Genomic DNA, 50824 nt, shown 5'->3' on the forward strand with positions numbered 1-50824 from the left:
GGGCCTTGCTCGCCTTGCTCACCGCGCTCGCCAGCCTCGCCACGATCCCCGCGCCCGCCAGTTTCGCCGCGCTCGCCGCGCTCGCCAGCGGGCCCCACAGCGCCATCCTTGCCATCCCGCAGATCAGCCAGCCGATCGGTGACCTGCCGCTGCAGCGCCTGATATTGATCGCTTGCGAAGGTGAGGATCGCTGACCGCAGCTCGACCACTTCGGCCTGCAGCTTGAGGATCGCAGTCTGCGCCTGCGCCTCGATCAGCTCGCGCTGCCGCTGCCATTGCTTGCGCTCGGTCGCGAGCGTCTCGGCGAGCGCCTCACGCCAGGCGTCAAGCAGTAATTCTTCGGCGACCGATCCGGTCGGCGCTGGCAATGAGGTTTCGGACTTCGCGTTTGATTGCATCGCGGTCGCCCTTTTGCGGTGGCGGTGGCTTCTCGTCGTCGGCTGCTTCATCGGCAGGGCCTGCAGCTGGCGGCGCGGCGGGCGCTGCTGGCGCTGACGGGATTCCTTCGGCGGCGCTCAAAGGCACCACCTGCTGCTGGACGCGCGGCTCATCGCCGAACTTGACGCTATCGAGGCCTTCGCGGCGGCGGGCTTCGTTGGGCGCGAAGATGCCGCCCTGAACGCCGCGCGCCAGCGCTTCGATGCGATCCTTCAGAGCCGAGCGCAGCAGCGCCTCGGTATCGAACTCGACATATTCGTCAGGCTGCCCCTTCAGGCCGAACAGCAGGCCGATGGCTTCCTCGATATGATTCAGCGCGAAGCCGAGGCCGGTCGAATACCAGCTCGACATCAGAAGCTCGGTCGAGGAGAGATTGTTGCCGCCGAGACCGAGGACCTGCAGCGGGATGCGAAAGGCCAGCGCGATATGCTCATTCGAGAGCTTCAGTATCTCGGCGGTCGCTGCATCCTTGCCGCCGACCGACCATGGCTGCACCTTCAGGCCTGCGGTGAGAATCGGCGTGCCGCCCTGGTGCAGGCCCTTGGCCTGTTCGTTCCAGCGATCCCGCAGCGCCTGGACCTGATCCTTGTCGAGCTGCAGATCGGTCGAGAGCACTGCCGAGGGCCGCGCCTCATTGAGATAAAATTTCAGCTGCTGCGTGCGGATGGCGCTGGTGACGCCGATATCGCCATAGACCGAGGCAATGGGCGATTCGCCGACCAGCGGAACGGGGAAGCGATGCCGCACCGAGTGCAGCCGGATATGCAGCACATCGCGCTGCGGCACGATCAGCTGCTCGCCGCCGAGCCGCTTCTCCATCACGTCATTGCCGCCGAGTTGATAGAAGATGTCTCCAGTGACCGCGAGCCTCGGATAGCTCAGCCTCGGGTCCATGAGATGCAGCTCATCGATCTCATAGCGATCATTGCGCAGCGCCAGCGCATAGCAATTGCCGTCCATGTACAGCGAGCGCGTGCCGTTCAGCAGAAAGTCGCTGATCGACTGGTAGTCGTTGGGATGGCGCAGGATGCGGGAGAGCGCGGAGTTGGTGACCCGATCTCTCCCGCCTTTTTGGTTCAGCCGCCAGTGGTCGCCGGGGCACATCGCGACCGTCTGCGAATAGGCCGAGACGCAAGCCTCGACCATCGCCGACTGCGATCCTGCTCCGAAGACGCTATAGCCGTTCTGCCACCAGTTGATGCTGTCGCCGACATCGGCAGGCAAATAGCCGCCGCTGATCGGCAGCAGCCACGGCCCCGGATGCGGCTCGCCTTCAGCTTTCGCGACAAGCGGAAAACTGCGGCCAGCCTTGATCCGATAGCGCGGCTTGGGCCCAGCCTCGGCCATGCTTCAGGTCTTGGCGTCAGCTGATCGCGTCGAATAGCCCGCGCGATTCCGATCCGCCTCGGCCTGTTTGGTCTTGTCGGCATCGGTCGCTTTGCGCGCACCGCCCTCTGGCGGCGGCTCGGGCGGCGGCGGTGCGGGCGGCTGCTCCGGTGATCCATCCGGCTCCAGCGTGATCTGCGCGCCAGTGGCGGCGAGATCATTTTCCTCCTGCGTCGGCGTCGGCTTGACACCTTCCATCGCCTGCAGCTGCGAGGCCTGCAGCTTCTCGCGGGCCTTGTCATCGGCAAGCCGCTTGCGCGCGTCATCGTCCCGTCGCGATGTTTGCTCAGCGGCGCGGCGGTCGGCTTCGTTCTGTTCTGCCATTTGCTTTTCTCCTCTGGGGTTTGCCCGCCCGACTACCAAGTGACGCCGTTGATGACCTGCACCATGCCGAGGCGGCGGATGGTCCAGTTGATCGGGAGGATCAGCCGCAGCGCGATGCTGTCGGTCTGCCACATGCTCTTCACCGGAGCCGCGACCACGGGAGGCGTACCCGCTGAGCCGATGTCAGCGGGCGCAGTGTCTTCCATGTGCAGCGTGGCTTGATCGCTCAGCTCGAAGCGCGGCGCGTCGCCTCCGACCGAAACGAAGTCGGCTGCATCGAGCGCGATTACGGTGCCGAGCGGGACGGTGCCCGAGTCGATGATCTGCCAACCGCCGAGATTGCCGCGAGAGACTTCATCGCGGAACGGGAAGGTGCCAGCACCGGGAGCTGCGACCAGCCCGATGCTGTTCATCTGCTGCGGGTTCATCAGGTAGACCGGCGTGCGGACGTTGCCCTTGGTCGAGGTGAGCAGCGCGCCGCTGATCTGCTTGATGTCGCCGACGAGGGCGTTGAAGCCGCCGCCAGCGGTAGGCGTCAGCGGGGTGACCCCGTTGAGGATGCCAGCCGGACGAACCAACGTGGCCGCGCCGCTATCGAGCAGCACGGTATCGAGCGAAATCGCGGTGTCCTCCTGGATCGCGTTGCGCAGCAGGCCCTCGATGGCAGGCACCGAATGCTCGCTGATCTCGCGGGTCCAAGTGGTGATCACCGCCATCTTCTTCGGAGTGAGCGCCTGCGAGGTGAACGCACCCTGCCGAACCGGGATCGGCATGCCTTCACCGACGAACGAGCCCGCGATGGTCGGCGTCAGCGCGCGGGTCGGGATAACGATCTTGCCGTTCACGCCGAACGACAGGCCGAGGCCTGCCGCCGCCAAGCGCGGATAGACCGACTTCGGCATCAGGGTTTCCATGAAGCCGACGTTCATCTGCTGCACCAGTTCGGCGGCCCAGCCCACCAGTGTGGTGGTTGCCGGTGTGGTCGCAGCCTTCTGGGCCCATTCGAACACCGCCTTGAGCGCTTCGTCGTCGCCGTAGACTTCGCGCATGACGATATCGACGGGCTTGCGCTGCTGATGCGCGAGCAGCTGGACGACGCCGAGGCGGACCAGCAGCTCCTGCGGCTCGATCTTCTTCTTCGGCACGATGAACGGGCGAACCGGCTCGGGCCGCAGCACTTGGGCGCTGGTGCGCTGCACGATGACGGCGCGCGAGCCGCTATCGTCAGAGGTCGCGCCGAGATTTTTCTCGGTGTCGCGCAGCGCCGCGAGCGTGCGCTCCTCCCGCGCGATGTTGTCGTTCAGGCCAGCGGCGACCTCGAGCGCTTCGTCGCTGACATTGCTTTCGTCTGTCTTTTCCCAATGAGCGGACAGCTGGTCGCGGAATGCGACGAGCCGCTGCTCGGCAGCGGTGATCCTCTGAGCGAACGACATAGTCGTGCCCTTCCTGATAAGCGATGATTTGTTGGCTTGCCCGCCAGCGATCCCGCGCCGCTCGATCCCGTCGCGAGTGCCTTTCCCGGCAAAGACGAGATCGATTGTGTCGCGCGAAATATTCAGAGACTTGGCGACCGCGAGCGCATTTGGATTCGCGGGCACCGATACCAGGCTGACCTCGAACAGCTCGGCCTTGGTGTAGAAAAGTCCGTAGTCGGTTTCCGGTCGCGGCTTCGATTCCTTCGGCCTGAAGCCGACGCTGACCGCGCGCAGAATCCCGGCATCGACCAGCCGCCTGATCTCATCGATGCGATCCGATGTGCCTTCCGGGGCCAGCTCCAGCTTGCCGAGCAGGCGCGTGTCCTCGACGCGGATATTTTTCCATGTGCCGACCGGAAAGCTCGACTGATGCCCGAACAGCGCGATCGGATTTTTCTTGAAGTTGGCGAGGTCCCAGCCTTCAGCGATGATGATGTCGTCCATGCGATCCGGCGTCTCATCGGAAAGCACGAACTCCTGACCGCTCTTCTCGGCATGGGTCTTGAAGCGAAGGCCTTTCGCGCTGCGATCCTCCCACGCGATCTGGCACTCCTCGGCGTCATAGCCTTCGTCCTGACAGCGATCCATGAAATCCGAATGCGACTCGCCATCATCGGGCTCGATCTTCTGCTGCACGGACTGTCTGGTGCGCATGGCGATTCCTCCCGCAAGCTGCAGGTTGATCGGGCGTTGATCGGTTGGGACTTCAGGGCTCCAGGCGGCGCTCGATCTCTTCGAGCCGCTCCAGAATCATGTCGATGCGGCGCGACAGCTCGCGCACGCCGGTCTCGGTGAAATGCACTTCGTTCCAGTGGCCGAAGCCGTCGCAGGCATAGAGGCCGATGGCAGGCGTGCGGATGTTGCGGTCCCTGCAGCAGAGCAGCTGCAGCTCGGGCGAATGCTCCAGCGTTATTCCCGGCTCGAAGAGGACGCGCTTGATGACTGGCGGGCCTTCACCGAAAGAGCGGATGCTGCCCGTGCCGCTGATATGGACGAGGTTCGAGTCCACGCTTTCATCGATGGGCGCAAGCTCGACGGTCGGCGCGCACGCCAGCTTGACAGCTGGTGCTTCACCATGCGCGCAACGCCATTGCAGAATCGGCAACTCACTTCTCGCGCTGCCTCGATGCGGATGCTGCCACGCCGCCGCCATCGGGCACTTCGACGGCAATTGCAAATTTGCATTCGACCTTCTGCGCGACCGGATAGCCGCGCGTGCCTGATCTGAATTTGATGAAGTTGATCGATTTGGTCCAGGCCTCGGGGACCACGATGCCGGTGCTCGGCTTCGCGACTACGGTGATCTCTTCGCCGTTGGACGAAAACAGATCGTTGTAAAAATTGCCGTCGCTGGAGACCTGAAAGGTCAGATTTGCAGGCGTGAACTCCTGCGGGACGGTGATGCGCATGATCTCGCCCGCCGAGCAATCAGCGCCATCGGAAAGCGATTCGCCTGCGGCAATGGTAGGTCCGTCCACGATGTTCAGCGGCATGATGGTCTCCTGTGCCGGTTTGCTGGATGGTTCGGATCGGTCGGCCAGCCCTCATCATCGACCAGCGTGGTATAGCCGCGTGCTTCGTCGCTCTGCTTTTTCGAGTTATGGCAGCTTGCGCAAAGGCTCTGCAGCGGGCCGAGGCAGAACAAATTCCAGTCGCCGCAATGCGGCTCGATATGATCGACGTGCGTAGCGCGCGTCACCGCGCCGTCGCTCGCGCAGAATTTGCAGAGCGGATGCGCCAGCAGCTGCTGCTTCCTGCGCCGCTGCCAGAAGGCCGTACCGTAGAAATGCGCCCATACCTCACGCATGGTAGGCGACCACAATGAGGATGATCAGCATCACCGCCACTCCGATTGCCACCAGCCACGGGATGTCGCGGCGCTCGCGCGGCGTCATCGGATCAGCACGATGATCATGATCGCCAGCAGCAGCGACGCCAGCAGCAGCCCGATCACCCACGGCCAATCCTTGCCGCCGTTGAACAGGCTCATCCGATCAGCGCCTCGATATCGATCGCCTTCACCTTGCGATCCCGCGCCCGCAAGCCGAGCAGCATGGTCAGCGCCTGCGCGCCGTCGATGCGAAAGCGCGCCTTGTCCTTGTCCAGCTTGCGATTGCCTGCCGGGTCCATCGTCGCGATGGCGTTCGCCATGTTCCAGTTCATGCAAGGATTGCCGGGATGGATCAGCTTGCGATCAATCACCGCCAGCTCCAGCGCGTCGATCGCAGGCCCCATATCCTTGAAGCCTTGGCCCCATGGCACCAGCCGAAGGCCATCGCCGCCTTTCTCGCTGTCCTCATGCGCCTGCAGGCCGACGCGATCGAACTCGCGCAGCAGATCGTTGATGCGCCAGCGGTCATAGGCCAGCCCCTTGATTTTGTAGCGCTGCGTCATCTCGGCGATGAAGAGCGCGATGGTCTCGGGGTTGATGGTCTTGCCGGGGCTCAGCTTCAGGAAGCCGGCCTCGGCCCACTCGCGGTAGCGATGTGACCCTGACCCGAAGTCGCGGCTGGAATGCTCGGTCAGCGTATCGCGCGGCTTCCAGAAATGTGGCTCGATGCGGCAGGGATCGCTGACGGAGCCGATGATCAGCGCGGTCAGATCGACGGTCGATGAAAGATCGAGCGCCAGATAGACTTCTTCGCCCGGCTCCAGCCGCACTTCGCCTGCGCTGGCCATCCATTCGGCGCGGCTGATCAGCGAAGCGATCGGCGAGATGCGCTGATTCAGGAACAGATTGCGGACCTTCGGCTCCTCGGCTGGCATCCTGATCGCCTTGCGGATCGCAGTCGCGAGGTCCTCATAGTCGCGGAACTTGCCGAGCGCCGGATTGGCCTTGTGCCATTCGCTCTCGTCGGCCAGCTCGCAATCCTCCTTGGCGGCGTAGAGATGGCAGACAATCGCGGGATCGATCTCGCTCAAGCCATCGTCGATCAGCTTCGACATGATGTGCTCGGGATCATTGCTCTGCGTCGAAATCACGATGAATAGCGGCTCATCGCGTGCCCCGAACGAGGTATCGAGCACATCGTACAGATCGCGGTTCTTCGCCTGCGCCAGCTCGTCATAGATCACCACGCTGGGCAGGTAGCCGTGCTTGGTGCCAGCCTCGGCGCTGACCGCGCGGTAGACCGAGCCGGTGCGCCGCGCCACCATCGTCTTGGTCGATGGCACCAGCTCGATCATCTGCATCAGCTCATGATCCAGCTCGACCATCTGGCGCGCGAATTTGTAGACAATCGCCGCCTGGTCGCGATCATTGGCCGCCGAATAAATCTCGCCGTGGACGATCGCCTCGGGGCCGACCAGATGCGCCAGCACGATGGCGGCGATCAGCGCGGTCTTGCCGTTTTTGCGCGCCATCGAAAGGATCGCGCGGCGCACCGCCCGCCGCAGCCCCAGATGCGGCTCATAGATCGCGCGGATGAACAGCTTCTGAAACGGCTCCAGCTTGAACGGCTGGCCCATGCCATGGCCGCTGGGCACGGTAAGTTTCTCGATGAATTTTATAACCGCTGCGGCGCGGCGCTTGCCGTCAGGCGTCCGCTTAACCTGCGATGAGTCCGGCAAACTTGCTCTGCGAATCGTCGCCGTGGATGCCGGAAGTGATCCGGCTGCGCGCGGCAGGGGTCAGGCCGAACTCGGCGGCGTAGCGCACCACATCGCCTGCATGCTTCCGCACAATCGAGACCAGCGGGTTGGCAGCAGCGTCCCCGTATTTGGTCTTGATGATCTGGCCGTGCATGATCGGATCGTTCGCCGCCATCTTCGCCAGCGATTCCGCCGCCATCCGCCATTGGCCGAAGGCATGGCAATAGGCCGCCAACGCGGGCACATCTACCTTGGTCAGCAGACCCAGCCGATGCAGCTCGGTCGCGGTGATCCACCATTCATCGGCGGCATAGCCGGTGATGAAGCTGGGCGGCTCGGGCACGTCATCATGCTGCTGTGGCTGCGGCTCGTCGTTGATCCTGCGCTGACCTGGATTGCCTCTCAAAAGTTTCAAGTGCGTCGGCACAGGCTTCCTTCCGCTGGTCATGCTGTCCTCTTTTCCAATCGCTGGAGCGTGGGGATCGGTGCTGCTCCGTCGCTGTGCTGGTTGGTGCCAGCCATCGCCTGCTTCCCACGCACGCCGCGATACATGCTTGCGCCGCGCGCCTCGATCGCGCTGTAGGGCAGCTCCTCGGCATTCAGCCGGCCGCGCGCTGCCGGGTTCAGAAAATAGACGTAGCGCAGCGTGTGGCCTTCAAGCGGCGTGCCGATGCCGCTCCATTTGCCGCCGGTCGCCGCGAAATGCTGCAGCCGATTGCCGCCTGTTACTTGCGACATCTTGTGGCCGACGCTGCCATCGGCGAAGCGCATCACGTCCTTGTTGGTCTTGATCAGCGTCAGAATGAAGCCCGCCGCGCGATAGATCGTGCCGTCGCCGCATTGGCAGGCATCGGCGAAGCTGACGATCCATTCGATATGCGGGTAGTTCTTCCTGATCATCCGCATCGCGATGGCCAATGCGCGGCTTTCCGAATTGCGCGGCAGCACATCCGTGAAGGCCATCCGGTTCAATTCCAGAAAGCCGTTCCATTTGGTGTCGCGGACGAGGTTCAGCATGTGCGATTTGTCCAGCGACGGTCCGAATTGCATCGCGCCCTCGATCCTGCCGTGCAGGAAGACGCCGAGCGAAAGCTGCGAATTGCGCACCACCTTGCCGCTGTAATGCACGGCCCTGATCAGCGCATCGGCATCGCGCTTCGCTACGGGCCGCACCTCGATCTCTTTGGCGCTGGTCATCGGGCCTACAGCACGGCAAGCGACATGCCAGCGCCGAGCACGATGATCCCGACGCCTGCGGGGATCAGCTTTCGGGAGCGATCCTCGATCCATTGCGTCTGCTCGCTGCTGAGTACCTGATCGCATTTGACGACCAGCCTGTCGCCTTCGCGCAGCTCCAGCTTCGCGATCTCAAATCGGGTGCTGTCGGTCATCGCGTGTCCAGGTAGGCGCGGCAGATTTCCGCCAGCGCGTTGCCGTTCTGGTTTTTGTTTTCGTCCGCTTCTGTCGCGGGCCGCGCGGCGGCCTCGAGCGCAGCGGTTACGGTCGCGCCCTGCGATTCCAGCAGGATGAAGGTCATCTGCTGAAAGGGCGAATGATCGCCATCGGAAAGCACGGGCATGCCGCCGAGGCCCTGTACGCCGACGCCCATGTCGCGCAGCTCGTCCTCGGAAAAGCCGGTCAGGCCTTCGATCCCCAGCGCCGCAAGGTCGTTTAATTCGATCCGCAGCAGCGCATCATCCCATGTGCCGTTCAAGGTCAGCTTGTTGTCGGCGATCCGGTAGGCGCGCTTCATCGCGTCTGTCCAGCCGCGAGCCTCCATCGTCGGCAAATCTCCGATGCCCAACAGCTCGGCAGCCAGCACTCTCCCGTGGCCAGCGATGATCTCCCCGGCTTCATCGATCAGCACGGGCGCGGTCCATCCGAACTCGGTGATCGAGGCCGCGATCTGCTCGACCTGATCGTCGGAATGCAGGCGGGCGTTGCGGGCGCTGGGGATCAGCTCGGCGATCGGGCGGCGCTCGACGCGATCCGCAGGCCAGTTCCTGGGCGTTTCGGATAGTCCGAATTGCCCGTTTTTGCCGGGAACAGCCTTTTCGGTCGCCTGCTGCATTCCGGCTGCTCCGGTTAAGTCCATGAATTTGCTGCTCTTTTGGCGTTTGGAAGGATCTTCCATGCCCCATCCAGTTACCATCGGAAAAGGCCGTTTCGGCCGGATAGTTAGCCGGGATACCCCTCCGCTAACTGTTTGGGCCGGAACGGGCTTGTCGAGCACAACTTATTGTAATTGCTGGTTTTTCAGCCGTTTAGAACTTTTCTCTTTGAGCATTTTCTGGAAACGCAGCCGCTAAAATTGAAGCGCCGCCAGCGCTGCGAGATGGTCCGCGAGACGTTCGCAAGTAGCCCCCCAGCCCCTTAGAAGTTTATTCCCCCATGAGATCAATGAGTTAGTGGCCATTCGAGGCGCGAACCATGCGTCTGCTTGGTCAATTTCGGATTATCCGAAGCCGGTTCCGTTCCTCATCCGTACCAGATCGGCCCCGTTTCCAGCCCTGTTCAGGCCGTGAGGACCATGGTTCTGCACGCAGATAGTGTCGCATTATCAACGGGTTGCGGCCTAGTACCCTTTGCAGATCGAGGGCGGCGGCGGCGGGAAAGGCGGCAGCGGATCGACTAGGGATCGCGCGGGAGCGTCCGGTCCCGCGCCCGCGTCAACGAATGGGGCTCCCGAAGGCGTGCAGCCCGAGGATGCCGATCAGGATGAACAGGATCAGCCAGCCGCCGAAGCCCACGGCTGGTTGGCGGGCCGCCATGGGTTCATGCCCCAGACGCCGAAGATCAGCGTGATGAACTAGATCAACCAGAACCAGATGTTTGCGCCCATGGCGTCCTCCTTACTTCGCTTCCTCCAGCCTTCGCCTCACCACATCGCAGCTCTCGGCCACGGTGATGAACTTGCCATCGGTCAGGTTGATCACGCAGCGCACGCTGTCGGCGAATAGCTTGTTTTCCTGATCATCCTTGGCGGCGATCATGTTGGTGATGTGCGCCGGATTGATCGCGACCTCGTGCCCATCGACGGTGTGAAAGATCACCAGCTGCAGCGTGACCAGCAGCAGCGCGATCATCTCAGCGCTCGATGTCGGGGCCGCGCTTGACCTTGCGCAGATGCTGCAGGATGCGCGCCTTGCGCTTGGTCGATACCTTGCTGCCGTTGACCGAGACATCGATCTCGACGCCTTCAGGGGCAGTGATCGCAACATCGACCACGGCGCTCGGCTCAGGCTCTGGTCCAGGCGCAGGCGGGACGGTGCCCGCAGGCCTGATCCACTTCAGGAAGTTTTCGTCGTCGCCGTTGAAATTATCGAGATCGACATAGCTGTCATCGATGCCGGGCACTCTGCCGCTCTCGCTGTATTGCCACAGCGTCCAGACCGAATAGGTGCCATCGGACCAGCTGATGCTGCTTTTGTCGCTGGTGTACTGCGCGAGCCAGAGATCGGTGTTGTCGCGCAGAAATTCATCGCAGGAATCGCCGAGCTGCTCCTTCAGCAGATGACCCGAATAGACGGTGATCTGCAGGTTCTTGCCGTAGTCGAGCAGCGCCTGCACCGCATCCTTTAGCGTGGTCAGGCTGCAGCCGTCTTCCTCGTAGTCGATCACCACGCGCTCGCCATCGACCGGATCGACCACGCTCAAATAGAACTCGGCCTGCGCTGCGCCGTCGCCTGGCTTGAGCCAGAAGTAGGTCGAGACCGCGATCCCTGCGGCGATGGCGTTGCTGCAGTTCTTGGCGCGGGCATTGTCGATGAAGCTGGTGCCCTCGGTTGCCTTGTGGATCAGCCCGAGCACGCCGCTGGCCGCGACTTCGCGCATGTCGGGCGTGCCCTGATGGTGCGAGATATCGATACAGACGGGGATGTTGCTCATGGCGTGCGCCCATAAAAAAACCGGCCTCGTTCACTGAAGCCGGTTAACCGTTGCGTTTAGGGGTTGCGCGGGCTCGGTCACACTTCTGGCCGCACCTGCGCGCGTGAAGAGATCATCCCGAAACCAGAAAATCAATTCCCGGCAAGGGCGGGAATAGCTGACTTGGGTCATTCTGGATTTCGTTGGACAACAACTGCCGAAATAATTTTTGCCGCAGCCGGGCGCGGGCCTCGGCATAGCTCATCGAGCGCCCGAATTGCTTGGCCTGCAGCCGCCACGATCGATAGGCCCGATTGAACTCGTGCAGCTCGCCTGTCGCCTGCGCCTGCGCGATCTGCTGCTCGATGTACGCCACCGCTGATCGGGCGCGCATCAGCACGGTGTCATGATCGGTCAGGGCGATGCTCATGTGCGCGGCGACGTTCTCGACCTTGCGCTGGGTGGTCTTCGCATTGGCTACCAGGAGGCCGTGCTGACCTTGCCCAAGGCGCGCATTGACCTCGCGGCAGATCAGCCGCGCATCGGATTTAGCCTGCACCCAGCCAGCTGCGGTGATCTGCAATGCGGGCCATCTGTGGCGCAATGCGCGCAAGGTATGCAGCAGATCGCGCGAGATGCCGACATAGGCGGGGCCTGCAGCCAGCGCGGCGACATAGACCGCGACGATGCCGCTGGTGGCGATGTATTCACGCTCTGCGCCTCGTGGCAGCTGCAGCGCCATCATTGCCTCCGACAGAGTCCGCTTTCGGAAGCATAGCGGAAATGGCCGGTATTACTATTCGCTCCGAACCGGTCGCGAATGACCCGGAAGGACATCCATTGATCTAAGTCAAAGAGAGCTGTGCAGTCCACCGTAGAAGCTGGGGGTCGTAGCTTGCGGCTGTGGTCGAAGTGCCCGGCAATTACAGGCTGGCTACCACGCGCTTTCCCGAGCGGAGCGGCGTCGGTTGGCATGTTGCACGTCGAAGGGCCAATCCGGAAATCTTCGATGGCAAAATAGAACCTGGCAGCACCCATTGGGCTTGTGACAGCGCGGTTCCAATCCAGGGGGAGCGGTATCCATGGAAGAGCAGTCCAAATTGGCCGAGCTGATTCTCGATCAGGTTGCTGACGCTGTCATCTGTATCAACCACTCTGGGGCGATCACTCGCTGGAACCCCGCCTGCACGGTGTTGTTTGGCTTTTCTGCCGAGGAGGCGCTCGGCCAAAGTGTCGATCTGATCATACCTGAGCATCTTCGAGCTGCACATTGGAGCGGCTTCGACGCTGCGATGGCAAAAGGCGTTACGAAGCTTCACGGCCGCCCGACCCTCACCCGTGCCTTACACAAAAGCGGACGCAGGCTGTATGTCGAGATGACATTTGCGATTGTCAAAGGCGACGCAGGACGCGAGGTATTTGGCTCGGTCGCGATGGCGCGCGACGTAACCGAGCGCGTTGAACGAGAGCGCGCTGCTAGGCGGTCATCCTAAACATTGGGCGAGTCGAGCGTGGCCGCAAAATCGCAGATGCCGTTGCACGCGTAGGTACGCCGAATGTCGGCTTCCGGGCATGTGCTTGGGGACACTATCACGAGTGGCAATAGTGCGGAGGAGGGCCGGAATGTTGATGTGGATCAAGGCAGCACGCATTATCCGGAACAAAGAGGTCGAAAGAGTTCGATCACTTCGGAATTGGCACAAACTGGCGATGGAGACTGGGGAGAGCATGTTACCTCATCCCGGTATTTCAGACATCCACTTGCCATTGTACCAGATGGTGTTCGAGCGTCATAATTGGCTATACTTCGGCATCGACTCGCTTGGGAGAATCTAATGATCGCCCAATTGACGAGAAGCGAACGGCAGTCGGCCCTCATTATCCTGCTTGTGTTGTCGGTGGGCGGATTGGCGATGGGGGTCGCTGGGAATGGCGATCCGCTAGGCATTCATGGCGCCATCGTGATGCTTGCCGGCATTGGCGGAGCGTTCGGCGTCATTTCCGGCTACTACGAGCCTGAGCCCGGGGACGATCGTCTTGACCGTTACTTCGACGATCCCAGCCGGATGGGCATTATCCTTGCGATGGCCTGGCTCGTGCCCGCCCTTTTCGTCGGGGACTGGATCGCCTGGCAGCTCGCCTATCCGGACCTGACCTTTGACGCCGCATGGTCGAGCTTCGGGCGCCTCCGTCCGGTGCACACCTCCGGCGTGATCTTCGGCTTCGGCGGCAACGCGCTTATCGCAACGTCGTTTTATGTCCTGCAGCGAACCTCGCGCGCGCGGCTGCCCGACCAATTGAGTCCGTGGTTCGTGCTGCTGGGTTACAATCTGTTCTGCGTCATTGCCGCGACCGGCTATCTGATGGGCGTCACGCAGTCGAAGGAATATGCCGAGCCGGAATGGTACGCGGATATCTGGCTGGTGATCGTGTGGGTCACCTATTTCATCATTTACCTTCGCACGCTGGTTCGTCGCAAGGAGCCGCATATCTATGTGTCGAACTGGTACTACATGGCCTTCATCCTGGTCGTGGCGATCCTCCACATCGTAAACAATCTGGCGATTCCGGTGTCGCTCGGCCAGGCCAAGAGCTACTCGGCTTTCTCCGGCGTGCAGGATGCGATGACGCAGTGGTGGTACGGGCACAACGCCGTCGCGTTCTTCCTGACCGCCGGCTTCCTCGGCATGATGTATTACTACTTACCCGTTCGCGCCGGCCGCCCGATCTTTTCCTATCGGCTATCGATCATCAGCTTCTGGGGCATCACCTTCATGTACATGTGGGCAGGCTCGCACCACCTGCACTACACGGCGTTGCCGCAATGGGTGCAGACGCTCGGCATGACTTTCTCGGTGATGTTGCTGGTGCCGTCGTGGGCGTCCGCTGGCAACGCCCTGCTCACATTGAACGGCGCCTGGCACAAGGTTCGCGACGACGCGACCCTGCGCTTCATGATGGTCGCGGCGGTATTTTACGGCATCGTGACGTTTGAGGGTTCATTCATGGCGATACGCTCCGTGAATTCCCTGTCGCATTATACCGACTGGACAGTGGGTCACGTGCATGTCGGCGCGCTCGGGTGGGTTGCAATGATCACGTTCGGCGCAATCTATGCATCCGTGCCGTGGCTCTGGAAACGCGAGCGGATGTATTCCGGCAGGCTGGTGGAAGTGCACTTCTGGCTCGCACTTGCCGGAACAGTCATCTACGTTTTTGCGATGTGGAATTCCGGCATTATCCAGGGGCTGATGTGGCGGACATACAATGAAAGCGGAACGCTCGCCTACTCCTTCGTCGAAACTGTAGTTGCGATGCATCCCTATTATATTGCGCGCGCTGTCGGCGGCCTGTTGTTCCTGATCGGCGCACTGGTCGCCTGCTACAATATCTGGATGACGATACGAACGGCCGATCAGCCGGCCGACCAACGTCTTGCCGATCGTCCCGTCCCCGCGCTTGCAGGCGTTACCGCACCTCAACCGGCGGAGTGAGCGCGCATGTTCAACCTGCATTACCAGATCGAGCGCAAGACCATCGGTTTGCTGCTTGCCATCATCGGCGTCGCCAGCATCGGCGGCGCGGTCGAGATCATACCGCTGTTCACAATCCACCAGACCGTCGAGGACGCGCCGAATATGCGGGTTTACACCCCGCTCGAGATCGCGGGCCGCAATATCTACATCCGCGAAGGCTGCTACGCCTGCCATTCGCAGATGATCCGGACGTTGCGTGACGAGGTCGAGCGATACGGACCCTACTCGCTCGCCGTCGAATCCAAATACGATCATCCGATGCTCTGGGGATCGAAGCGGACCGGTCCGGACCTCGCGCGCATGGGCAACAAATATTCGGACGAGTGGCACGTGCGGCATCTCAACAACCCCCGCGACGTGGTTCCTCAATCAGTAATGCCGCATTATTCATGGCTCGGACGCACCGAGTTGCGGAGCGACGACCTCGGCGCGCATCTCGCCGCGCTGCGCAAGGTCGGCGTGCCCTACACCGACGACATGATCGCTAATGCGAAGTGGGACGCCTACGGTCAGGCGGCGCCCGATACGCCCTACGCGGAAGGAGTCACCAAGCGATATGGCGCGGCGACGAATGTAAGGGCCTTCGACGGCAAACCGGGCAATCTTACCGAACTCGATGCCTTGGTCGCTTATCTGCAGATTCTCGGCAAGCTTACTGACGCTGCGCATAAGCCAGTCGCCGCGGCGGGAGGTTGAAGATGGACAACGACTTTACGGTCTGGTTTTCGAAGTCGTTCGGACTGTTTTACCTGATCGCGCTCTCGATCGGCGTACTGGTCTATGCTTTCTGGCCCTCCAACAAGAAGCGGTTCGACGACGCCGCGCAATCAATTCTCGACCATGAGGACAAGCCGCACAAGGATCAGCCATGGCGGTAGAAGAACGCGATCCATACACCGGCTACATGACGACCGGTCACGAGTGGAACGGCATCAAGGAATTGAACACGCCGGTGCCGCGGCCGGTCTATTTCTTTCTGATCGTGACCGCGTTGTTCGCCGTCGGCTACTGGGTGCTGATGCCGGCGTGGCCGCTCGGTGTAACCTACACCAAGGGCCTGCTCGGCATTGACCAGCGCAACATCGTCACCGAAAGCTTAAAGCAGGCTGCCCTCGAACGCGGCGTCTGGACCAAGCGCATCGAGGCCGAGAGCTTCAAGGAGATCCAGACCGATCCCCGGCTGATGGAACGGGTTCGGCAGACCGGCCGGACGCTGTTCGGCGACAATTGCGCACCGTGCCATGGATCGAATGCACGGGGCGGCCACGGATTTCCGAACCTGACGACGGCGTCATGGCTTTGGGGCGGCGATCCCGAAAGCATCGCGGAAACCATTCGGGTCGGCATCAATTCTACGCATCCGCAGACCAGGACGTCGCAGATGATGGCGTTCGGGCGCGATCAGCTGCTGAAGAAGGACGAACTTGACAATGTCGTGGCTTACGTACGCAGCCTTTCCGATCCCGCTGTCGCACAGGATGTGCCTGTCGCGAAAATCGACGCGGGCAAGGCTGTGTTCGCGGCCAATTGCGTCACCTGCCATGGTGATGACGCCAAGGGCAAAGCCGATCTCGGCGGCCCGGACCTGACCGATCGGATCTGGATCTATGGCGGCGATGCCGAGTCGATCGCCAACACGGTGTGGGGCGGCCGACAAGGCCAGATGCCAAGCTGGGAAGGGAGGCTTTCGCCGCTCGACCGCAAGATACTTGCGCTCTATCTGTTCGACCTCCGGCGGGGGGAACGATGAACGACACCGGCGCAGCGGTTGTGCAATTCAGGACAAAGGCCATTGTCTGGGCCGCGGTCTGTGCCGGCCTGTTGCTATTGCTGATTGCCAATGCGCATCTCGTCTATACGGCCGTGATGTCGCAACCGGATTGCGTCGCGCATATACGCCAGGGCGACGGGGTCTCGAAGGACGGAAAATTCAGCGCCGCGAGGTCGTCATGCACATGGCGATGAGATTGCAGGGAGACCGACAATGACGTCGATACCGGCTGTTGTTCCGCCCCTGCCGCGGGAGCATTCCTGGAAACGCAACGTTCCTCGCGCCGCCGCCTACGATTGGCTCTCCGCCGGCTGGCGCGACTTCACCATCCAGCCGGCGGCAAGCGTCAGTTACGGCGTGCTGGTATTTCTGGTGTCGGTCGTCACCGTCGTCGGCCTGTTTGCCCTGCACCTCGACTATATCCTGTTTCCCGCGTTTGCCGGCTTCATGGTGGCTGGGCCGATCATTGGCATCGGACTTTACGAAAAGAGCCGGCGCATCGAGCAAGGCAAACCGGTCAACCTGTGGAACATGATCTTCGTCAAACCTGAATCGGGCGGCCAGATTCTGTTCGCCGGCGTGCTCCTGCTTGGGCTGACGCTGCTGTGGATGCGCGCGGCGGTCATCCTGTATGCGCTGTTTTTCGGGCTGCAGCCGTTTCCCGGCCTCGACCGCATCGTGCAGACCCTGTTCACGACGCAGATCGGCTGGGCGATGCTGCTGGTCGGCGGCGCAGTCGGCGGCCTGTTTGCGGCCTTTGCGTTCGCCATTTCAGCCTTTTCCATCCCGATGATGCTGAGCGAGCGCACCGATGCACTGACCGCCATGGGCACCAGCATGGCGCTGGTGTGGAACAATCTTCCGGTCATGCTGACCTGGGCGGCGATCATGCTCCTGCTGATTTTTGCCGGCATAATCACAGGCCTTCTCGGAATGATCGTGGTTTTTCCGGTGCTGGGACACGGAAGCTGGCACGCATATCGGGCCATGCTGTCTTGAGCTTGAACACGCGGCGTTTGGAGTCTTTCCAGTGGGATGTTGCGGTTCGGGAGCTGAGCTGACGTCGCTGCTGCCGGATGCCCGTCCAGCCGGCGAGGAAGTTCTGCTGGCAAGCCGCATCGTAGCCGAGGGCGTGCGGCAGACCGATCTTTCGGTCCCCAGAGTACACTGTGGCGCGTGCATGCGAGCGGTCGAGGCGGCTCTCACAGAGCTTTCCGGCGTGCAGAGCGCGCGCGTCAATCTTTCGACCAAACGCGCAACCGTGCGCTGGCGTTCCGACAGCGTCCCGCCGCCCTTTATCGAAACGCTCAAGCGGGCCGGCTTCGAGGCCTATTTGTTCGACATCGAGTCGGAGACGAAGGACGGCGCGCTGTCGGAACTGATACGCGCCCTTGCCGTCGCGGGCTTCGCCGCGAGCAATATCATGCTGCTATCGGTGTCGATCTGGTCAGGCGCCGACGCAGGGACCCGCGACCTGTTTCACTGGCTGTCTGCGATCATCGCGCTACCTGCGCTAGCCTACTCCGGCCGGATATTCTTCCGTTCGGCATGGCACGCCCTGAAGCATGGGCGTACCAACATGGACGTGCCGATTTCGCTCGGCGTGCTGCTCGCCTTCGGTATGAGTCTCTATGAGACAGTACAACATGGCCCGCATGCCTATTTCGACGCGGCGATTTCCTTGCTGTTCTTTCTGTTGATCGGGCGAACGCTCGACCACATCATGCGCGAACGCGCCCGGCAGGCAGTCACAGGCCTGGCGCGGCTCGCCGCGCGTGGCGCGCTCCTGGTGCAGGCCGATGGCACTCGGGTCTACCTTCCGGTGAGCGATATCCGGATTGGGGCGACTCTCATGCTGGCGGCCGGTGAACGCGTGCCGGTAGATGCCACCGTGATCAAGGGAGTTTCGGAACTGGATGTCTCGCTGGTGTCCGGAGAGCACGCGCCGCTCCCGGCGACAATCGGCTCGGTCCTGCGGGCAGGTACGTTGAACCTGACCGGACCCCTGACCATCATCGCAACGGCCACGGCGGAGAATTCCTTCCTCGGCGAGATGCTGCGTATGATGGAAGCGGCTGAACATCGCTCGACCTACCGGCGTATCTCGGACCGCGCCGCCAGCCTTTACGGACCGGTGGTCCATCTAACGGCGCTTCTGACATTTGCCGGATGGCTCGCCGCCACTGGCGACATGCATCGGGCGGTGACCATCGCCATCGCGGTTCTCATCATCACCTGTCCTTGCGCGCTCGGCCTTGCTGTGCCGATGGTGCATGTGGTCGCCGCCCGGCGGCTGTTCGAGAGCGGCATCATGGTGAAGGACGGCGGCGCGCTCGAGCGTCTTGCGGAAATCGACACGATCGTGTTCGACAAGACGGGTACGCTGACATCGGGCGTTCCACGCCTGGTCGTATCCGGGGAAGTGGATAATGGGTTGATCGCTCTCGCCGCTGGCCTGTCTTGCCATTCCCGCCACCCTTATTCGCGGGCCTTGGTCGATGTCGCCGCCGGTCATCCCGCATCTAAAGTCGAGTTCGACGACATCTCCGAGCATCCGGGATGCGGACTTGAGGCGCACGCGGGAGCGGTTACCTATCGCCTCGGGCGGCCGGAATGGGTGCTTGCCAACGCAGCCCACGAGCGGATGTCGGGGGATGAATCGGTCGTGCTGGCACGGAATGGCAGCCGTCTGGCGGATTTTCGTTTTGAGGACCGATTGCGGGGGGACGCGGCCACAGCGGTCGCCGAATTGAAGGACATCGGCCTTCCGATCGAAATCGTTTCAGGTGATCGCGAGGCATCGGTCGGGTCGATCGCCGCCGAACTTGGCGTACCCCACTTGGCGGCTGTATTGCCCGGCGGAAAGGCCGCGCATATCGCCGCACTTGAGGCCTCCGGCCGAAAGGTCCTGATGATCGGTGACGGATTGAATGATGCACCGGCGCTGGCGGCGGCGCATGCATCGATGGCACCGGCTTCGGCGGCAGATGTCGGACGTAACGCCGCCGACCTGGTATTCCTGCGCGAAAGCCTGACAGCGGTGCCTCTGGCGATCTCGGTCGCGCGAAGCGCCGGCCGGTTAATCCGGCAGAACTTTGCCATGGCCGCCGCGTACAACCTTTTGGCGGTGCCGTTCGCCGTTTCGGGACATGTGACGCCCCTGGCGGCCGCCGTGGCGATGTCCGCTTCCTCCATTTTCGTCGTCGCCAACGCGCTTCGGCTGAAGGGCCGGCGAAGCTTGGCGCCGCGTCCCGCAGAGCCGCCTCCGGCCACCGCCGTTCTGGAGGCCGCCGAATGATCGACTACTTTTATCTGATACCAATCGCAATCGGGCTCGGCCTCACGGCGCTCGCGGCCTTCATGTGGTCGCTCCGGAGCGGCCAGTATGACGATCTTGACGGCGCCGCCGAGCGAATCCTGCATGAGGAGACCGATACTCCAATCCGAGGAATACCGCCTAAACTGTAGTCGGCCTACCGAAACGTACTAAGCGCAATTCTGGAACTTCCGTTTTTGGCACATCGCGTCATTTCGGTGTGATGCGGAAATTCGTCGCTATCGGGGGCATAGCGGACGTCGATCAATCTCGATCTACGTGTACGCGCCCTAGAACACCGGCGTCCGGCAAGCGCGCAGGCCTCGCGCGATGATGTCGCAACCGCGATCATGCCGCTCGCGCCATGTGTCGGCATAGCCGCCGCGCTTCGCTGCCACCCATTCGCTGTCGCGATCGAGCGAGTGCGCCCACGCGACGGCGTTGACGGCGCGCAGCAACTCGAACAGCCGGGCGAGGTATTCAGCCGGCCAGCAGATCGCGGCCTCCATGCGTTGCAGCTCCCGGCTTGATGGCAGCAGTCTGATCCGGTTCTGCAGCGCCTGGGTTCGTTCGAGCTCGCCCTGCGCCTGCTGCGCCAGCAGGTCGTCCCACTCGTAGCAGTAGGGCGGCCAGATCGCGGAGCCGGAACCGCTGCCCATCGGCAGCAGCGCCAAGGTCCGCATTGCTTCGCACAATCGCAGCCCGACATGCGCCCCGTTCCACGTCGATGGGACGCTGTCGAGCAGACCTTCGCTCCACTCCGCTCCAGTCGCCTCGCCAACGGTGGAACTTGCTCCACTCCAGTTCCTGTTCCTGTAAGGAACTGGAAGTGGAGCAAGACCTGTTGGCGCTCCAGATCGCTCCAGTCTGCTCCACTCATTATTATGGTCACTGGAGCAGGCTTCATTCCGCATCGCACACCTGCACAAATTCTCTCGGTCGGCGCTGCTCATCGTATCCCTCCACGACCATCAAACTGCCCGCTGCTAACCACGCCTTCACGAGGCCGACGATCTTCGCCTTGGCGGCCTTGTCCTCGACATCTAGGCCCAGCGCTTTCGCCACCGCCTTGCCGACCCAGAAGCTCGATCGCACGTCCTTGCGCCAGTCGCCGCTGCGGATCACGACAGCGACCTTGACGAAGTCAACCCCGGTGATGCCGGACAGCGGATCAGGCCAGTCCCAATGTGTGACCACGCCGACGCTGTCGCCGCCAGCCGGGCCATTGTCCAGAAAGACGCTGGCCAGCCGAAACCAATCCGAGACCGTGACAGGCGGCGCGAGGTTGGCCTTGTCGTTGAAGGCACGGAAGAACAGCCGGTGGTTCTCGACGCCCGCCTTGGTGCCTTCCTCTTCGGTCATCTGGTTCAGCGCACGCGCCACCCGCGCCGCATCGGTGAGCGCCTTCGCGCCCCGGCTGCTGTCGGTCGTCACCTCGGTGCCCGCTGGCGCTTTGCGGGTATGATGCACCAGATGAACCGCGCAGTTGCCCAGCTCGGCGACCCGGCTCCACTCTTTCGCGATGATGTCGATCGCGGAATTATCGTTCTCGAAGACCTCGTGGCAGCTGACGAAGGGATCGATGATCACCACGTCGATCGCGTGCTCCTTGATCTGCTGCACGAGGCTATCGATCACGGGCCGGAAGACGATGGTGCCGCCGCGATTCTCCTTGGCTATCACCAGCGCATGATCGCGCCCCGAATTGACGAACAGCCGCTCGACCACATCATCGGCGCTCAGATGAAAATGCTTCGCCGCTGCCTGCACCTTGCGCGTGGTTTCCTCCTGCGGGTCTTCGAGATTCCATAGCCAGACGCGCAAGCGGCGCATCGGCTGCACGCCGAGCAGATCGCGTCCAGCAGCCATCGCCAAGGCTTCACCAGCGATCAGGGATGACTTGCCGACGCCGCCTGGCGCAATCGTCACGGTCAGGAATCGACGCACCAGCAGCCTCCCGTACAGCCAGTCGCGCAGCGGAATGTTGGCGGGATCGGTCCAGATGTACGGCGTGGCGATGATGATCGGGCGCTGCTGCTGCTGCGCTTCGTCCTCGGCGCGGCTTCGCCGAAATGGTACGATGTCCGCAGGCGATAGCGTGCGGTGATCCTCGTCATCAAAGTCGGGCACAGCGGGCACTCCAGACATCGGCCTCGTCCCAGCCCTCGCGATCCGGTGTTTTCACAACGACCTGCTTGTCGGCCTGCAGCCATCGATGCATGCAAATGCCAGCGGCCTTGTGGCCGGGCCTGCACCAGACGCCGCCAATTTTCTGCAGCGGATCATGATCGGCCCAGATCACCAGCCGATCGACATCAGCGAGCACCACGAAGGTCTGGATCAGCGATGTCGATCCCAAGGCCCAGCATGGCGCGCGATCCATCGCGATGCAGGCCAGCGCCGTCTCCAGCCCTTCGGCGATATGCAGCGTGCGCCCGATCTTCGGCTGCAGCTTCATCGCTGCGCCCGAGCACGTGCCGAGCATCATGCCTTTGCCGAGCTTGCGGCCATGGTGATCGAGGAAGATGCGCTGAATGGCGGTGATCGCATGCGACGCGATCGAGCGCATCGCTACGACGACCGCCGGCTGTTCGCCTTTCTCGCGCGGGCAGCGCGGATGAAAGCGGATGTCGTCAATCTCCATCGCCACCGACCATAGATCGCGGCTGTCGAAATAGCGCTGCGCCAGCGTGCCCTTGATCGGCTGCGCATCATCGAAAATGCAGCGCGCCAGCATCCGCAGCTGATGCTCGCGCTTGTCGCTAAGGGTTTCACATGAAACGCTTTTCTGCTCCAAATCTGCCCGCTGATATCCAGCGCGGTCCAGTCCATCCCATATGCCGCGCGAGCGCAGCACCGCGATGATGTCCTCGGGCTCGCATCCGGCCATGCAGCGTACCTGCACGCTTTCGCGTCCATCGAAGATGATCATCGAGGGCGAGCGATCCTCGTGCGCCACGCAGCGGCACCTCCATTGCCTGCCTGATCGCGTTGCGCCGAGCGCCTGGGCGAGCTGATCCGCTGTCATCTGTTCTGCCAGTTTTTGAAAAAACGATATGCAGCAAGAGCGTTCGGGGCGGCGACAGCAAGCCGTTTGCTGATGAGGTTTTGCAACCATCCTGCGGCATAGGCATCGTTCTCGTCGTACGAGGCGGTCATCAGCCGCCATTTTTCAGCGTGCGTTTGGTTTCAAAGAACATTGCAGCGGGCTCCTCCATCGCCAGCGCGCGATAGTCCAGCGCAATGGCCTCCATCACCTCCAGCTCGCGATCGGCATATTCCTTCGTCATCTTGCCGCGATCGACCAGCCGCCCGTAGACGCGGCGGCGGTAGCGCAACTCGCGCTCGGCGCATTCCATCTTGTCGGCGGCGGTGATCATCACAGCCCCTCCAGATATCTGCGCCCGGCTGGCGTGATGCGGCAGAGATAGCCGGACCTTCCTGATGCGGTCCTGCCGCGCTCGCCCGTGCGCTCGATGTATCCGGCCTGCCGCAGATCGGAGCAGCGCTGCGACTTGGCGCGGGCATCGTCCATATCAGCTAGGTGATAGGCCTCTTGGTCCAGCAGCGGACGCTCGCAGGCATAGGCGCGCAGGATGCGCAGCGCCTGCGCGGTGATGTCGATCGATGCCGCCGCTTCGTGCGAGGTCGCCGGATCGCGCGCCCTGGCGTGGGTATGCGCATACGTGAATAGATCGGGTTCTTCCCACCACCAACTCATGATTGCACCTCGTCGCTCAGCTGATCGACAACCGCGCCGATGATCGAGGAAGGCGCACCCTGCGCATCGCGCGTGATCGCATGCTTGATGGTGTCGATCGGCACGCCGCATTGCAGCGCCATCGAAAGCGTCACAGCTGCATCGCGCGCCATCGCTTCGACCAGCTCGCCGCTCTTGCCACCATTGATGAAGATTTCGCCGAGCCGCCCGTCGTCGTAATAGCCCAGCGTGATGGTGTGGCTCTTCGCCAGCCCGCCGAAGGCAAGGTCGAAGGTCTCGGCGCGGCGGCGCATCGGCAATGCTTCGCGGCTCATCGGCGGCCCTCCCATGAGATGCGGTAAAGCAGCGTCGGTCCTTGATGCCGGCGATCCCAGACAATCCAGCAGAACGCCATGGCGCTCGGCGCGCGGCGGCCCTTCCAGCCATGGCGATGCATCATCGGCAGCCGCTGCCGGAAGACGTAGACGCGCGCTGGCGGCTGCTCATCGAGGCAGTAAAGCCGCGCCCGCCCGTTGGCGTGGCAAGGATGGCCAGCCTCCAGAAAGCCGAGCCGCATCAGCATCGCGACGTAGGGGCAAAGCTGGATCGCGTGCGCAGCGAAGCGCGCCGCATGCTTGAATGGCGGGTTGGTGACGATCGCCCTGGCGTGCCTCGGCACGCGCTCGCTGATCAGGAAGTCGCAGCCCCGCGCGATATCGCTGGTCGCTACGCGATGGCCTGCGCGGCGCAGCACGCGCGCCATGGCCCCGTTGCCGCTGGCGGGCTCCCAGATTCGGCGCGGCAATTTCTCCACCGCCAGCAAGGCGCGCACGGCTACAGCCGGCGTCTCGTAAAGATCGCGCCCGCGCGCTGAACGTGGGTGTGCTTTCGACTGTGTTGAGAGCGCCACCATTAGCGCAACTCACAGTTGACCGTGAGCCCAGCGTGAAACCGGAGCGTTCGCCGTTCGTTCATTACCCCTTCGGGCACTTGTGAAGAAAAGTGAGATGGGAAAAGGTGGCGGGCTGTTTTGCTGGATGGGGACACTCCATGCGAACGCCGGAACTGGAAGCGCGCCACCGCGCATCGGCGATCGTTGCCCGGATGTACCTGCGCACCCTGCAGGCGATGATGGGCGACTTCGCCCTCAACAACATCAGCGCAACGCTGCCCGAACTGCTGATCGCCATGGTGATCAGGCTGAACGATTATCAGCAAAAACCGCCTGTTTCGATCAGCGAGATAGCGCGGATCACCGGCATTTCGCGGCGGACGGTGCGGCGGCATGCCGAGCGGTTGCTGGGGCGCGGCGTGTTGATCCGCAAGGACGACGGCGTCCTCGGTAACGATGCCTACCTGGAGCAGAGGATCGATGCCGCCTACTTCAGGGAGATCGTTGCAGCGATCCGCGACGCCGCGAAAGAGCTTGAGGACTACTGAGTGGGCATTATGCCCATTGTGTAAAATTGTCGCAGCCATCACTGCAGCTCCACGGTTGAGCGCAGGATGCCCGCTTGCTTCAGGGTGGCGACGGCATCATCGAGCGAGGTGGTGACCAGCACCGCGAAGCCGCAGGCGACGAGATGCGCCAGCACTTCGCTCTGGTCTTCGGACAGCCGCCCGGTCTTGAAGCGCTTCAGCTCCAGCCAGAAGACCTGCTGCTCGGGCCCGCAAAAAATGAAATCCGGCCAACCCGGCATTACACCCATGCGTTGCAGGCGCTGACCACTCAACGAATAGCGTTTCCCGGTGCGTGGATTGATGCGGTGCTCGCGATGTTCGCCGAGCGGCAGGTGGGTAAATTTCCAATCAGGATTGAGCCAGCGTTTGCAGATGTCGGCGAGCGTTGCGTGGGTGGCGAACTCCAGCGGTGGCGGCGGCGCGATGCCCTTCTGCCTCTTGCCCTTGAACAGCGATAGCTGGCGCATTGCGGCTCCCTCCGCGCTTCATCATCAGGCGGCTTGCTCTTTGCTGGTTGTTTCGGATGTGCCGTAGAAGCCCCAGAGAGAGATCGGCGCGAAGTAGCCTTCGTCGGCCAACGCCTCGCGCATGCAGAAATAATATTTGCTCGGGAAGAGTCCGCGATGCCTGCGCCAATTGCAGACGGCAGCGCAGGTCTGGCCAGTCAGGCGACCGACAGCGACGGGGCCGCCGAGCACCTCGACTACTTCGTTGAATGTCCAGATTGGTTGCAGACGCCGCTTCATGGCGTCGATGCTGCGCTTCAAAATTTATTTCATCAAACCCTGCAAATGGCGAGGTTTGGTGAAGCGCGGTAAGAAATTTTCACCCACTCGCAACCATTACGACCCAGCGTCATCCAGATCGGTCCATTACGCCGAACATTAAATTTTTTGTGTGCTGGCTGCGGCGACTATTCCGCCGTTCATCAAAAAAAATATGCGCTGTTCCTTATTGACGAACTGAATTTAATTGATCGATAGTGCCGCGCTCGACTGCTACGCGGGACACGGACCAACAGCAGTAAGAGATGGGAAAGTTTCCAAAGCGAAGCCATGGGCGAAATGCCCACCCGTCTTTGTTGGCCTGCAGTCTTCCTGCGGGAGTGGTCCGCGATGTGCTCCGAGTTTGCCTACCAGATCGGTCGATTCACCGGCAGCAGCGCCAACATCGCGATGGTTGGCAGCGCCGATGAGCTGAACCAGCACTTCCTTGTCAGATCAGGCCAAGCCGAGCCCGAGCCGCCGTCCTGGGCGATGCGCGCGGGCTCGCATATGGAGCCGCTGATCCTCGACTGGTTCGAGGAACAAAGTGGCCATCCGATCATCCGGCGCGGGGAAGTTGAGTACCACCGCCAGTTGCCGGACGTTTGCTGTAAGCTGGATGGGTTTTGTGCTCCGCTCGACGCTGTGGTCGAAGTAAAATTTCTAGCGCCGCATCGCCGGAGAGAAGAATTTCTCCCTGCCTACTATGCGCAGACCATGCTGCAGCGGCTATGCACTGGAGCCAGCAAGGCCATCCTGCTGGTCGCGCAGGGCACTGCCGAGCCGATCGACTTTGAGCTGGAGTATGACGCGGAATACGCCGCCGAGCTGATGCGGCGCGCAGACATCTTCCTGCAATGCCTGCGCACGCTGACGCCGCCGTTCCCGATGCCGCCAGCGCCGCCGCCACGGGAGAAGTGGCGCACGCTCGATGTCGATGCCGAGCCCACCAATTGGTCAGGCGAACTGGCCATGTTCCTGCAGGCGTATGACGACACTGCGACCCCCGCCGCCTTGCATGACGAGATGGGCAAGGCCGCCCGCGACCTGATCCCCGATGATGTCGGCAAGGTTTTCGCTGGCGCGTTTCAGATCGCGCGAAATCGCAAGGGAACGCTTTCGATCACTCGGAGGGCCGCAACATGAACAATCTGGTCACGACCGACTATCGCAGCGTGATCGAGCGCGCCGCAACGGACCCGAGTTTCGACGTGGACAAGCTGGAGCGCCTGGTCGCGATGCAGGAAGCGAGCGAGCAGCGCCACGCCGATCATCAATTCAACGAGGCGCTATCGAAGGCCGAGGCCGAGATGAGCGTCATTTCGACCAATGCCAACAATCCGCAGACCAAGAGCCGATACGCGACCTTCGCGCGGCTCGATGGCGAGATTCGTCCGATCTATACCAGCCACGGTTTCGGCATCCAGTTCAACACCGAGCCGATGGGCGAGCCGAACATGATCCGCGTCGTCGGCATGCTGTCGAACGGGATGACCCAGCGCCGGTTTCAGGTCGATATGCCGATCGTCACGCAGGGTATTCGCGGGCAGGACATGATGACCCGCACGCACGCGACGATGTCGGCGATCTCCTACGGCAAGCGCGGCCTGCTGGTGATGATGTTCAATCTCGCGATCGGCGATGATGACGACGGCAACCGCGCGGGCGGCTCGTATCGGCCCGCGCCGGCCGCAGCGCCGCGCTCGATGGATGAGCTGCGCGATCCGCATTCGGGCGAGGTTGTCGATTTTGTCGAGCCGTTCGCGCTGGAGATGCATGAAGGCCAGACATGGGCCGAGTTCATCGAGCCGCTGCAGCGCTACGTGCTGCATTCCAGAACCATCACCGAATGGGACGAATGGATGAGCCTGAACGGCGCGCTGCTGGTCAAGCTGAAGGAAACCAAGCCGCAGCTGTTCCGGCTGTTCGAGAAGAACATCGAGGCCAAGCATGAGGAGTTGACGAAATGAAAGTGCTGATCACGCCGAAAGGTTGGGAGCCGTTCGACGCCGAGGCGCGCGAGGAGCATGCGAGCCAGACCACGGGCGAGCCGGTCGGCGCGCAGGTGATCGAGATCGAGCTGCTGTACGACCGCGATATGCATGAGCACCGCCGCATCATGGCGACGATCGGTGATCTGGCAAAGGCGCTGCACACCACGCCCGAGAAGGTCCGCGCTGAGCTGCTGGTCGCTACCGGCAATTTCGTCATGCTCGGCGATCTGCTCGGCACGCCGGTAGTCGCCGTCAATTCGATGTCGCGCCACAACATGAAGGATCACGAACTGCATGCGTTCTGGTCTGAAGCGCGCGAGATCGCGCAGACCAAACTGGTGCCAAAGATCAAGGATGCCGCCGAGCGCCAGCGCCTGGCGGATACGCTATCGCTGCAGCCAGCGTGACGCCCGTGTGCTGATCGCCGGTTGTTAGTGGTCCGAAGCCCAGACCGATTGCCGCCTAAAAACGGCGTCGGTCGGGGTGGAGGTGAGGAGGGAATCGGCGCAGCGGTCGGTGGCAAGCCGCTGTGGTGGTCCAGAGGCCCGTCGCTTCAATTGTCAACGTGCCCCAGCCTTGTCGGTTGGCGGCGGGCCGAAGGACCGGATGCAATGAAAGAAAAACGGAGACGCATCATGACCGAGAGCAATGGCTTTCAAGCCCCGCACGATATGGACGAAACAGTTCGCGACATCCAGCGCCTAGCCGCGCAGCAACAGGGCCACGAGCCGATGAAGGTGCACGAGCGACTGCCGCCTTCGGCGAAGCCTTTCGATCAGCAGGCGCATGATCTGATGATCAAGGGCGTCGATCAGGTCGCCACCGATTGGGTCGAAGAGCTGGCGCGCGTGCGCGAAAATTCCGAGAAGGTCGAACAGCTTGTGATGGAGCGCGCTGCCAAGGTCAAGAACGATATCACTGCGCTGTATCTGCTCGGCAGCGCGGTGCTCGCCGAAGCCAAGCGCGGCGATGATGTCAATGTGCGGCTGGTCTCTGAACTCGACAAGCTCGGCGAGGAGTACAGCGCGTGAGCAAGCCGCTTGGCGTCTGGCATTGCCTCGAAAGGGTGGCGCGCGAGAAGAATCCGCGCCTGGTCGCCATCATCGAGATCAAGGACGCCCGGCTTCTCTTGGAAACTCGCGCAGCGCTGCAGGCGATGGCGACCGGCAATGTCGGCAAGGCGAAGATCGCCGCCGCGAAGCGGTTGCTGGCAAAGCAATGAAGGAGGCACCGATGCGAACAGCCCACACGATCGAACTGGTGCCATGGCGCGGCACCAGCACCGGCGAGCGCATCGCGATGGAGATAACATCAATGGCGCTGTGGCCGCTGCAGGACGATGCCCGCATGACGGTGCTGATCAATCTGATGGCGGCGCAGGTCGATCGCATGTGCGACGACGAGGGCCAGATTGACGCGCTGATCGATCTGTTGCGAATGCAGCTGCGGATGATGCACGCGGCATGAGGATAAAGATCGTCGCCAGCTTCGACCCGCACGACTATCAGCAGCTTCAACTGCTGGCGAAACTGAACAAGGTAAAACTGTCGGAATTGGTGCGTCGCATCGTCACCGCGCACCTCGACAAGGGCAAGCCGAACCTCGCTAGGGAGCGAGTCGAATGACCGAAGTGTCGCGCAAGCTGAGCCGCAACGAGACCCACGATCTGTCGATGATCATCAAGGATCGCACCAAGGTGCTGCGTGCGCATGCCGAGGAACAGGCGGCGGCCTGCATGGCCGACTTCGAGCGGCAGATGGCGGCCAGCTATACCTTCGATCAGGAAGAGGTCTGGCAGAAGGCCACGCTGGAAGCGCAGCGCGTGGTGCAGGAAAGTCAGGCGACCATCGCCAAGCGCTGCAAAGAGCTGGGCATCCCGGCATCGTTCGCGCCATCGATCAGCTCCAGCTGGCAGGGGCGCGGCGAGAACATGCTGGCCAGCCGCCGCGCCGAGCTGCGGCGCGTGGCGCAGACCTCGATCGCGGCGATGTCCAAGGCGGCGATCACCAAGATTGAAAAGCAGGCGCTTGATCTGCGCACGCAGGTGGTCGGCATGGGTCTGCTGTCGGCGGATGCAAAGCTGTTTCTCGAAAGCCTCGCGCCGATCGAGGAGAACATGCGCGCACTCGACTTTGCCGAGATCGAGAAGCGGTTGGAAAAAGAACAGCAGCTGCGCCTGGAGGATCGGCGACAGCTGTATGGAGGCGGCGGATGACGTGGCGCGAGGGCGTCGATTATTGGCGCAGATGGGCTCGGCGAACAGACGGCGACATTGTGGTGGATGCGGCGCGCATCACCGCGTTCTACGAGGCGCTCGTGCGCCACGATCTGGACGACCAGATGCCCGCCGAACTGGTGAAAGAACTCGGGATGCATGGAGACGGCTGATGATCAACACCTCGGCCAGCCAACGGCGGCGGGGCGGTCGAGGGTTCATTCCAGCCGCCGACGGAGAAAGTCATGACAAGGCATGTGGAAATTGCCGAACTGCTTGATGCGGTGCCGGTATCTCCTGCGCCAATGACGCGGGCCGCGAAGCTGAAGCACTGGGCCTCGTTGGTGCGGCACAGCAAGTATGCGGTTTTCCTGCTGCACGGCGTTGAGTACATGCGGCCAACGGAGCTGGAGATCGCAACGGTGCCGGTGGTGCCAACCCATCCCACCGCGCTCGCGCTTGCCGCATCAGACCCCGTGTTTCGAGCACAGGGCCTGCGCGCGGCTCCGTCTATCGCCGATGCATTGCGCTTCTTTGGCCTGACACAGCAGGAAGCGCATGCATTCTCCTGTGATTGCCACGGCCCCATGTCCAACGAGGAACAGGCCCGTCGCATTGAGAGTCTCGCCTGATCGACGGTGATACAGGCTGGTGGCGGGCAACCCCGCCACTGGCCGCAAAATAACAACGAAACCGGATCACGACAATGTCCACGCCATATGCGCAGGCGACCAGCGGGGTTGCGGCGCGCGATGAGATCACCAAGCTGCTGCGCCGCTTCGGCTGTACGTCGATCGGCTTCCTCGACAATTACGAGGATCACGAAGTGCTGCTGGTGTTCAAGCACCGGGGCCGCCAGATGCAGCTGCGCGCATCGGCCAAGGGCTGGGCAGCGCTGCACCTAAAAGAAAACCCGCACAATTATCGCCATAAGCACGACGAGAAGCAGCACGCCGACAAGGCGCTGGCGCAGGGACAGATCGCGATAAATTCCATTCTCCGCGATTGGGTCAAGGGCCAAGTGATGGCGGTCGAGTGCGGCGTCCTCTCGTTCGACGCCATCTTCATGCCCTTCATGCTCACCCATGACGGTCGCACCATCTCCGAACGCGCCGATCAGCTCGGCCTGCTGCCGGCCAGCGAGGCAGCATCATGAGGCAAATGTGGATCACAGAAATGGAGGAGACCATGAGTGACCAGATCAGCAATAGCACCAACCTGACCAAATTGACGGAGATCGCCGAGCAGGCCAATGCCAGCGGCGCGTGGTGGAAAAGCGGCGCGCTCGATGAGCGCAGCGAGCTGGAGCTGCCGACGCGCGTTCTGAAGGTGCTGGAGAACGCGGGCATCATGACCGTCGAGCAGCTGAAGGCGGCGGGGCCTGCGCGGCTGCGCAAGCTGGAGGGCCTCGGCAAGCTCGGCTTCAACCAGATCATCGAACTGCTGCGTGCGCTCGATCGGCAGAATGGCGGTGAGCGATGAACGAGCTGAACCAGCGTATGCGGGTTCTGGAGCTGCCTTCGCGGATGAAGCGGCTGCCGATCGATGAGGCGGGCTTTCCGATCCCTTACTTCGTGCCTTACGTGAACCGCAAGCCCGAGTTTCGCGGCTTCGATGGCGAGAAGCTCGGCATCTGCGTCAGGCACAAGCGCTGCTGGCTGTGCGGCGAGCCGCTTGGCAAGTTCATGGTGTTCGTGATCGGGCCGATGTGCGCGGTTAATCGCACCAGCGCCGAACCGCCGAGCCATCGCGAGTGCTCGCAATTCGCGGTGCGCGCCTGTCCCTTCCTGACGCAGCCGAAGATGCGCCGCAACGAAAAGGACATGCCCGATCATCTGGGGCCGGCGGGCATCATGCTGAAGCGCAATCCTGGCGTGACGCTGTGCTGGACCACGCTGAGTTATAGGCCCTTCAGGGATCATCGCGGCGCTGGTGTGCTGTTCAGGATCGGCGATCCGGTCAGCGTCGAGTATTTCGCCGAAGGCCGCGCCGCCACCCGCGAGGAGATCATGGCGTCGATCGACAGCGGCATGCCAACGTTGCGCGGCATGGCCGAGCAGGATGGCCCTGAAGCGATGGTTGAGCTGCAGCAGATGTACGACAAGGCGCTGGAGTTGCTGCCATGCCCATAATCCGCGTCGATCGGCCTGACTGCGAGAAGGCGTATGCCTTCGACACCGCGACGTGCGGCGATCCCGAGTGCGGCCTGCACATCGTTCCGAAGCGGCGCAATGGGAAGCCAATCTGCGAAATTGTTATCGGGCGCGATCAGCTGCGCGAGATGCTGGTGATGATTCACGATCTGAGGCTGGACCTGCCATGACGACGGAAGGAGCCACGCGGATGAATACCAACGAAGCCAAGGTCATCAGCGAGCTGCACGAAGAGATCATGGACGAGCTGCATGGCGAGGCCGCTGCCGTGCAGATCAAGGTCGCCTTCGCTGTCCTGGCGACGGTGATCAGCAATGCCGCGCGGCAGGACCCCGCTGAACTGAAGCGTGCGGCGGTAGAGCTGCGCGATCTGATGAACATGGCGCAATGAGCGAGCGGCGCGGCCCTTTCATCATCGGCCCCTCGGTCAGGGTGCCGATGTCGGAATGCCTCGGCTGCGGCAAGCGGATGGATGGCGCTACAGGCGTTGATCATCGCAGCCAGCCGAAGCCGGGGCACATTACGGTCTGCATTGGTTGCGGGCATCTCATGGCCTTCGCCGAAGACATGCGCCTGCGCAATCTGACCGACGCGGAGATGTACGAGATCGCGGGCGATCCGCGCCTGATCGCGGTGCAGCGCGCTCGCAAGCTGGCGATGATGACGAAGCGATGAAGGTCACCCTGGGGCGATAGTTCGGAGGGAAAATGCAGTGGAGCACGACGACGAAAAAGCCGGGCCGCGTCCAATGCTCACGCTTGATCGCGTGCTGCAGTTGGTGCCAGTCGGAAGAAATACGTTGATGCGAATGATCGAGCGAAAAGAGTTTCCGCCCGGCCATTACATCAGCCCGAACAAGCGCGTCTGGTATGCCGATGAGATTGAAGCGTGGCAGCGCGCACTGCCCGCGCAAAGTGGGCGAAAGAAGCCCGAGCGGCGCAAGGCCCCGGCGCAGTAGGCTGCAGCCCAGCTGCGCCCATATCGCCCCATCCGCGTCCATACCAGTCCGCGAGGCGCGGCCCTTGGAATTGGGGCCTATTTTGGGGCCCCGGCCATAGCGCTAGGGCTTTCGCTTTTCTAAGCCCCTGAAAAGCCGACCGAAAATAAGTGAAAAAAGGCCTTGGCTACAGGCCCACACGATTTCGCCGTACGCCGATCACACCGGTCGTGTGCGCGGCGGCTTCGCTCACGGTTGCCCGCCCTGCGAAACCCTTCGCGCCGATGTGGCCCACGTCCACCGCCGTCCGGCCCGCGTTCGTGACGATCGCGATACGCCCCTCTTCCTTGGGCCGGAGTGAGGCGAAATATACGTAATTCCGAAATTCGGTAAAGTGGAATATTTTGAGCCACGCGGGTTGACCGGCAGCTTGGGTGTTTTGCCCGACGGGCAACGCGATATCTTGTAGCCCGGATGAGCGAAGCGACATCCGGGATTCCTACCACGAGCTGTCCCGGGTATCGCTTCGCTCACCCGGGCTACGAGACCTACCGGACTGCACGCGAGTCGCGACTAGTCCTCGCTGGACGTCGCCAAGCGATTGCGCAGATGGGCCTGCGACAACAGGAAGAACAATGCGCGCTCGCCATGATATTTGGCGGACGGCCGGGTGCGCTCGAAGCCATCGGCAAATTTCTTGCCGGATTGGTCGCACACCTGCCACCGCCAGCCGAACCGCTTACGCCTGGTGAGGATCACTTCGAACATGCCGACGAGCTTGGCCCCTGCTCCTTGCCGGTCTCGCAGACGCACGAGCCTGCTCCGGCCTCCCCCGTTGGAGTGATGTCCGACATATAACGCGGCAGGATGGAAAGCGAATAAAATTGATTATCGGAAATAGGTATCTTGCACCGGCTGTGAGCAAGTCGCGGCGACGCTGGAATAAGCCGGCGGTGCCGGTGTTGATCGGTCCTGCTTGGTAGCGCTGACAAAGCTACTCAAATCGCAACACCAAACGGAGCAGCGGAGAGCATCTGCTTTGCACACGGGACTGGCGGTAATGAGATATGGGGGATCCGTGCGCTGAATGAGAAGCGTTCACCAGACACGGAGATCAGCGTCAGGCCGCATGCGGTATCACCGCTCAAGCACTACCGCGCGACGACTTCCACCTCGCCGTCGACGCCGTTGACGACGTTGAAACCGCGCTCGTAGACCTTGCCCTCGTTCTTGGCGATGGCGCGGTATTCGCCTTCGGAGAGCACGACGCGCGGAAAGGCGCCGATCGATTCCTTGATGACGTCGCCGCCCGGGGTCAGCACCGACCAGGCAGTGTTGGCGAGCGCTTCGCCGCCCCTGTCGCTGACGAGCTTGAGCGTGATGACGGCGGCGCGGTGGGTGATGGTGACGTCGGTGAGCTTGCTGGCCTGGACGCGGATGTCCGAGCGCACCACCGAATTGGCGTCGCCGTAATTCGAGATGATGTAGTAGGTGCCCTCCGGCAGGAGCACGACGTCACCTGCGGCGACGTTCGGCACCAGGGAGGCGCGCTCGCCGGATTCGAACTGGCTGCCCTTGTAGATCGCGAACGAGATCTGGTTCTGCGGAATGCGGCTGGTGCCGACGCGGCCCTCGATGCGCAAGCCGCCGGCGGGCAGCACGAAGGATTCCCGGTCGGTTTCGGCCTTCAGGCTGACGGTGCGCACCGCGCTGACCAGGCCAAAGGCGACGTGCACGACGTAATTGCCGGGCGGCAGCACGATGTTCGGCGTGGCATTGCGGTCCTCGCGGATCAGCTTGAAGGTGCCGTTTTCGTCGGGACGATCGGCAAACACGCGCCAGACCAGGCCGCTGGTGATCGGCGGGGTGTCCTTGCCGTATTTGGCCGTCAGCGACAGCACGCCCTGTCCGGGCACGGCCGCGTTGAGCGGCGGGGCGGACGGCACGGTCGTGACCGCGGGCGGCGGCATGCTGGGCGTGGTCGGCTGCAACAGGGTCGGCGGCAGGCTCGGTGGTCCGGCACCCGGGCCGGAGGGCGGCGCCAGGCTGACGGCACCGCCGGGATCGGGCACTGAAGCCGGCGGTACCGGCGGCGGACGATCGGAGAAAAGCTGCGCCTGCGCAGCATTTTGGCCAAGGGTATAGAGGCAGGCAGCAAGGACCAAGGCCGGCAGCAGCGATGCGCTGCGCCGCCATCCGATGATGCCGTCACCCCCGAGAATCATGCCACCTGCTTTTCACCGAAAACGCGGCAAATTCAAGCCTCTGTCCCCCTGAGAAATACGGCCCGACAGGTTTTGGAACCCGGTTGACGCCTGCGTGATTACCCGAGAGGCAGCCGCGCCTCGCCATACTCCTGCCCCGCGCGCTTCCCAAACCGGCATAAACCATGCTTCGGCCCGGTTCTGGCGGAGCGCGAGTACGGTGCCTAGTCTGATGGCGGGTCCCGGCGTAGGAGAGTTTCGGTGCTGGACATATTGAAGGGTCGGGGTTCGAACAGCGATAAGGTCACCGAGAAAGTCGGCCTGGGCAGCATCCGCCGGCCGGTCATCGGCCTTGCGCTTGGCGGCGGCGCGGCGCGCGGCTTCGCTCATATCGGCATTATCCGGACCCTGCTCGCCAACGGAATCGTGCCCGACGTCGTGGTCGGCACCTCGATCGGCGCGGTGGTCGGCGGCCTCTATGCGGCCGGCCGGCTCGATACGCTGGAAGAATGGGGCCGCAGCCTGCAAGGGATGCGCAACATCCTCGGCTACCTCGACATCCGCCTCAACGGCTCCGGCCTGATCGGCGGCGAGAAGCTGGCGACCCGGCTCGAGGCCGCCTGCGGCCAGAGCCAGATCGAGGACCTCCCGGTCAAGTTCGCCGCCGTCGCGACCGAGGTCCGCACCGGCCACGAGATCTGGCTGACGCGCGGCCGCGTGGTCGACGCGATGCGCGCCTCCTACGCGCTGCCGGGCATCTTCTCTCCGGTCCTGATCGGCGATCGCTGGCTGGTCGACGGCGCATTGGTGAACCCGGTGCCGGTCTCGGCGGCCCGCGCGCTCGGCGCGGAAATCGTCATCGCCGCAAATCTTTCCAGCGACATCTTCACCTATTCGACGACGGTCTATTCGCACGGCGCGATGCCTGAACCGGTGATCCCCGCGGCCGAAGAGCCGCCGTCAAAGCGGCGCTTCCCGAGATTCTTCTCGCCCGAGAAGACGGTGAAGCGCGAGTTCTTCGGCGGCGGCAGCGCCCGGCCCGGCCTCTCTTCGGTGATGGTCGACGCCTTCAACATCATGCAGGACCGCATCACCCGCGCCCGCCTCGCCGGCGATCCGCCCGATATGCTGATCACACCGCGGATCGGCCAATTCGGCTGGTTCGATTTCCACCGCTCCGAGGACCTCATAGCCCTGGGCACCCGCGCTGCCGAGCGCGCGCTGGAGTCCATCCAGGAGGCAATCCACGAACTGGCACCCGCGCCCGAGGGCGCCGCGCCCAAAGCCGACCAGCAGGCCTGATCAGGCGGTCTTACTGATCAGGCGGTCTTGATGTAGTCGCGCAGAGCTTCCTGCTCGGACTCGTATTCCTGCACCCGGCGCTTGACGATGTCGCCGATCGAGATCAGGCCGACCACCTTGCCATTGTCGACCACGGGCAGATGGCGGAACTTTCCGGTGGTCATCATCTCCATGAGCTCGGCGACCGTGTCGGTCTCCTTGCAGGTGACGACCTTGCGGGTCATGACCTGAGCGACCGGCTCCTCGAGCGCGCCGGCGCCGCGCTCGCCGATCACCCGCACGATGTCGCGCTCCGACAGGATGCCTTCCAGCCGGCTCTGGTTCATCACCAGCACCGCGCCGATCTTCTTCTCGCCGAGCAGTTTGACCGCGGCCGCCAGCTTCGCGTCCGGCTCGACGCTCATGATCTGGTGGCCCTTGGTGTTGAGAATCGAACGTACCGTCATTGTCGCCTCCCTGAATCGGAACCGTCCGCTGTTCGCGGTCCGGACTTGTTCTTCGAGTCTTCAACTAACAGTTTCAGCGCCGGTTTCACGCTCAGGCGCTTTGCGAAGCATCGCCTCTAGCGGCCTGTCGCTTCGGAACATTCTTCTCGGGAATGATGGATGAATTCGGGCGGCGCCGCAAGCGCCGGTTCAAATACGGCCCGAAATGTCCTGCGATGACGCATCCGCAGCATCGCTTCGCACGCGCGGCACGGGATCAAACAGCGTGAACAGCAACAGGCCGGCAAGGAAGCCGCCGATATGCGCCTGCCAGGCAACGCTCGTGGTCTCGCTATCTACGCCGATCGCGCCGACGCCGAAGACGATGTTGACGCCGAACCACACCGCGAGGAAGCCGAGCACCCGCCCGTCGCGCAACGCGCGCGACAGCGGCAGCGCCGGAACTCTTGCGGCGGTATCGGCATCCGATCGGCTGAATGACAGGAAGCTGCCGCGAACGAAGGCGAAGCGGATCGCCGCCGCCATCGCGCCCGACACCGAGGCCGAGGCGCCGATCATCGGCGCCACCGCGTGCTCGTGGGTGACGAGATGGGCGAGCGCGCCGGCCGCCGCCGTCACCGCGAGGAACAGGAAGAACCTGATGGCGCCAAAGCGCCGCGCCAGCGCGCTGCCGAACGGCAACAGCCACAACACGTTGAAGCCGATATGGGTGAGATTGGCGTGGAGCAGCGAATAGGTGACGAAGGTCCAGACCTTGGCGCCGGCCCCGCCGGGGATCTCCAGATTCAGCAGCGAGGAATCGTAACGCTTGGGGATGAAACCGAAGACGTCGATGGTCCAGTTCTCGAGCTCCGGCGGCAGCAGCACCCGCAGATGGATCACCGCGAGCAAGAGGATATAGGCCGTCAGCGCGAACGGCAGCGTCAGGATCGGCTCGCGCGGAGCCTCCTCAACGACGGCCGGCACTGCCAGCGAAGCATCTTGCGACGGAGGATCTTGCGGCGGAGAATTTGGCGGGGAATCCAAGGCGGCTTCGCTTTCAGGCGCGATCGGAGCGACAGGCTTGACGACAGGCCTTGGAGATAGTCGCCTTTGCCCGCCCTGCGCAAGTGCACAAAAGGAAAAGGCAGGGCCCTGGGAAAGCCCTGCCTATCCGTGTCGGACTTCCGGTACCCAGAGAGACGGGAATATCCCCACCCCTCCCCGCGGCCGGTGACCAAACTGTTTGACGCCTGTGTACAGGCCTCGCCGAGAACCTGGAGAAAAGCGGCGAAGCTTGCGACCGCGATCACCATAGCAGCGGCGTGGCGCGCGGAAAGCGCATAGTTAACTTAACGTTAACGACGCAAAGGCAGCGCCAGGGACGCCGAAAACGCCGCTGCGGCATGGACGCTGCAAAGCCCCTCCTGCACAACAACACAGGGATCGCGGCTGCACTGAAGCGGGACAGGTTTGTCCCGCGAGGTTGCGCCCCGGGGTAAGCGTTCAGTCATGAAACATCCGTCAAGCCGCGAATTCTTCGCATATTGGAACGAAAAGCGCGGCACTGCGCGGGCGCCAGACCGGGCCGATATCGATCCGGCTGCCGTGCGCGGCCTGCTCGGAGACATCTTCGTGCTGTCCTGCGAGCCCCATCTCGGCTTCCCGTTCCGCGTCGCCGGCACGCGCGTTTGCGCGCTCGCAGGGCGCGACCTCAAGGACTCGAGTTTTGCGGCGCTGTTCAACGAGGCTAGCCGCCGCGAGGTCGAGGAGATCACGACCATCGTCGCCGACGAGAGCCTCGGCGCAATCGCCGGCGTCACCGCCGCGCGCGAGGACGGCAGCAAGGCGCATCTCGAGCTGCTGCTGCTGCCGTTCAATGCCCGCCCGCATACACCGGTGAGCGTGACAGGCGTGCTCGCGCCGTTCGACGACGAATGCGGCGCCCTTGGCCCGTTCGCCCTCACCTCCTGGCGCTATCTGCACCAGCCGGAAAAACTGCTGCCACGCGCGATCCGCAAGCTGCAAATCGCACGCGGGCTGATGGTGTATGAGGGGCTGCGCTAGCAGTGCACCCTGCTCACGGCATCGCCAGATGCCAGGCACCGTTGAGAAAGCCGTCGCCGGTGACGTCGCCGGGCTTTGTGTCCTTGGCGAAGGTGTAGAGCGGCTTGCCCTTGTAGGCCCACTGCTTCGAGCCGTCGTCGCGCGTGATGACGGTGTAGCCGTCGGCGGCGGCATCGCTGGCCTCGGCTTTCAGCACCGGCCAGTTGGTCGCACACGGACCATTGCAGGCCGACTTGCCGTCAGCATCCTTGTCGAAAGTATAGAGCGACATGCCCTTGGCATCGGTGAGCACGTTGCCTTTGTCGGTCTTGCCGGTCTTGGCCGGCGGTGCCGCGAAAGCAGTGGGAGCCAGCGCCAGCGATATTGCGAGCGTGAGCGCGAGGCGGATCGAGGTTGTGGTCATGGTCTCTCCTGTCATGCAATGGGCTTGCATCGATAGGACGCCGCGCGAGCCGTCGTATTCCTGAGATGGCGGCAAAGATATTTTTCGCTGCACGCATCGTCGCATCGGAATAAACTGGAAATGATTGAGACGGAACGACGGATCGACATGAGCAAGCCGCATTGGCGTCCCGGGCGCGCCTCCGATCTGCCGGCGATCAGCACGATCGCAGTGCGGATCCATCCTGATCTGCCTGAACGCCCCGAGGTGCTCGCGGAAAAAATGCGGCTCTATCCCGACGGCTGCCGCGTGCTCGTCGCGGACGACGGGATCGTCGGCTACGGTCTCGCGCATCCCTGGATGCAGCACCGGATTCCCCCGCTCGACGGCTTGCTCGAGCAATTGCCCGACGATGCGGATTGCCTCTATTTGCACGACGTCGCGGTGCTGCCTGATTTTCGCGGCGGTGTCGTGCGCGATTATGTGCTGGCAATCGAACAGCTCGCGCGCGCGTCAGCGATTGCGACGCTCGCATTGGTGTCGGTCTACGCCACGCGGCCGCTGTGGGAGCGTCTCGGCTTTCGGTCCGTCACGACTGATGCGAAGCTGCGGGCAAAGCTCGCGACCTACAGCGACAGCGCAACATACATGCTGCGCGACCTCGCTGCTCAGACTTGATTTCCGAGATAATGCCGCCGGTGAAATCCGGCAGCATCATTGCCGTCCGCGCCGTGCAGCTGCAGTCAGGCGCGATACTTCTTTTTCGTCTTCGGCTTTTTCCCGGGAGCGCCCTTCTCAGACCACGACGTGACCGAGGGCTCAGCATAGCCCGGCTTGTTCTTGTGCTTCTTCTTTTTTGCGAAGGAAGGAGCATCGTCGAATTTCGGCGTACGCTCGCCGTATGGCTTTTCGTGCGATTTGCCGTGTGTCTTGCCGTGTGGCTTGCCTTGCGGTTTGAACCCGCCCGGCTCGCGCGGGCGATCGTCGCGGCGTTCACGATGGTCGCTGTCGCTGCTCTCGCGCCGCGGCGCGTGGGACCGCTCTTCCGAAGATGCCTGCCGTTGCGGCGCATCCGCCATGGACTCGATGCGAATGTTGTCTTCCTTGTCCGGACGCTTGATCTTGGCGGCGAAAGATTCCACGACCCGCTCGGAAATCTCGAACTCGGTCGTGGTGTCCATGATCTTGATCGCGCCGATATCGTTCTTGTCGATGCCGCCACGGCGGCAGATCATCGGCAACAGCCAGCGCGCTTCCGCATTCTTTTTTCGTCCGATGTTGGCCCGGAACCAGACGCTGCCATCGGCCATGCCATGTTTCGACGATTTCCCCGATTTGGCCCGAGCCCTTTCGGGGCGGTCATCGCCACGCGAAGCGCGGACATCGTCGCGCGGAGCGCGCGTATCGTTGCGACCGCGATCCTCGCGCGGCCGGCCAGCTCGCTCGCCGGGATCCATGATGTCTTCGGGCGACGGCAGCCGCGCGCGATAGAGCCGTGCGAGAGACGCGGCGATCTCCTCAGCCGACCGCTCGGCCAATAGCGCCTGCGCCAGCGCCAGATCGTCGGCGGTCGTCTCCTCCGTGAACAGCACGTCTTTCATGCGCTCGTGATCGAGCTTGCGGATCTCATCCGGCTGCGGCGCGGTCCCCCAGACCGCGTCGATGCCCGAGACGTTCAGCAGCATTTCCGCACGCCGCCGCCGCACGGGCGGCACCAGCATGACGCTCGTCCCCTTGCGGCCCGCGCGGCCGGTGCGGCCGGAGCGATGCTGCATGACCTCGGCGTCGTTGGGCAGGTCGGCATGAATGACGAGATCGAGGCTCGGCAGATCGATGCCGCGGGCGGCGACATCGGTCGCCACGCAGACCCGCGAGCGTCCGTCGCGCAGCGACTGCAGCGCCGTGGTCCGCTCGTTCTGCGTCAATTCGCCTGACAAGGCGACCACGGAGAAGCCGCGCTCCAGCAGCGCCGCCTGCAAATGCCGGACGCCATCGCGCGTGCTGCAGAATACCAGCGCGCTCGGCGCCTCGTAAAAGCGCAACACGTTGACGACGGCGTGCTCGGCATCGCCGGGCGCGATCCGGATCGCGCGGTACTCGATATCGGCATGACCGCCTTCGTCGCCGGCGACCTCGATCCGGAACGCCCGCTGCTGATACTGCTTGGCCAGCGCGACGATGCCGCGCGGGAACGTCGCCGAGAACATCAGGGTGCGGCGGGTGTCCGGCGTGGTCTTGAGGATGAACTCCATGTCCTCGCGAAAGCCGAGATTGAGCATCTCGTCGGCCTCGTCGAGCACGACCACTTTCAATTCCGAGATGTCGAGACGGCCGCGGCGCAAATGATCGCACAACCGGCCGGGCGTGCCGACGACGATATGAGCGCCGGCCGCAAGCTCCCGCTGCTCGCGCCTGGGGTCCATGCCGCCGACGCAGGAGACGACGCGCCCGCTCGCATGCTCGTACAGCCACGCCAGCTCGCGATGGACCTGCAACGCGAGCTCGCGGGTCGGCGCCACGATCAGGGCGAGCGGTGCACCCGCCCGCTCGAACCGCTCGGCGTCACCCAGCAGGTCCTTGGCCATGGCCAGCCCATAGGCCAGCGTCTTGCCGGAGCCGGTCTGGGCCGAAACCAAGAGGTCGCGGTCAGCGGCCTCGTCCGTGAGCACTGCGAGCTGAACGGGGGTCGGACGGTCGTAGTTGCGCTCGGCCAAAGCTCGGGCGAGCGGCGCACTCATGGTCGGAAAAGACACGGGATAAACCTTGGTTGGTCCAGGCGCGGAACGTCGAGCCGCGCGACCTGAAGCTGCGTAGGCGGCAAATGGTCCAGCCGCACGCGTGGTGATTTGATTTGGACGCTCTTTACGCCAAGTGCGGGCAAATCACCATGCCTATGACGCATGGCTTTGGCGATGCCGAGAATAAGCTTACTGGCCAGCTCGACCCACTACATCCAGCGTTTTCGAGCCGTTTTGCTGCATATAGCGGGATTTTGGGGCGAGGCTGCAGATTTTCACGGCCACCTCGCTTAAATTATGCACGGTTGGAGCTGCCGGAGACGCACAACAGGGCTAAGCTCAGGCCGATTGGACTAGGGAGCACGACGATGCGATTGGCAGTCATTTCCGATATCCACGGCAACCTTGCCGCGCTGGAGGCGGTGCTGGCCGACATCAAGGCGCGTGGCGTCGATCGTACGGTCAACCTGGGCGATTGCGTCACCAGTCCGTTGTGGCCGAAAGAGACTTTCGAAGCTCTCGAGGCGCTGTCGTTGCCGACCGTACGCGGAAACCATGATCGCTGGATTGAGGAGTTTCCGGACGACAAGCTCTCGTCCGCAGGCCTGTTTGCGCGCAACGCATTGACTGCGGAGCAACGTCTCGCACTCCACAGCCTGCCTTCCCAAATACGGCTGGACGATGGTATCCTGGCCTGCCACGGCACGCCCGACAACGATACGACATGCCTGCTGGAAGAAACGCTCGACGACGGCCGCTTCGTACCGGCACGCCGCGACGTGCTGGCAATGCGCCTCGCGAGTGAGCCGACGGCGCGTGTGGTGCTGTGTGGTCATAGCCACCGCCAGGCCGTCGTTCACGGACCTCATGACTGTCTGGTTCTCAATCCAGGGAGCGTTGGTTGCCCGGTCTTCGCAGACATTCCCGTTGCCGCAAACCTGGAATACCGCTCGCCGCACGCGCGATATGCAATCCTCACGAAGCGACAAAGGGGCTGGCAGGCCGAACTCTTGGCCCTCGAATACGATTGGGACGCCGCATCGTCCCGTGCCCTCGCCAACGACCACCCGAAATGGGCGCGGGCCATATCGTCGGGATATGTCAAATAGCTGCTGGCATCGCTCGACCCAAATCGTGCCGCACGGAAGAACGGGAGAACACATGGCCGACGGCATTTCGCTTGCCGACAAACTCGCGACTTTTGGGGATTTCTGGTCGCCACGCACGATCACGACCTTCAACGATTGCGACGTGATGGTGGTGAAGGTGAAGGGAGAATTCACCTGGCACAAGCACGATGACACCGACGATTTCTTTCTCGTCCTGAAAGGCAGTCTGGACATCGAATTGCGGGATCGCACGGTGACGCTCGGTCCGGGCGAACTCTATGTCGTGCCCAAAGGTGTTGAGCATCGACCGGTCGCGCGCGAGGAGGTTCATCTCCTGCTCATCGAGCCGACCGGCACGCCGAATACGGGCGACAAAGCCACCGCCGCGGCCCGCAAGCTCGCATAGAGGGCAACTCGCCCAGCGCAGCTCTATGCCTGCAGCCCTAATCCCTGGAGGTCACCAGGCTGCTGAAGCCGCCGACCAGCCTGGCTCTGGCCCGCGCAACGGTCTCCCTCGCCGTGCGACCCAAGGCGCGGACCGCGCGCCAGGCGTCGGTTGCCTGCAGCCACGCCTTCACATCGGAGTACTTGCCGTACGCCCAGGCAAAAGCCGGAATCCGCATCAGCTTGTCACGCGTGAGATGGAACAGGCGCTCGACCAGGACGAGCTTGAGCAGCTCGCCGACGATGAACGTCACGGCCCCGCTCACGATCTGGCCGGTTGCCGCGAGATAGGCCGCCACGGGCTTGACCGGCTCCAGGATAATGACGGGGACGGAAAACAGGGCAAGCGAGCAATAAGGCGACAGCGATCTGATCCAGCCGCGCAATCGCTTCAACTGGAGATGCCGCCCGATCCAGCGCGAGATTGGCCTCGCCACGGCCATGAAGACCGCATCCACCAGGAAGTAGATGGCGGCCAGGATGTAAGTGACGGGTTTCAGGATCCGCTTCACGATGAACTCTCCCGTGAACTGAAAGCCGAAACCCCGGTCTAAGTTTCACCCCGGCGTGAATAACTCGCGGATTTCCGATGGAACTTTTCGTACACAGGCCCACCGCTCCCGCGGTTCAGATCTCCGCATAGACCTCCAAGAGATTGCCGTCGGGGTCGCGGAAGAACAGCGTCCGGTGCCCGAACGACTGGTTCGTCGGCGGCGACAGCAGGGCCACGCCGTGGCGTGCGAGTTCGTCGGCACATGCATCGACTTCGGCCGCGGACACCTTGAAGGCCAGTTGCAGCGAGGCGCTCCTGTGCGGCACAGGCGCGTCAGTCGCAGTCCGGCCCGGCTTTGCGAGAGCCAACGTGTTAGGGCCCAGGCCGTACTCGATCCAGTTCGCCGACAACTCCCGCAGCACCGGAAATGCGAGAACCTCCTCGTAGAAGCGGCGCATCGCCACCATATCGCGTACCAAGATGACGGTGTAGTCGATCGCACGGATGGAGCTGAAGGGTGAGCGGGTGCGCTGGCCTGGTTCGGTCGTTTGTTCGTTTGTCATCTCGTCCTTCATTCCAAACGCCGGCCCCATAGCCCGTATGGAGCGTAGCGGAATGCGGGGAGCCGCAGGCGAGAATCCCGGATTGCGCTGCGCTCCATCCGGGCTACGGATCATCTAGCGCAGCAGCCCGCCACCATAGCGCAGCTCGTAAAGCAGCGCGCCATCCTCCTGCGCAATCGTCTCGATGCCGTGGAAACGATCGAGCGAGCCTTCGACCTCGTTACGGTAAACCATGCCGTCCTGCTCAAACAGATGCGGCCCCCGGTACGGCTCCTCCACGGATCCGGCCAGTAGTGCCTGGCGCAGGAATTTGTAGATCGCAAGGAAGGTGTCTCGCCCCGTGATCTCCGCGCGGACGCCCCCGCTGTAGCTCATCGACCAGATGACGCGCCCATCCCGGGACACGGTCTCCTGCCCGACGAAGAACCCCATCCCGAAATAGATATCGCGATAGGCATAAGGCGACGCGCGATGCTCGAGCTGCTTGGAGCCTCTGAGCAGCGGAGCGGCCACGGTGGCGTCGTCGTCCAGCCCCGCATAGGTGCGGCGCTTGGATTCGACCAGAAACGCCGCGAGCTCGTGCGGGATCGATGCCATCGCTACTCCACCAGCTCCGGCCACGGCACGATGGTTGACTTCACCGTCTTCATCGCCATCGCATCCCTGACCGCCTGCGCGACGCCTTCTTCCGTGAACGGATAGATCGTCTGCATCTTCAGCCAGGGATATTTGTCACGGGTGCGATAGAGCATGTCGACGCCGAGCGGCAGATCGTTGGCGGTAAAACCCCAGGAGCCCAGCACATTGAGGTCCTTGGTGCAGATGCGGTGCCAGGAGGTCTCGATCGAGCCGGCGTCGGTGAACTGGCCCATCTCGACATAGGTGCCGCCGTCGCGCAGCATCTCGATGCCTTCGGGGCCGGCGGAGGGATGGCCCGAGCAATCCATCACCAGATCGGCGCCGAAGCCGCCGACGATGTCGCGTACGCGCGCGATGCGTGCCTCGGGCGATTTCAGTTCGTCGATGTTCACCGTCGCCTCGGCGCCGAACTCACGCGCGAGCTTGAGCCGCGGCTCCTCCGGCGCACCGACGCAGATGACGCGCCCTGCTCCCATCTCCTGCGCGGCGGCAACCGCGAGAATGCCGATCGGGCCCGAGCCCTGGATCACCACCGTGTCGCCCCAGGTGAAACCACCGGCGCGGCTGGCGCGATTGAAGGCGCGGATGCAGGAGGTCAGCGGCTCCGACAGCGCCCCCAGCCGCAGCGACATGTCGTCAGGCAATTTGTAGATCTTGGTGCCCGGCAGCATATCGAGATCGACATAGACATATTCGGCCCAGGCGCCCCACATGTGAGGCGCCTTGTCGAAGCCGAGATAGCGGCCGTAATAGACCGGCGTCAGGCACTTGTTGGCGACTTGCGGAAAATGGATGCAGTAATAGCAACGGCCGCAGGGCATCAGCGGCGGGATCATCACCTTTGATCCGACCTTCAGCGGCTTGCTCATGAAGTCCTCGGTGAATTCGTCGCCGCATTCGACGATGATTCCGCCGAGCTCATGGCCGAGCGTGAACGGCCACGGCAGCGGCTTCGGCCAGTGCCCCTTCAAAATGTGCAGGTCCGTGCCGCAGACGCCGCACGCACCGACCTTGATCAGCGCCGCCTTCCGGCCGACCTTCGGCCACGGCACGGAGCGGATGACGGGTTCGCTGCCGGGCCCTGCGTGGGTGCAGACGCGGATCTGGTCCATGGAGGTTTCCTCGATGCCCGCTTTTACTATGGCTGATTGGTGCGAGCTGACGAGCAGCGTATGTGAGATGCACGGTCGTGCCAAGCCGCGGCCTCGTAGCCCGCATGAGCGGAGCGACATGCGGGGCCGGCGTTCCCGGATATCGCTTCGCTCATCCGGGCTACGGGACCGCTGTCCTCACACACCCAAGTGTCTTGAGCGCTCGACGGCGAACGTGTAGGCACGGCGCGAAAAGTCCCACCCCAGGTGCCCGCTTGAACCCCCTCCCTCAGAATCCTGTCGTCGCGTCCGGCTCGTTCGCGGCGATGAAGTCGGTGCCGTACCGGCTCCAGTTCATCGCTTACGTGCTGGCGATGATGGCCGATAATATTGAGCATGTGATCAGTTATTGGGTGGTGTTCCAGAAATTCCATTCGCCGGCGCTGGCGGGCTTTGCGGTGCTGTCGCACTGGCTGCCGTTCCTGCTGTTCTCGGTCGCGGTTGGCGGGCTCGCCGACCGGGTCGATCCGCGCCGCATCATTCAATGCGGCATGCTGCTGTTCATCGTTGCTTCGGCCGGATGGGGTTTCTTCTTCATCACCGACACCATCGAGATGTGGCACGCCATGCTGCTGTTGGTGATCCATGGCTGCGCCGGCGTGTTGTGGCAGACGCCGAACCAGCTGCTGCTCTATGATCTCGTCGGCCCCGCCGATCTTCCGAGCGCGGTGCGGCTGAATGCGATGGCGCGCTATCTCGGCATTCTGGTCGGACCTGCCGTCGGCGGCATTATCATGCTCACGCTCGGCACCTCGCATGGCATCATCTTCAACACGCTGTTCTATCTGCCGATGCTGCTGTGGCTGTTCTGGGCGCCGGTGCGGGACAAGAGTGTCGCTGTGCGGCGCTTCGCCGTGCGCGGCCTTGCCGACATCATGCTGACGATCCGTGCCATCGGCACGCAGCCGGTGCTGACGGCGATGACATGGCTTGCCGGCCTCACCTCGTTCATGATCGGCAACGCCTATCACGCACAGATGCCCGGCTTTGCCGGCGATCTCGGCCACGGCGATCCCGGCATCTCCTACAGCGTGCTGCTCGCGGCCGATGCTGCCGGCGCGCTGCTCGCCGGCATCGCGCTGGAATCATGGGGACGGCTCAAGGGCACGCCGCGCACCGCGATCTTGCTCGCCATGCTGTGGAGCGTGGCGCTGCTCGGCTTCGCCTCGGTGCGGATCTATCCGGTCGCGATCGTGCTGCTGTTCTTTGCAGGCTTCTTCGAGCTGTCGTTCAACACAATGGCGCAGGCGCTGGTGCAGTTGAACGCGCCGTCCGATATTCGCGGCCGCGTCGTCGGCCTCTACAACATGGCCGGGCTCGGGATGCGAGCCTTCAGCGGCATCACGGTCGGCCTGTTCGGTGCGGCGATCGGCATTCACTGGTCGCTCGGGCTCTCGGCCGCGGTGCTGCTGGCGCTGCTATGTCTCCTCTATCGGCGTGCGACGAGGAAGTCGTAAGCTCAGAGCTTGCGGTTGACTCCGGCGTCTCCCCACCGCACGCTCGATATAGGGTTTGGGGAGATGAAGCGTTGCGCAATCGCTGGGGCATACTTGCGATCCTGTTCGTCGTTCGCCTCACCATCGCGTTCCAATTCCAGAGCGTGGCCGCGGTCGCGCCGCTGCTGCAGCAGAGCTTCGGCGTCGGACTCGCCGATATCGGCATCCTGATCGGACTCTATTTCACACCGGGCATCGTGCTGGCGCTGCCGGGCGGCGCGATCGGCCGGACGCTTGGCGACAAGCCCACCACGATCGTGGCGCTGCTGCTGATGACAGCGGGCAGTCTCGTCATGGCCACCACCGACGTCTGGGGCTGGCAGATGGCGGGCCGGCTCGCCTCCGGTGCCGGCGGCGTGCTGCTGACCGTGCAGCTCACCAAGATGGGCACCGACTGGTTTGCGGGTAAGGAGATCGCCACCGCGATGGCGATCTTCGTCAACTCCTGGCCGGCCGGCGTTGCGATCTCGCTGCTGGTGCTGCCGGCGATCGGCACGGCGTATGGCGCCGGCGCCGTGTTCCTCGTGGCCGGCGCGCTGACCGCGATCGGCATCGTGCTGATCATTTTCTACCAATCGCCGCCGGGAGCAACCGCCAGCGCGGCCGGCTCCAGGCTGCTTGATCCGCTCGCGCTTCTGGCGGTGATCGTCGCGGGTGCGATCTGGGGCCTTTATAATATCGGCTTCGCCATGATTTTCTCGTTCGGCCCCTCATTGCTCGTCGAGCGCGGCTGGAGCATTGCGGCGGCAGGCTCGGCGATCAGCCTCGTGATGTGGCTGTCGGTGATCTCGGTGCCATCAGGCGGATATCTCGCCGATCGCACCAAGCGCCCCTTTGTCGTGGCGATCGCGGCGAGCCTCGTGGTGGCCGCCCTGCTGGCCTGGCTGACCCGGTCCGACGCTGTGATCGCGATCCTCGTCCTGGGCGGCTTGATCGGCGGCCTTCCCGCCGGCCCGATCATGAGCCTGGCCGCCCGCGTACTCGCGCCGGAGACACGAGCGGTCGGGATGGGCGTGTTCTACACTCTCTTCTATGCCGCGATGATGCTGGGGCCGGCGGTGGCGGGTCGGCTCGCCAAATCGGCCGGCACTGCCGCCGTCGCGCTCGACCTCGGCGCGCTGACGGTGCTGGCCTGCCCGCCCCTGATGTGGCTTTTCGAACGCATCGTGTCTGTTCGTCATCGCCGCGCCCGATCCTAACGTAGCATTAACCCTGTGCACCTTAGGGTGGTCCCGGACTCCGCCAGGCGGGGGGTCGGGTTGTGAAAATGGCGTTGGCGCACAAAAAATTTCTTCCGGCCGCCGAGGAACGTCGGCGTTTCCAGCGGGTGAAGGTTCACCTGCTCGGCCGCTACATGTTGCCGGACCGCCGTGAATTCCCCTGCCAGGTGATCAACATGTCGCCGGGCGGGCTGGCGCTGCTGGCCCCCGGCATCGGCAATGTCGGCGACCGCGTGGTCGCCTATCTCGACCATATCGGCCGCGTCGAGGGCAAGATCACCCGCATCATCGACAATGGCTTCGCCATGACGGTCGGTGCGACGCCGCGAAAGCGCGACAAGCTTGCGGCACAGCTGACCTGGCTCGCCAACCGCGACATCCTCAATTTGCCGGAAGACCGCCGCCACGATCGTATCGTGCCGCGCAACCCGATCGCGGTGCTGACACTCGAGGACGGCACCAAGATGACCTGCCGCATCATCGACCTCTCGCTGTCGGGCGCAGCCATCGCCGCGGAAAACCGTCCCCCGCTGAAATCGACGGTTCTGCTCGGCCGGGTGCAGGGTCGCGTGGTCCGAAACCTCGAAGACGGCTTCGCGCTCGAGTTCATGCATTCGCAGCCGATTGAAACTCTCGAAGAGAGCGTTACCGCGCGGTAAAGCGCGAAGGCACCAAAACCACTGCATTTCCAGTACTGAAGGCGGCCTCCGCGATGCGGACGCCGCCTTTTTCATGGTCGTGACGGGCCTCGCGCGGGTTAACGCGGAGGTCGCGGGTGCGTGCAAACAACGGTTCCGCCAGCGTTTCCGCGTTAATCGATAAAATTTGAATCAATTGCAGTCATATCGAATTTTATTCAAGTTTGACTCAAGTATAGATCGAATTCGCCGCGCGTTTTACTTGTATTCGTCTCGACTTGACTTGACTGACTTAGCGGCAACTCAAAAGCTCCCTGCGCAATGTGGTCCCAACAAGAAACGGGGGCCGCAATGTTTGATTTCAGGGGACAGGGGAAGAGAATGGCGCTGGCCGCCATGCTCTTCGGAATGAGCGCGGCAGCGCAGGCCGGCGAAGGCCGTCTGCTCTACGCAAGCCTCGGCGACACCACGCGTGCGCCGATCGGCTGGGTCGAGTTCTGTGCGGACAATGCCGCTCAGTGCCAGGGCGCACCGACGCAACCGCGCGACATCGTGATGTCGCAGGCTGCATGGCGCGACCTCGTCAAGGTCAATCGCTGGGTCAACGAGACCGTCAAGCCTTTGACCGACCAGGAGCACTGGGGCGTGATCGAAAAGTGGTCGCTGCCGTCGGACGGCTACGGCGACTGTGAAGACTACGTGCTGTTGAAGCGCAAGATGCTGATCGATGCCGGATGGCCGCGCGAGGCCCTGCTTATCACCGTCGTGCGCGACAAGAAGGGCGAAGGACACGCGGTGCTGACGGTGAAGACCGACAGGGGCGAGTTCGTTCTCGACAATCAGAACGAGAACGTCGTTGCCTGGACGGAGACCGGCTACCGCTTCGTCAAGCGCCAGTCGCAGAGCGATCCGAATGTCTGGGTCTCGCTCGGCGACACCAAGCCGGCGGTCTCCACCGCCAGCGCAAGGGACCAGTAGCAGATCAGTAGAGACAAACGAAAGAGATACGCGAACCGGTCTGGGAC

The 50824-nt window shown here is 63.0% G+C and carries 70 protein-coding genes and 1 pseudogene; 36 read left to right on the top strand and 35 right to left on the bottom strand.

The features are described from left to right. From AC0L3A_RS09005 to AC0L3A_RS09075, 15 genes and pseudogenes are all read right to left on the bottom strand, one after another. A pseudogene (locus AC0L3A_RS09005) lies at positions 1 to 368 on the bottom strand (hypothetical protein); the annotation flags it as partial. After that, a complete protein-coding gene (locus AC0L3A_RS09010) occupies positions 325 to 1785 on the bottom strand; it encodes a phage portal protein (protein WP_473254155.1) in 1461 nt (486 codons plus the stop codon). The gene AC0L3A_RS09010 and the pseudogene AC0L3A_RS09005, both read right to left, overlap by 44 nt. Positions 1786 to 1788: 3 nt before the next feature. Beyond that, positions 1789 to 2148: a hypothetical protein gene (locus AC0L3A_RS09015; RefSeq protein WP_473254156.1), complete on the bottom strand. Its 360-nt coding sequence runs from the start codon at positions 2146 to 2148 to the stop codon at positions 1789 to 1791. A gap of 32 nt (positions 2149 to 2180) precedes the next feature. Continuing rightward, on the bottom strand, positions 2181 to 4277 hold the full coding sequence (locus AC0L3A_RS09020) for a phage major capsid protein (protein ID WP_473254157.1): 2097 nt from the start codon (positions 4275 to 4277) through the stop codon (positions 2181 to 2183). 52 nt (positions 4278 to 4329) lie between these two features. Continuing rightward, positions 4330 to 4728, bottom strand: a complete 399-nt coding sequence (locus AC0L3A_RS09025; RefSeq protein ID WP_473254158.1) for a hypothetical protein — start codon at positions 4726 to 4728, stop codon at positions 4330 to 4332. Between the two features lies 1 nt (position 4729). Beyond that, positions 4730 to 5116, bottom strand: a complete 387-nt coding sequence (locus AC0L3A_RS09030) for a hypothetical protein (RefSeq protein WP_473254159.1) — start codon at positions 5114 to 5116, stop codon at positions 4730 to 4732. After that, positions 5107 to 5430: an HNH endonuclease gene (locus tag AC0L3A_RS09035; RefSeq protein ID WP_473254162.1), complete on the bottom strand. Its 324-nt coding sequence runs from the start codon at positions 5428 to 5430 to the stop codon at positions 5107 to 5109. The genes AC0L3A_RS09030 and AC0L3A_RS09035 overlap by 10 nt, the downstream gene beginning before the upstream one ends. Positions 5431 to 5609: 179 nt before the next feature. Continuing rightward, positions 5610 to 7109: a terminase large subunit gene (locus AC0L3A_RS09040; protein WP_473254164.1), complete on the bottom strand. Its 1500-nt coding sequence runs from the start codon at positions 7107 to 7109 to the stop codon at positions 5610 to 5612. A 61-nt stretch (positions 7110 to 7170) separates the two neighbouring features. Further along, entirely contained in the window at positions 7171 to 7557 is a 387-nt protein-coding gene (locus AC0L3A_RS09045; protein ID WP_473254165.1) for a phage terminase small subunit P27 family, read from the bottom strand. A gap of 101 nt (positions 7558 to 7658) precedes the next feature. Further along, positions 7659 to 8411 (bottom strand): Mom family adenine methylcarbamoylation protein, encoded by a 753-nt coding sequence (locus AC0L3A_RS09050; protein ID WP_473254166.1) that lies wholly within the window; start codon positions 8409 to 8411, stop codon positions 7659 to 7661. Positions 8412 to 8416: 5 nt separating this feature from the next. Next, the gene (locus AC0L3A_RS09055; RefSeq protein WP_473254167.1) at positions 8417 to 8605 is read right to left on the bottom strand and encodes a hypothetical protein; all 189 of its coding nucleotides are present in this window, start codon (positions 8603 to 8605) and stop codon (positions 8417 to 8419) included. Continuing rightward, the gene (locus AC0L3A_RS09060) at positions 8602 to 9348 is read right to left on the bottom strand and encodes a ParB/Srx family N-terminal domain-containing protein (RefSeq protein WP_473254168.1); all 747 of its coding nucleotides are present in this window, start codon (positions 9346 to 9348) and stop codon (positions 8602 to 8604) included. The genes AC0L3A_RS09055 and AC0L3A_RS09060 overlap by 4 nt, the downstream gene beginning before the upstream one ends. Positions 9349 to 10066: 718 nt before the next feature. Beyond that, positions 10067 to 10300: a hypothetical protein gene (locus AC0L3A_RS09065; RefSeq protein ID WP_473254169.1), complete on the bottom strand. Its 234-nt coding sequence runs from the start codon at positions 10298 to 10300 to the stop codon at positions 10067 to 10069. Between the two features lies 1 nt (position 10301). After that, on the bottom strand, positions 10302 to 11102 hold the full coding sequence (locus AC0L3A_RS09070; protein WP_473254170.1) for a glycoside hydrolase family 25 protein: 801 nt from the start codon (positions 11100 to 11102) through the stop codon (positions 10302 to 10304). 112 nt (positions 11103 to 11214) lie between these two features. Further along, entirely contained in the window at positions 11215 to 11826 is a 612-nt protein-coding gene (locus AC0L3A_RS09075; protein ID WP_473254172.1) for a hypothetical protein, read from the bottom strand. Between the two features lie 337 nt (positions 11827 to 12163). Here AC0L3A_RS09075 and AC0L3A_RS09080 point away from each other — a divergent pair, with 337 nt between their 5' ends. The 9 genes from AC0L3A_RS09080 (at position 12164) to ccoS (ending at position 19856) form a co-directional block, all read left to right on the top strand. Next, positions 12164 to 12574 carry a PAS domain-containing protein gene (locus AC0L3A_RS09080; protein ID WP_473254173.1) on the top strand — a complete coding sequence of 137 codons (411 nt, stop codon included), beginning with the start codon at positions 12164 to 12166 and terminating at the stop codon, positions 12572 to 12574. Between the two features lie 342 nt (positions 12575 to 12916). Then, the gene (gene ccoN / locus AC0L3A_RS09085; RefSeq protein ID WP_473254174.1) at positions 12917 to 14575 is read left to right on the top strand and encodes a cytochrome-c oxidase, cbb3-type subunit I; all 1659 of its coding nucleotides are present in this window, start codon (positions 12917 to 12919) and stop codon (positions 14573 to 14575) included. Between the two features lie 6 nt (positions 14576 to 14581). After that, on the top strand, positions 14582 to 15313 hold the full coding sequence (ccoO, locus tag AC0L3A_RS09090; RefSeq protein ID WP_473254175.1) for a cytochrome-c oxidase, cbb3-type subunit II: 732 nt from the start codon (positions 14582 to 14584) through the stop codon (positions 15311 to 15313). A 2-nt stretch (positions 15314 to 15315) separates the two neighbouring features. Continuing rightward, entirely contained in the window at positions 15316 to 15495 is a 180-nt protein-coding gene (locus AC0L3A_RS09095; protein WP_473254176.1) for a cbb3-type cytochrome oxidase subunit 3, read from the top strand. Continuing rightward, positions 15486 to 16367, top strand: a complete 882-nt coding sequence (ccoP, locus tag AC0L3A_RS09100) for a cytochrome-c oxidase, cbb3-type subunit III (protein ID WP_473254177.1) — start codon at positions 15486 to 15488, stop codon at positions 16365 to 16367. The genes AC0L3A_RS09095 and ccoP overlap by 10 nt, the downstream gene beginning before the upstream one ends. After that, positions 16364 to 16582, top strand: a complete 219-nt coding sequence (locus tag AC0L3A_RS09105) for a hypothetical protein (RefSeq protein WP_473254178.1) — start codon at positions 16364 to 16366, stop codon at positions 16580 to 16582. The genes ccoP and AC0L3A_RS09105 overlap by 4 nt, the downstream gene beginning before the upstream one ends. 19 nt (positions 16583 to 16601) lie before the next feature. Next, entirely contained in the window at positions 16602 to 17387 is a 786-nt protein-coding gene (locus AC0L3A_RS09110) for a DUF2189 domain-containing protein (protein WP_473254179.1), read from the top strand. Positions 17388 to 17418: 31 nt separating this feature from the next. Beyond that, positions 17419 to 19686, top strand: a complete 2268-nt coding sequence (locus AC0L3A_RS09115) for a heavy metal translocating P-type ATPase (RefSeq protein WP_473254180.1) — start codon at positions 17419 to 17421, stop codon at positions 19684 to 19686. Beyond that, the gene (gene ccoS / locus AC0L3A_RS09120; RefSeq protein ID WP_473254181.1) at positions 19683 to 19856 is read left to right on the top strand and encodes a cbb3-type cytochrome oxidase assembly protein CcoS; all 174 of its coding nucleotides are present in this window, start codon (positions 19683 to 19685) and stop codon (positions 19854 to 19856) included. Before AC0L3A_RS09115 ends, ccoS begins: the two co-directional genes overlap by 4 nt. A gap of 138 nt (positions 19857 to 19994) precedes the next feature. On the opposite strand, the gene AC0L3A_RS09125 is transcribed toward ccoS, so the two are convergent. The 7 genes from AC0L3A_RS09125 to AC0L3A_RS09155 all read right to left on the bottom strand — a co-directional run bounded on the left by AC0L3A_RS09125 (position 19995) and on the right by AC0L3A_RS09155 (position 24236). After that, the gene (locus tag AC0L3A_RS09125) at positions 19995 to 20378 is read right to left on the bottom strand and encodes a hypothetical protein (protein ID WP_473254182.1); all 384 of its coding nucleotides are present in this window, start codon (positions 20376 to 20378) and stop codon (positions 19995 to 19997) included. Positions 20379 to 20607: 229 nt separating this feature from the next. Continuing rightward, a complete protein-coding gene (locus AC0L3A_RS09130) occupies positions 20608 to 21834 on the bottom strand; it encodes an AAA family ATPase (RefSeq protein ID WP_473254183.1) in 1227 nt (408 codons plus the stop codon). Further along, positions 21821 to 22873 (bottom strand): DUF7146 domain-containing protein, encoded by a 1053-nt coding sequence (locus AC0L3A_RS09135; protein WP_473254184.1) that lies wholly within the window; start codon positions 22871 to 22873, stop codon positions 21821 to 21823. The genes AC0L3A_RS09130 and AC0L3A_RS09135 overlap by 14 nt, the downstream gene beginning before the upstream one ends. Next, positions 22863 to 23084 (bottom strand): hypothetical protein, encoded by a 222-nt coding sequence (locus tag AC0L3A_RS09140; RefSeq protein ID WP_473254185.1) that lies wholly within the window; start codon positions 23082 to 23084, stop codon positions 22863 to 22865. The genes AC0L3A_RS09135 and AC0L3A_RS09140 overlap by 11 nt, the downstream gene beginning before the upstream one ends. Continuing rightward, positions 23084 to 23425 carry a hypothetical protein gene (locus tag AC0L3A_RS09145; RefSeq protein WP_473254186.1) on the bottom strand — a complete coding sequence of 114 codons (342 nt, stop codon included), beginning with the start codon at positions 23423 to 23425 and terminating at the stop codon, positions 23084 to 23086. The genes AC0L3A_RS09140 and AC0L3A_RS09145 overlap by 1 nt, the downstream gene beginning before the upstream one ends. After that, positions 23422 to 23739 carry a TSCPD domain-containing protein gene (locus tag AC0L3A_RS09150; protein WP_473254188.1) on the bottom strand — a complete coding sequence of 106 codons (318 nt, stop codon included), beginning with the start codon at positions 23737 to 23739 and terminating at the stop codon, positions 23422 to 23424. Before AC0L3A_RS09150 ends, AC0L3A_RS09145 begins: the two co-directional genes overlap by 4 nt. Continuing rightward, positions 23736 to 24236 carry a class I SAM-dependent methyltransferase gene (locus AC0L3A_RS09155; protein WP_473254189.1) on the bottom strand — a complete coding sequence of 167 codons (501 nt, stop codon included), beginning with the start codon at positions 24234 to 24236 and terminating at the stop codon, positions 23736 to 23738. Before AC0L3A_RS09155 ends, AC0L3A_RS09150 begins: the two co-directional genes overlap by 4 nt. Before the next feature lie 218 nt (positions 24237 to 24454). On the opposite strand from AC0L3A_RS09155, the gene AC0L3A_RS09160 reads away from it, so the two are divergent. Beyond that, on the top strand, positions 24455 to 24844 hold the full coding sequence (locus AC0L3A_RS09160; protein ID WP_473254190.1) for a helix-turn-helix domain-containing protein: 390 nt from the start codon (positions 24455 to 24457) through the stop codon (positions 24842 to 24844). A 38-nt stretch (positions 24845 to 24882) separates the two neighbouring features. On the opposite strand, the gene AC0L3A_RS09165 is transcribed toward AC0L3A_RS09160, so the two are convergent. Next, a complete protein-coding gene (locus AC0L3A_RS09165; protein ID WP_473254191.1) occupies positions 24883 to 25332 on the bottom strand; it encodes a VRR-NUC domain-containing protein in 450 nt (149 codons plus the stop codon). A 24-nt stretch (positions 25333 to 25356) separates the two neighbouring features. Further along, positions 25357 to 25632 carry a helix-turn-helix domain-containing protein gene (locus tag AC0L3A_RS09170; protein ID WP_473254192.1) on the bottom strand — a complete coding sequence of 92 codons (276 nt, stop codon included), beginning with the start codon at positions 25630 to 25632 and terminating at the stop codon, positions 25357 to 25359. Positions 25633 to 25920: 288 nt separating this feature from the next. Here AC0L3A_RS09170 and AC0L3A_RS09175 point away from each other — a divergent pair, with 288 nt between their 5' ends. The 17 genes from AC0L3A_RS09175 (at position 25921) to AC0L3A_RS09255 (ending at position 32949) form a co-directional block, all read left to right on the top strand. Then, positions 25921 to 26775 carry a YqaJ viral recombinase family protein gene (locus AC0L3A_RS09175; RefSeq protein WP_473254193.1) on the top strand — a complete coding sequence of 285 codons (855 nt, stop codon included), beginning with the start codon at positions 25921 to 25923 and terminating at the stop codon, positions 26773 to 26775. Beyond that, positions 26772 to 27599, top strand: a complete 828-nt coding sequence (locus AC0L3A_RS09180) for an ERF family protein (RefSeq protein WP_473254194.1) — start codon at positions 26772 to 26774, stop codon at positions 27597 to 27599. The genes AC0L3A_RS09175 and AC0L3A_RS09180 overlap by 4 nt, the downstream gene beginning before the upstream one ends. Beyond that, on the top strand, positions 27596 to 28030 hold the full coding sequence (locus AC0L3A_RS09185) for a hypothetical protein (protein WP_473254197.1): 435 nt from the start codon (positions 27596 to 27598) through the stop codon (positions 28028 to 28030). Before AC0L3A_RS09180 ends, AC0L3A_RS09185 begins: the two co-directional genes overlap by 4 nt. Positions 28031 to 28258: 228 nt before the next feature. Further along, a complete protein-coding gene (locus tag AC0L3A_RS09190) occupies positions 28259 to 28654 on the top strand; it encodes a hypothetical protein (RefSeq protein WP_473254198.1) in 396 nt (131 codons plus the stop codon). Beyond that, positions 28651 to 28845, top strand: a complete 195-nt coding sequence (locus AC0L3A_RS09195) for a hypothetical protein (RefSeq protein ID WP_473254199.1) — start codon at positions 28651 to 28653, stop codon at positions 28843 to 28845. The genes AC0L3A_RS09190 and AC0L3A_RS09195 overlap by 4 nt, the downstream gene beginning before the upstream one ends. A gap of 11 nt (positions 28846 to 28856) precedes the next feature. Continuing rightward, positions 28857 to 29090: a hypothetical protein gene (locus AC0L3A_RS09200; protein WP_473254200.1), complete on the top strand. Its 234-nt coding sequence runs from the start codon at positions 28857 to 28859 to the stop codon at positions 29088 to 29090. Then, complete coding sequence (locus tag AC0L3A_RS09205; RefSeq protein WP_473254202.1) at positions 29087 to 29248, top strand: hypothetical protein; 162 nt, start codon at positions 29087 to 29089, stop codon at positions 29246 to 29248. Before AC0L3A_RS09200 ends, AC0L3A_RS09205 begins: the two co-directional genes overlap by 4 nt. Then, the gene (locus AC0L3A_RS09210) at positions 29245 to 29838 is read left to right on the top strand and encodes a hypothetical protein (RefSeq protein ID WP_473254203.1); all 594 of its coding nucleotides are present in this window, start codon (positions 29245 to 29247) and stop codon (positions 29836 to 29838) included. The genes AC0L3A_RS09205 and AC0L3A_RS09210 overlap by 4 nt, the downstream gene beginning before the upstream one ends. Then, positions 29835 to 30011 (top strand): hypothetical protein, encoded by a 177-nt coding sequence (locus AC0L3A_RS09215; protein WP_473254205.1) that lies wholly within the window; start codon positions 29835 to 29837, stop codon positions 30009 to 30011. The genes AC0L3A_RS09210 and AC0L3A_RS09215 overlap by 4 nt, the downstream gene beginning before the upstream one ends. 72 nt (positions 30012 to 30083) lie before the next feature. Next, complete coding sequence (locus AC0L3A_RS09220) at positions 30084 to 30470, top strand: hypothetical protein (RefSeq protein ID WP_473254206.1); 387 nt, start codon at positions 30084 to 30086, stop codon at positions 30468 to 30470. A 74-nt stretch (positions 30471 to 30544) separates the two neighbouring features. Then, positions 30545 to 30994 (top strand): hypothetical protein, encoded by a 450-nt coding sequence (locus tag AC0L3A_RS09225; RefSeq protein ID WP_473254207.1) that lies wholly within the window; start codon positions 30545 to 30547, stop codon positions 30992 to 30994. Positions 30995 to 31026: 32 nt separating this feature from the next. Then, positions 31027 to 31320, top strand: a complete 294-nt coding sequence (locus AC0L3A_RS09230; protein ID WP_473254208.1) for a DNA-directed RNA polymerase subunit alpha C-terminal domain-containing protein — start codon at positions 31027 to 31029, stop codon at positions 31318 to 31320. Continuing rightward, positions 31317 to 31970, top strand: coding sequence for a hypothetical protein (locus AC0L3A_RS09235; protein WP_473254209.1), 654 nt, complete (start codon positions 31317 to 31319; stop codon positions 31968 to 31970). Before AC0L3A_RS09230 ends, AC0L3A_RS09235 begins: the two co-directional genes overlap by 4 nt. Beyond that, entirely contained in the window at positions 31961 to 32161 is a 201-nt protein-coding gene (locus AC0L3A_RS09240) for a hypothetical protein (RefSeq protein ID WP_473254210.1), read from the top strand. Before AC0L3A_RS09235 ends, AC0L3A_RS09240 begins: the two co-directional genes overlap by 10 nt. 20 nt (positions 32162 to 32181) lie before the next feature. Beyond that, positions 32182 to 32382 (top strand): hypothetical protein, encoded by a 201-nt coding sequence (locus tag AC0L3A_RS09245; RefSeq protein WP_473254213.1) that lies wholly within the window; start codon positions 32182 to 32184, stop codon positions 32380 to 32382. Continuing rightward, the gene (locus AC0L3A_RS09250) at positions 32379 to 32666 is read left to right on the top strand and encodes a hypothetical protein (protein ID WP_473254215.1); all 288 of its coding nucleotides are present in this window, start codon (positions 32379 to 32381) and stop codon (positions 32664 to 32666) included. The genes AC0L3A_RS09245 and AC0L3A_RS09250 overlap by 4 nt, the downstream gene beginning before the upstream one ends. Before the next feature lie 37 nt (positions 32667 to 32703). Continuing rightward, on the top strand, positions 32704 to 32949 hold the full coding sequence (locus AC0L3A_RS09255) for a helix-turn-helix transcriptional regulator (RefSeq protein WP_473254216.1): 246 nt from the start codon (positions 32704 to 32706) through the stop codon (positions 32947 to 32949). A 166-nt stretch (positions 32950 to 33115) separates the two neighbouring features. Here AC0L3A_RS09255 and AC0L3A_RS09260 read toward each other — a convergent pair whose 3' ends face one another. The 3 genes from AC0L3A_RS09260 to AC0L3A_RS09270 all read right to left on the bottom strand — a co-directional run bounded on the left by AC0L3A_RS09260 (position 33116) and on the right by AC0L3A_RS09270 (position 35153). Next, a complete protein-coding gene (locus AC0L3A_RS09260; RefSeq protein WP_473254217.1) occupies positions 33116 to 33418 on the bottom strand; it encodes a hypothetical protein in 303 nt (100 codons plus the stop codon). Between the two features lie 83 nt (positions 33419 to 33501). Next, complete coding sequence (locus AC0L3A_RS09265) at positions 33502 to 33741, bottom strand: hypothetical protein (protein ID WP_007602597.1); 240 nt, start codon at positions 33739 to 33741, stop codon at positions 33502 to 33504. 338 nt (positions 33742 to 34079) lie between these two features. Next, on the bottom strand, positions 34080 to 35153 hold the full coding sequence (locus AC0L3A_RS09270) for a hypothetical protein (protein WP_219683830.1): 1074 nt from the start codon (positions 35151 to 35153) through the stop codon (positions 34080 to 34082). 240 nt (positions 35154 to 35393) lie between these two features. Between AC0L3A_RS09270 and AC0L3A_RS09275 the strand changes: the two genes are divergently transcribed. Beyond that, on the top strand, positions 35394 to 36434 hold the full coding sequence (locus AC0L3A_RS09275; protein WP_219683831.1) for a patatin-like phospholipase family protein: 1041 nt from the start codon (positions 35394 to 35396) through the stop codon (positions 36432 to 36434). A 17-nt stretch (positions 36435 to 36451) separates the two neighbouring features. Here AC0L3A_RS09275 and AC0L3A_RS09280 read toward each other — a convergent pair whose 3' ends face one another. Together AC0L3A_RS09280 and AC0L3A_RS09285 are read right to left on the bottom strand one after the other, a co-directional pair. Continuing rightward, on the bottom strand, positions 36452 to 36880 hold the full coding sequence (locus AC0L3A_RS09280) for a CBS domain-containing protein (RefSeq protein WP_219683832.1): 429 nt from the start codon (positions 36878 to 36880) through the stop codon (positions 36452 to 36454). 189 nt (positions 36881 to 37069) lie between these two features. Beyond that, a complete protein-coding gene (locus AC0L3A_RS09285; RefSeq protein WP_035995689.1) occupies positions 37070 to 37906 on the bottom strand; it encodes a rhomboid family intramembrane serine protease in 837 nt (278 codons plus the stop codon). Positions 37907 to 38371: 465 nt separating this feature from the next. Between AC0L3A_RS09285 and AC0L3A_RS09290 the strand changes: the two genes are divergently transcribed. After that, on the top strand, positions 38372 to 38926 hold the full coding sequence (locus AC0L3A_RS09290) for a PAS domain-containing protein (RefSeq protein WP_219683833.1): 555 nt from the start codon (positions 38372 to 38374) through the stop codon (positions 38924 to 38926). Between the two features lie 13 nt (positions 38927 to 38939). Here the strand turns inward: AC0L3A_RS09290 and AC0L3A_RS09295 are convergent, their stop codons facing one another. After that, positions 38940 to 39329 carry a COG4315 family predicted lipoprotein gene (locus tag AC0L3A_RS09295; protein ID WP_219683834.1) on the bottom strand — a complete coding sequence of 130 codons (390 nt, stop codon included), beginning with the start codon at positions 39327 to 39329 and terminating at the stop codon, positions 38940 to 38942. A gap of 147 nt (positions 39330 to 39476) precedes the next feature. Between AC0L3A_RS09295 and AC0L3A_RS09300 the strand changes: the two genes are divergently transcribed. Then, a complete protein-coding gene (locus AC0L3A_RS09300) occupies positions 39477 to 39986 on the top strand; it encodes a GNAT family N-acetyltransferase (RefSeq protein ID WP_007602586.1) in 510 nt (169 codons plus the stop codon). 65 nt (positions 39987 to 40051) lie between these two features. Here AC0L3A_RS09300 and AC0L3A_RS09305 read toward each other — a convergent pair whose 3' ends face one another. Continuing rightward, entirely contained in the window at positions 40052 to 42046 is a 1995-nt protein-coding gene (locus AC0L3A_RS09305) for a DEAD/DEAH box helicase (protein ID WP_219683859.1), read from the bottom strand. Positions 42047 to 42414: 368 nt separating this feature from the next. Between AC0L3A_RS09305 and AC0L3A_RS09310 the strand changes: the two genes are divergently transcribed. Both AC0L3A_RS09310 and AC0L3A_RS09315 read left to right on the top strand, forming a co-directional pair. Further along, positions 42415 to 43155, top strand: coding sequence for a metallophosphoesterase family protein (locus AC0L3A_RS09310; protein WP_007602584.1), 741 nt, complete (start codon positions 42415 to 42417; stop codon positions 43153 to 43155). 52 nt (positions 43156 to 43207) lie between these two features. Further along, on the top strand, positions 43208 to 43561 hold the full coding sequence (locus tag AC0L3A_RS09315; RefSeq protein WP_219683835.1) for a cupin domain-containing protein: 354 nt from the start codon (positions 43208 to 43210) through the stop codon (positions 43559 to 43561). A gap of 37 nt (positions 43562 to 43598) precedes the next feature. Here AC0L3A_RS09315 and AC0L3A_RS09320 read toward each other — a convergent pair whose 3' ends face one another. The 4 genes from AC0L3A_RS09320 to AC0L3A_RS09335 all read right to left on the bottom strand — a co-directional run bounded on the left by AC0L3A_RS09320 (position 43599) and on the right by AC0L3A_RS09335 (position 46406). Continuing rightward, positions 43599 to 44111, bottom strand: a complete 513-nt coding sequence (locus tag AC0L3A_RS09320) for a hypothetical protein (protein ID WP_473254219.1) — start codon at positions 44109 to 44111, stop codon at positions 43599 to 43601. A gap of 115 nt (positions 44112 to 44226) precedes the next feature. Beyond that, positions 44227 to 44667, bottom strand: coding sequence for a VOC family protein (locus AC0L3A_RS09325; protein ID WP_354128732.1), 441 nt, complete (start codon positions 44665 to 44667; stop codon positions 44227 to 44229). Between the two features lie 102 nt (positions 44668 to 44769). Further along, positions 44770 to 45252: a DUF5680 domain-containing protein gene (locus AC0L3A_RS09330; RefSeq protein WP_219683838.1), complete on the bottom strand. Its 483-nt coding sequence runs from the start codon at positions 45250 to 45252 to the stop codon at positions 44770 to 44772. A gap of 2 nt (positions 45253 to 45254) precedes the next feature. Continuing rightward, positions 45255 to 46406 (bottom strand): zinc-binding dehydrogenase, encoded by a 1152-nt coding sequence (locus AC0L3A_RS09335; protein ID WP_473254220.1) that lies wholly within the window; start codon positions 46404 to 46406, stop codon positions 45255 to 45257. 254 nt (positions 46407 to 46660) lie between these two features. Between AC0L3A_RS09335 and AC0L3A_RS09340 the strand changes: the two genes are divergently transcribed. From AC0L3A_RS09340 to AC0L3A_RS09355, 4 genes are all read left to right on the top strand, one after another. Beyond that, a complete protein-coding gene (locus AC0L3A_RS09340) occupies positions 46661 to 47902 on the top strand; it encodes an MFS transporter (protein WP_473254221.1) in 1242 nt (413 codons plus the stop codon). A gap of 71 nt (positions 47903 to 47973) precedes the next feature. Next, complete coding sequence (locus AC0L3A_RS09345; RefSeq protein WP_007602574.1) at positions 47974 to 49140, top strand: MFS transporter; 1167 nt, start codon at positions 47974 to 47976, stop codon at positions 49138 to 49140. Positions 49141 to 49208: 68 nt separating this feature from the next. Beyond that, positions 49209 to 49820: a PilZ domain-containing protein gene (locus AC0L3A_RS09350; RefSeq protein WP_007602573.1), complete on the top strand. Its 612-nt coding sequence runs from the start codon at positions 49209 to 49211 to the stop codon at positions 49818 to 49820. 330 nt (positions 49821 to 50150) lie between these two features. Further along, on the top strand, positions 50151 to 50777 hold the full coding sequence (locus AC0L3A_RS09355) for a transglutaminase-like cysteine peptidase (protein ID WP_219683840.1): 627 nt from the start codon (positions 50151 to 50153) through the stop codon (positions 50775 to 50777). The last annotated feature ends 47 nt before the right edge of the window (positions 50778 to 50824 follow it).

Source organism: Bradyrhizobium sp. MI1.3 (genome assembly GCF_055811695.1).

Excerpts from the sequence above, each read along its gene's own strand:
- AC0L3A_RS09010 (WP_473254155.1), bottom strand. The coding sequence starts at position 1,785 with ATGGCCGAGGCTGGGCCCAAGCCGCGCTATCGGATCAAGGCTGGCCGC.
- AC0L3A_RS09015 (WP_473254156.1), bottom strand. The coding sequence starts at position 2,148 with ATGGCAGAACAGAACGAAGCCGACCGCCGCGCCGCTGAGCAAACATCG.
- AC0L3A_RS09020 (WP_473254157.1), bottom strand. The coding sequence starts at position 4,277 with ATGCGCACCAGACAGTCCGTGCAGCAGAAGATCGAGCCCGATGATGGC.
- AC0L3A_RS09030 (WP_473254159.1), bottom strand. The coding sequence starts at position 5,116 with ATGCCGCTGAACATCGTGGACGGACCTACCATTGCCGCAGGCGAATCG.
- AC0L3A_RS09035 (WP_473254162.1), bottom strand. The coding sequence starts at position 5,430 with ATGCGTGAGGTATGGGCGCATTTCTACGGTACGGCCTTCTGGCAGCGG.
- AC0L3A_RS09050 (WP_473254166.1), bottom strand. The coding sequence starts at position 8,411 with ATGACCAGCGCCAAAGAGATCGAGGTGCGGCCCGTAGCGAAGCGCGAT.
- AC0L3A_RS09055 (WP_473254167.1), bottom strand. The coding sequence starts at position 8,605 with ATGACCGACAGCACCCGATTTGAGATCGCGAAGCTGGAGCTGCGCGAA.
- AC0L3A_RS09060 (WP_473254168.1), bottom strand. The coding sequence starts at position 9,348 with ATGGAAGATCCTTCCAAACGCCAAAAGAGCAGCAAATTCATGGACTTA.
- AC0L3A_RS09065 (WP_473254169.1), bottom strand. The coding sequence starts at position 10,300 with ATGATCGCGCTGCTGCTGGTCACGCTGCAGCTGGTGATCTTTCACACC.
- AC0L3A_RS09070 (WP_473254170.1), bottom strand. The coding sequence starts at position 11,102 with ATGAGCAACATCCCCGTCTGTATCGATATCTCGCACCATCAGGGCACG.
- AC0L3A_RS09075 (WP_473254172.1), bottom strand. The coding sequence starts at position 11,826 with ATGATGGCGCTGCAGCTGCCACGAGGCGCAGAGCGTGAATACATCGCC.
- AC0L3A_RS09080 (WP_473254173.1), top strand. The coding sequence starts at position 12,164 with ATGGAAGAGCAGTCCAAATTGGCCGAGCTGATTCTCGATCAGGTTGCT.
- ccoN (WP_473254174.1), top strand. The coding sequence starts at position 12,917 with ATGATCGCCCAATTGACGAGAAGCGAACGGCAGTCGGCCCTCATTATC.
- ccoO (WP_473254175.1), top strand. The coding sequence starts at position 14,582 with ATGTTCAACCTGCATTACCAGATCGAGCGCAAGACCATCGGTTTGCTG.
- AC0L3A_RS09095 (WP_473254176.1), top strand. The coding sequence starts at position 15,316 with ATGGACAACGACTTTACGGTCTGGTTTTCGAAGTCGTTCGGACTGTTT.
- ccoP (WP_473254177.1), top strand. The coding sequence starts at position 15,486 with ATGGCGGTAGAAGAACGCGATCCATACACCGGCTACATGACGACCGGT.
- AC0L3A_RS09105 (WP_473254178.1), top strand. The coding sequence starts at position 16,364 with ATGAACGACACCGGCGCAGCGGTTGTGCAATTCAGGACAAAGGCCATT.
- AC0L3A_RS09110 (WP_473254179.1), top strand. The coding sequence starts at position 16,602 with ATGACGTCGATACCGGCTGTTGTTCCGCCCCTGCCGCGGGAGCATTCC.
- ccoS (WP_473254181.1), top strand. The coding sequence starts at position 19,683 with ATGATCGACTACTTTTATCTGATACCAATCGCAATCGGGCTCGGCCTC.
- AC0L3A_RS09135 (WP_473254184.1), bottom strand. The coding sequence starts at position 22,873 with ATGGCGGCTGATGACCGCCTCGTACGACGAGAACGATGCCTATGCCGC.
- AC0L3A_RS09140 (WP_473254185.1), bottom strand. The coding sequence starts at position 23,084 with ATGATCACCGCCGCCGACAAGATGGAATGCGCCGAGCGCGAGTTGCGC.
- AC0L3A_RS09145 (WP_473254186.1), bottom strand. The coding sequence starts at position 23,425 with ATGAGTTGGTGGTGGGAAGAACCCGATCTATTCACGTATGCGCATACC.
- AC0L3A_RS09150 (WP_473254188.1), bottom strand. The coding sequence starts at position 23,739 with ATGAGCCGCGAAGCATTGCCGATGCGCCGCCGCGCCGAGACCTTCGAC.
- AC0L3A_RS09160 (WP_473254190.1), top strand. The coding sequence starts at position 24,455 with ATGCGAACGCCGGAACTGGAAGCGCGCCACCGCGCATCGGCGATCGTT.
- AC0L3A_RS09165 (WP_473254191.1), bottom strand. The coding sequence starts at position 25,332 with ATGCGCCAGCTATCGCTGTTCAAGGGCAAGAGGCAGAAGGGCATCGCG.
- AC0L3A_RS09175 (WP_473254193.1), top strand. The coding sequence starts at position 25,921 with ATGGGCGAAATGCCCACCCGTCTTTGTTGGCCTGCAGTCTTCCTGCGG.
- AC0L3A_RS09180 (WP_473254194.1), top strand. The coding sequence starts at position 26,772 with ATGAACAATCTGGTCACGACCGACTATCGCAGCGTGATCGAGCGCGCC.
- AC0L3A_RS09185 (WP_473254197.1), top strand. The coding sequence starts at position 27,596 with ATGAAAGTGCTGATCACGCCGAAAGGTTGGGAGCCGTTCGACGCCGAG.
- AC0L3A_RS09190 (WP_473254198.1), top strand. The coding sequence starts at position 28,259 with ATGACCGAGAGCAATGGCTTTCAAGCCCCGCACGATATGGACGAAACA.
- AC0L3A_RS09200 (WP_473254200.1), top strand. The coding sequence starts at position 28,857 with ATGCGAACAGCCCACACGATCGAACTGGTGCCATGGCGCGGCACCAGC.
- AC0L3A_RS09205 (WP_473254202.1), top strand. The coding sequence starts at position 29,087 with ATGAGGATAAAGATCGTCGCCAGCTTCGACCCGCACGACTATCAGCAG.
- AC0L3A_RS09210 (WP_473254203.1), top strand. The coding sequence starts at position 29,245 with ATGACCGAAGTGTCGCGCAAGCTGAGCCGCAACGAGACCCACGATCTG.
- AC0L3A_RS09215 (WP_473254205.1), top strand. The coding sequence starts at position 29,835 with ATGACGTGGCGCGAGGGCGTCGATTATTGGCGCAGATGGGCTCGGCGA.
- AC0L3A_RS09220 (WP_473254206.1), top strand. The coding sequence starts at position 30,084 with ATGACAAGGCATGTGGAAATTGCCGAACTGCTTGATGCGGTGCCGGTA.
- AC0L3A_RS09225 (WP_473254207.1), top strand. The coding sequence starts at position 30,545 with ATGTCCACGCCATATGCGCAGGCGACCAGCGGGGTTGCGGCGCGCGAT.
- AC0L3A_RS09230 (WP_473254208.1), top strand. The coding sequence starts at position 31,027 with ATGAGTGACCAGATCAGCAATAGCACCAACCTGACCAAATTGACGGAG.
- AC0L3A_RS09235 (WP_473254209.1), top strand. The coding sequence starts at position 31,317 with ATGAACGAGCTGAACCAGCGTATGCGGGTTCTGGAGCTGCCTTCGCGG.
- AC0L3A_RS09240 (WP_473254210.1), top strand. The coding sequence starts at position 31,961 with ATGCCCATAATCCGCGTCGATCGGCCTGACTGCGAGAAGGCGTATGCC.
- AC0L3A_RS09245 (WP_473254213.1), top strand. The coding sequence starts at position 32,182 with ATGAATACCAACGAAGCCAAGGTCATCAGCGAGCTGCACGAAGAGATC.
- AC0L3A_RS09250 (WP_473254215.1), top strand. The coding sequence starts at position 32,379 with ATGAGCGAGCGGCGCGGCCCTTTCATCATCGGCCCCTCGGTCAGGGTG.
- AC0L3A_RS09260 (WP_473254217.1), bottom strand. The coding sequence starts at position 33,418 with ATGTCGCTTCGCTCATCCGGGCTACAAGATATCGCGTTGCCCGTCGGG.
- AC0L3A_RS09270 (WP_219683830.1), bottom strand. The coding sequence starts at position 35,153 with ATGATTCTCGGGGGTGACGGCATCATCGGATGGCGGCGCAGCGCATCG.
- AC0L3A_RS09280 (WP_219683832.1), bottom strand. The coding sequence starts at position 36,880 with ATGACGGTACGTTCGATTCTCAACACCAAGGGCCACCAGATCATGAGC.
- AC0L3A_RS09290 (WP_219683833.1), top strand. The coding sequence starts at position 38,372 with ATGAAACATCCGTCAAGCCGCGAATTCTTCGCATATTGGAACGAAAAG.
- AC0L3A_RS09295 (WP_219683834.1), bottom strand. The coding sequence starts at position 39,329 with ATGACCACAACCTCGATCCGCCTCGCGCTCACGCTCGCAATATCGCTG.
- AC0L3A_RS09300 (WP_007602586.1), top strand. The coding sequence starts at position 39,477 with ATGAGCAAGCCGCATTGGCGTCCCGGGCGCGCCTCCGATCTGCCGGCG.
- AC0L3A_RS09305 (WP_219683859.1), bottom strand. The coding sequence starts at position 42,046 with ATGAGTGCGCCGCTCGCCCGAGCTTTGGCCGAGCGCAACTACGACCGT.
- AC0L3A_RS09310 (WP_007602584.1), top strand. The coding sequence starts at position 42,415 with ATGCGATTGGCAGTCATTTCCGATATCCACGGCAACCTTGCCGCGCTG.
- AC0L3A_RS09315 (WP_219683835.1), top strand. The coding sequence starts at position 43,208 with ATGGCCGACGGCATTTCGCTTGCCGACAAACTCGCGACTTTTGGGGAT.
- AC0L3A_RS09325 (WP_354128732.1), bottom strand. The coding sequence starts at position 44,667 with ATGAAGGACGAGATGACAAACGAACAAACGACCGAACCAGGCCAGCGC.
- AC0L3A_RS09330 (WP_219683838.1), bottom strand. The coding sequence starts at position 45,252 with ATGGCATCGATCCCGCACGAGCTCGCGGCGTTTCTGGTCGAATCCAAG.
- AC0L3A_RS09335 (WP_473254220.1), bottom strand. The coding sequence starts at position 46,406 with ATGGACCAGATCCGCGTCTGCACCCACGCAGGGCCCGGCAGCGAACCC.
- AC0L3A_RS09350 (WP_007602573.1), top strand. The coding sequence starts at position 49,209 with ATGGCGTTGGCGCACAAAAAATTTCTTCCGGCCGCCGAGGAACGTCGG.
- AC0L3A_RS09355 (WP_219683840.1), top strand. The coding sequence starts at position 50,151 with ATGTTTGATTTCAGGGGACAGGGGAAGAGAATGGCGCTGGCCGCCATG.